Raw genomic sequence first — 43,192 nt, 5'->3', positions numbered from 1 at the left:
TCGTCCGGACGTGATCGTGAGCGCATTCCGTTATCTCATGGGAAAAAAGAAATATTCCTTCAGAGAAGAGCTCTCCAAGTTCATCGCGAACAAGAAAGCCAACTAATCTTCTAACCGAAATACTTAGCCTCATACGCGGATGTGATCCTTTGCGCCGCGTAGAAGGCTTTTCCTGCAGTTCTTTTCCGAATGATCCTGGGGATCACTTGCAGAATGATTCTTAAAAATCGGTTTTTAGAAAAACCGGAATAGTTCTTTTTCCCAATAAATCCCCCGATCTTTCCTCTTTCGTTCAGTATACACAGTCTTTTTCGTCAAATCCGAGCACATGTTTTTTGGCTTTTTCATTGATCGAATCCCTCCTAAGATTATGATTTGGCGCTTGGATTTATGATATGGACTTTTGGAAGGTCCAAAGGCGGATTCTGATCATCGAAGATCGCGAAGATGAGTATAGAGATATACGGAGTCTTCTGGGAGCGATCGAAGGGAGTAATGTCCTTTCGGTGAGGGCGTTTAACGCGGAAGAAGCGGAGGCCCGTCTAGCATCCGAATTTTTCGATATAATCATCGCTTCTCACAGCGAAGGAAAAAGCCTGATCCCGAGGAAGGATTTGGATCACTATTACCTTCCCCCCTTGATCCTGATCGTTGAGAATGCGGAGATTCGCAAGGCATTAAGAGGAAAGGAAGCAAATGTTTCCGATATTCTAATTAAGGAAAACTTAAATTTCGATCTGTTAGATAAATCGATCCGTGTCCTTCTTCTGAATAAGAAGAATGAAGAGTCGATGAACCTTCTCCGGATGGGAATAGAAAGATCGAATGATATCTTTCTGATTACGGAAGCCAATCCTATAGACGCTCCCGGGCCTAAGATCGTTTATGTGAACGAGGCATTTGAAAGGCTTACAGGCTATAAGAGAGAAGAAGTCATTGGAAAGACCCCTCGTATTTTGCAGGGACCTAAGACAGACCGAGCGATTCTCGCTACAATAAGAGACAGCATTTCCAAGGGACAGCCTTGTTTTGCAGAAGTAATCAATTACGATAAAGACGGGAAAGAATACTGGATCGAGATGGATATCTTTCCGATCACGAATGAGAAAGGTGTGACTACTCATTTGATGGGAATAGAAAGGGACACTACCGAAAGAAAGAATACGGAAGAACGTCTCAGACATTCTCAGAAGATGGAAGCAATCGGCCAACTCGCCGGCGGAATGGCTCACGATTTCAATAATCTATTAAACGTAATATTAGCAAATCTAGATCTACTAGAATTAAAACTGAAGGATTCAGAGGATCTACTCAAGAGAGTTCGATCGGCTCAAGATGCAATTCAAAGAGGGGCGGACGTCAATAAGAGGCTTCTCGCATTTTCCAGAAAGCAAGCATTGAATCCGGAACCTTGCGATGTGAATCAGATCCTAAGGGACTTCCGTCCTATATTGGATCAGATTAGAACGGAGAAGATAGAGATAGAGTATGAATTCTCCGACGAAAAGCTTGTTTGCGACATAGAAAAGAGCGGTTTAGAAAACGCTGTCTTGAATCTGGCTTTGAATGCAAGAGACTCCATGCCCAATGGTGGGAAAATATATATTTCCTCAGGATTTTTGAGGAATGGAGAGGAAACAGGTTCTAGAATTTCAGGTTTGGAACCCGTAGATTACAGTCTCATCACTGTTACAGATACCGGAACCGGTATGGATGACGCGACTAAGGCCCGTATCTTTGATCCTTTTTTTTCCACTAAGGGAGGAGGGAAAGGGACCGGTTTAGGATTGACCATGGTTTATGGTTTTGTAAAACAATCGAACGGTTTTTTGAAAGTGATCACTGTGCCGGATTACGGCTCCAGTTTTTTGATCTTTCTGCCTCTTCTGAAAAATTCTTCGGAAGAGATCTCACTCTCTATCGATCATAAAAACTCCTCGGTTAGAAAAAAGGCCTTGGTGATAGAAGAGAATCGGGAGACCGCGGAGCTTGTTGGAGTGTATTTAAGAGAATTGGGCTTCGAGCCCCTTCTAACCTCGGATATAAAACGTCTCACTCATTTCTTCTCGGGAGATTCTAATATTTCTTTTGTATTATTGGATCTCCAGTTGGCGAAATCGAAAGGCGTAGATATCAAAACCGAGTTGGGTCGATTCGGTGCTCAAAGAGTCATACTTACTTCGTCTAACGATCCGAAGGAATTCGAAATATCGAATGGATTTCCATTTATTCGTAAGCCTTATACTAAAATGGCTTTGAAGGAAGCGGTTCGTAAGATTGGAGAAGATCTAGCATGACGGATCCTAAGAACGCAAAGAAACTTTTGATCCTGGACGATGAGGAAGAGATCGCCAAGATCTTAGGAGAGATTGCGGAAGACTGCGGATTCTCGGTTTCTCTCACGCATACTGCTCCCGATTTTCTAAACAAAGTAGATGTAAGCTTTGATTGCGTGATATTGGATCTTATGATCCCAGGTATGGATGGAGTGGACGTTATTCGCTCTTTATCTGAGAAGGAAGTACATCCGGATGTGATCCTGATCTCTGGAGCGGATCGCAGGACTCTTCATAGCGCTGAGACATTGGCGGGAGAATACGGACTGAATATCGTAGCGGTTATGGAAAAGCCGATCCGAGTCTCCGATATCCGAGGGATCCTCGCTGCAATGATCGAGAAGGAAGCGAAAGATAGTTCTTCTCGTGCGAAAGCCGGAGGCGGCGGCAAAGAAGGACCCGTTTTTACAAAAGAAGAATTATTGGATGGGATTCATTCCAATCAATTCATACTGTATTATCAACCTAAATTCGATTTAAAGACCGGCAAGGTAGAAGGTTTCGAATCTCTAGTCAGATGGAATCATCCCAAACTTGGACTCGTATTTCCTGATTCCTTTCTTCCCCTCATGGAAAAGGAAACTTCTATCTTGAATCTAATGACGGAGAAGATCATCGATCTAGCTCTAGACGAAACAAGGATCTGGAAAGCAAACGGGGGAAGTCTTCGTGTAGCGGTTAATGTTTCTCCTGTTACATTGACCGAGTTGGATTTTCCGGAGAGGATTCTTTCTAAAATTAAGAATAAGAATATTCCGCAGAGCCAATTCCAAATGGAGATTACGGAGACAAGCTTCTTGGAAAACATCCGATTCACTCAAGACATTCTAACAAGATTGAGGATTCGGGGGATAGGCTTGTCTATTGATGACTTTGGGACAGGCTATTCGTCCCTGAAACAATTGCATAGATTCCCTTTTACTGAGTTGAAAATCGACAAATCCTTCGTTATGGATTCCCCAAGGGATAGGGAATCGTTATTTATTTGTCAAGCGTCCATAGATTTGGGGCACAAGTTAGGAATGAATGTCGTTGCGGAAGGCATCGAAACTGCAGAAGTTGAGAGATTGATGAAAGAAGCCGGATGTGACGTAGGCCAGGGCTATTATTATTCTAGGCCAATTCCTCCCGAAAAAATCCCGGAAATCCTTTCCAAATTCGGCTAAGCCTACCAACGTAGGTAGGAAATGGCTACGGGTCGCAACGAAGAATTTTCTAAGCAAGGCCCCTTAGGCAACTTGCCTGAGTCGAACCAAGAGGTCGGACCCATATTAGATTCGATCTCGGATGCATTTATCTTCTCCGACTCGAATTGGAATTTAACATATATAAATGAAAAGGCCGAAAATCTATTTCGCCATCCTCGCGAAGAATTGATCGGCAAGAATCTGCTCAAAGATTTCCCGGGACTGCTCGGGACAGACTTCGAAACGAACTATAAAAGAGCTAAAGAGACTGCAAAGCCGCAAGCATTCGAGGTCTTCTACAAGCCTGCTAATATTTGGTTAGAAGGAAGGATCTATCCTCGTCCGGAAGGATTCCTGATCTACTATATAGATATAACTCAAAGAAAGAGAAGAGAGATTATTTGGACCATAGGAGAAAGCCTTCTTTGGGATATTTCCACTTCGGATACGTTGAGCTCCGCTTTTGAAAAGGCTCTTAGAACATTAATTAAGAATACTGAATGGACTTTCGGACAAATCTGGAGATCTAAAGAAGGATTGGTTTATATCAATCATGGAGATCCTTATGTTTATACATCCGATACCCAGATTTCTTTTAGAGAAGACTCCGTCGGTAAAATGTTCAATAGCAAAGAAGGTATTCTTAAGATACTAAATGATACAGGTGAACTCTATTTTATTCAGGATCTAGAAAAAGATGATAAGCTAAAGAGAAGAAATGCGGCGCTCGCTTCCGGATTTCGATCTTGGTTAGGAATTCCTATCATATCTAACGGAAGATTTTACGAGATAGAACTTCTCTCCGAAAGAGTACTAAACGAAGAAGAAGCATATTTGGATCTACTCGAAGTAGTTTCCAAACGATTTGCAGAGATCGTAAGCAGAAGGGCTGCAGATGAGGAAAGAAAGGCGATGATAGAACTTTCTTCCGATATTATTCTCACTATTACTTCGGATTGTCAGATACGTAAGATGAATCCGGCATTCAGTAAACTTTTAGGTTACGAAAGAAAATACCTAATTAACAAAAATATATTGAACTTCCTGCATCCTGACGACGTGGAGATCACGAAACAAAAGATATCAACAGTATCTAAGGAAAGATTCGAGAGCCGTTGTATTACGAAAGATGGAAGGACTAGATACTTATTTTGGAATATGGTCCAGTCTCCCGATTCGGGGACCATATTCTGCATCGGTAGAGATATCACCGAAGACAAACTTTCTCTCCAGACTTTGGAATCCTTTGCGGACAAATTAAATCGAAACAAAGAGCAACTTCAAAAGGCCCAGAAGATCGCGAAAATGGGAAGCTGGAGTATGGAATTTGAGGGAGAATTGTCCTGGTCTCCCGGTCTTTATGAAATATTTGATTTGGATCCTAAGATTCCTGCGCCTAGCTTCGAAGAATTTATAGAGTTCGTTCATGCGGATGACAGAGAACGTATATTAAAGAATTATGAAAAGTTCGTCGTAGAAGGTGTTTTCGAAGAAGCTGAGCTAAGAATCATTACAAGAGAAGGTCGCGAAAAAACCTTGATGGTCAAGGGAGAAGTCATCCTGAGTAAGCAAGGCAATGTGATCGGAAGTTCCGGAACTATGCAGGATATCACTGAAGAAAAGGAATGGAACGATTCCATGAGACAACTTCAGAAGATGGAAGCAGTGGGTCAGCTTGCAGGAGGAATGGCTCACGATTTCAATAACCTTCTGAATATCATTCTTGCGAACTTGGATCTTCTGGAACTTCATTTAAGAGAAACACCTGAATTGTTAAAACGAGTCTTCTCTGCACAGGATGCAGTGCAAAGAGGCGCTGAATTAAATCGAAGACTTCTCTCCTTCTCTCGTAAACAAGCCGTAAATCCTGAGGTCGCAGATGTGAATCATGTTGTCTCCGATTTTCTTTCCATCGTTTCCAAAATACGGAACGATATAGTCAGTTTGGAGTTTTGTTCCGAAGATTTTCCTTTGCTATGCTCTTTCGAGAAGAATGGTCTGGAAAATGCGATCTTGAATCTATGTTTGAACTCGAGAGATGCGATGCCTAAGGGAGGCCGAATTCTTATCAACGTAGCATTTTCTCCTGCGGGAAGGGAAAATCATAATGCTCTTCTCGGAGGTTTGGAAATGGGAGATGCCTGTGTAATTTCCGTAAGGGATGAGGGAACAGGCATGGATTCAGCTACGCAAGAAAGAGTATTTGAACCATTCTTTACCACGAAGGACACAGGAAAGGGGACTGGGCTTGGAATGCCAATGGTTTACGGATTTGTAAAGCAGTCCAATGGAGCCATTTCTATTCACAGTGAATTGAATAAAGGGACTACAATAGAGATATATCTTCCTTTAGCCAGAGAACCCGAATTATTTACAGACGAGAATCCTCCTGAAGTTAGGGATCGAAAATTGCTCGTAGTGGAGAAGAATCTAAAAGGAGAGAATTATCTCTGCGCCTTACTCAAGAGAGCCGGATATGATATACTACATGCTTATGATATTTATGAATCTAAAGCAGTTCTGGAGAGCCAGACTGGGATAACCATGGTCTTTGTAGATGAAGATATTTGTCTAGGCGAATCGGAAGCAATCGAATGGGAAAAACTAAAAAGCCAGTATCGGATCATTACAGTTTCGGAATGGAATACCAAATCGCTAGAGTTAACCGAAAATCATCTCAAAAGACCTTATAGCTGGGGAAAGATCCGAAAAATATTGGATTCTTCTGTTTTGGACCGAAATAGAGTATAGGAATTCTATTATGCTTTCGTAAAGAAAGTCAGCTTAAAGAAAATATAAAGGATCTTAAAACCAGCCTTCAGACTTCCGATCAAATTTCCGCTGATCTTTGATTTTCCTCCCTTTCGCTTTTCGTAATGTACCGGGATTTCCCTTATAATCATTCTTTTTCGGACAGCTTTAATTTGCATTTCCAGATTCCAACCCCAGGTAAGATCCTTTAATTCCAAAGAGAGAAGAGAATCCCATCTTAATATTCGGAAGGGTCCTAAATCAGAAAAGGAAACCCCGTAAAATACCCGGATCAAAAAACAAGAAAGAGAATTGCCGAATTTTTGTAAAAAGGAAAGTGAACCTTCTTCCGCCTTACCTTGGGTTCTGGAACCGATCACAAAATCAGTGGCGGTATTCTCTTCGAAAGGATAAAACAAGTCTTTCAAATCATTCGTATCATCGGAACCGTCTGCGTCTAAAAATACGATATGAGTGGGAGAAGCATCAGATCGTTTCAAGAATTCGATGCCCGCCAAGCAAGCTGCCCCATAGCCTCTTCTTGGTTCATGGATTAGGATCGCTCCTGCTTGGATGGCAATGTTCGGCGTAGAATCCTTGGAGCCGTTGTCCAAGACTAAGATCTGATCGGGACGAATTCCTAAACGAAGAAGAGAATCCAAAACGCCAGGAAGACTTTCTTCTTCGTTTAATGCAGGAATCAGGAATTTTGCCGATGACCAAATCGGTTGCAAGATCATTCTCCTCTTCGGTTAGAGGATATTCGTATCAATTCTTCAGGAGAATACAATTTTCTTTTCTGGGTCCGCAAATCGGCTTCTTCTTTGTAGATGAGACTGGAGAAGGGGTAATGCTCTTCTACTTTTGCGATCTTTCTCTTAAATTCTTCTGTAGCCAGATCATTTCCTTTTCTCATGTACTCCGCATTGGATTCCTTTAGGCGAATATGATAAAGTTCTAAAACAATTCTTGTCGGAGAATTAGAAGAATGAACAGTAAAGGTTTCTTTCCAGTTCTTTGTCTCTCCGGGAAGTATCCTCGTATCGGAGACCATTTTGGCCTTAGGATACCATTCCCATTCCTGACCGAACTTGATTTCCTTCTTTTCCAATAGGTTTCCTTTTTGATCCAAAATAGAGACCCTTCCTAATAGAAACCTTTCCGGATCTCCGGTAGGAATATTATGAGCTGCCTTTTCGTTCTTAATAGAAATTGAATATTCCAATCCATTCTTTAAGAAGCTCCAACGGATAGGATCGACTTTTAGCCCGATCCTATATCCTCCTGGAATTTGCTTCTGGTAGAGATCGAATCTCTTAGGGACTCCTCCTCCTATGAAAGCGTGTTTATGAGCCTTTCGTACTGGAGTTCCTAATTCGGCTTTCACGAATCTGCGCTGGACTTCTTGCATGTGACAAGATCCGCAGGTTTCTTTTCCATGAGTCGCCTTAGACGCTTGTAATTCGTTGCCAGTCTTGAACGCGCAGACTAACTGATCGTCTAATTCATAATTCGCATTATGGCAATCTAAACAGCGCTGTCTTAGTTTCTCAGGTTGGATCCGAACCGGATGCGGTGGTTTAGTTTCTCCATTTGCCCCAATCACATAAGAATTTCCTTGTTCATCCAAGCGAACATGGCAAGCAGCGCAGGTAATCGCTTCTGCCTTCATCTTAGGATCGAAGTGAGGATTTTTTTCTTCTATCGGAAGTTTATAGTCTCCGTTCTGGAGATAGTTGACTAGATTCTCCCTCTGATTTGCTACAGGAGTATGGCAATTTAAGCAAAGCCATTTGGGAGAAGAAGACTTAGTAAGCTCCGATTGGAATTGTATGTCGGAAAGAGCGTTAGCGTGAGTGGATGTCTTCCATTCTTGATAGATTTCGGTATGACATCTGCCGCAATTCTCTGCACGCACTTCTCCCACTCCTGCAAGAGGAGGAAGATTCGGTATCGGCTTTGCCCAATGTGCGTTCGCAAAAACCTGATTCACGGAAACAGGCTCTAGGCTTCGACTCGGCCAAAGAAGATATGCGATTCCCAAGGAAAAAAATAAAAATCCTAGACTCCAGTAGATCTTTTTCTTTTGAGCAAGAGACATCAGTTGATCTTATTTTAAAACCAAGGGATGATTTTCAAATTTAGGAGAAGTCCACTCCCACATGGAACCTGCGTAATTCTTAGCATCGTATCCTAGGGAAATTAAAACGGAGGTCATCCATCCGGATCGAACTCCTCCTGTGCAATAAGAGATCACAGTCTTATCTTTGGAGATTCCTAACTCGTGCAATTTGGGAAGTATCTTAGAATCTGACAAGAGATATCCATTCTTGTCCAAGAGTTGTTTATAGTACAGCCATTTTGCTCCAGGAAGATGTCCGCCCTTTGATTCTCCGTAAGGAGTCTCTCCCAAAAATTCTCTTTCTTCTCTCGTATCTATAAAGATGGATTTCTTGTCCTTCAGTTTGTTTCGGACTAATTGAACATCCGCGGTCAGGTTCCCTTTATCGTTCGATTCGCTTTTGATCTTTTCGAGTAGATCCGGGCGAGAAGGGATTGCGGAACCGGAAGACTTTCGGATTGCTCCATATCCTCCGTCTACGATAAAAGATTTAGAAAATCCTAATGAACGCAAGGACCATACAATTCTTCCTTCTTCTCCCCAGCCATTGACTGGGTCTCCATAGACTAAAATAATATTATCTTCTTTTAATCCTTTTTTGTGTAAGACTTCCTTAGCTTCCGATTTTGGAAGAAGGTTCCCTTGAAAAGGAGAATCCTTGCGAGAGATCGATTGCCAATCCAAGGAAACCGATTTTGGAAAAGAAGAGAGACTGATTCCTTCTCTGGCATCTACGAATATCGCACCTTGCTTGGACAAATACAATGCTTCGGGAGCTCCTAAGAACCAACCCCTAAGTCCAGAGACGCGATCCTCGGTTGCCCAAAGAGAAGAGGAGACTAGAAAAATGAAAACCAGCGATACAAATCCTTGCATTCCAACAGACCTAGGCGAGCTTTGCATAATGTCAATAAAGAATACGAAATATTCTATATAACAGATTATATTTGCTATTACGGATAGATATTCTGATTATTTTGGATAAAATCTTGTGCATGAGTAGAATAAATTGGTAAATATACATTCGAAGGGAAGGGGGAGTCGGTTACTGGGAACCGGAATTTGGATCTGGCTTCCCCTCTTTTTATTCTATTCTACGATCTTCATAGGTTTCGAGATCCTGAATCGAGAGAGGGAGCTTAGCGGGATTTCTTACATCGTTGGGTTCTTTGTTCTATCCAGTGCATATCTACTTTTGTTTAAGTTTAGGATCTCAAGACAGTCGGAGATCTTAGGATTTGTTTTCAGTCTTCTTGTTAGGATATTGTTAGTTTTTCTTTTTCCTATTTTTGAAGATGATTGGGCTAGATATCTTTGGGATGGATTCCAAACTAGCCAGGGTGGAACTCCTTACGGAGTTGCTCCGGAGATGTTCTTTTCCGATCCGGATCCTATCCGTTCCGAGATCTTATCCAGGATCAATCATCCGGATTGGCCTACGATCTACGGTCCTATACTCGAGATTTACTTTTTTATAATACATCAATTGTTGCCCTGGAAACTCTGGGCTTTAAAATTCTTTTTACTCATTCCTGATCTCGGGCTTTTCTATCTTATCCGAAAAAAATTGGGAAGAAGTTCCGGGATGCTCTATTTCTGGAATCCGATTCTTTTAAAGGAGGTCTTTTTAAACGGCCATCCTGATATTCTAGGGATCTTTTTGTTGTTCCTTTCTTTTCTATTAGTAAAGAAGGGAAGAATAAAAACCGGATTCTTTGTTTGGGGATTCAGTTTGGCTACAAAGAATTTTGGAATCCTGCTCTTTCCTTTTCTGATTCTTTACTCCATAAAAAATCTAACGCGGCAAGGAATATGGTCCGCAAGGAATTTCATTCGTTCCTTTGCTTCCGGTTTGCTATTTTCAATTCTTGCAATTGCGATCTCTTACTTACCTTTTCTAATTCATTCCAAGGAGACGGATATCGGGATCGTTTCCAAATTTGTGAACGGATTCGAGTTCTTTCCCTTAGGATATTCTTGGTTGAAGTTTCTTTTCGGTGATTCGTCCAGATACGCTTGGATTGGGATCGTTTTGGGGAGCATTCTGTTTTTCTTATGTTTTGGAGATTTCCTTTCTTTCAATAAGGATCGATCCTCATTCGAATCATATAGGTTTCGGAGCAAGTTTCCTGAAGGACGCATAGGAGCGATTTTCTTTCTATTCTTCTTCTTTTCTCCCGTGGTCAATGCTTGGTACTTACTTTGGATGCTGCCTTTTTTGGTTCGGGTGCGTAGATCCTTTCTCCCGTCCTGGTGCTTTCTCTTTCTTGGCCAACTTGCGTATTTGAATTTTGCAAATTTGGGGGACTGTGCTTCCGTCCTGGAAAAGGGATATTATTCCCATCCGCAATGGCTCCTTCTTCCGGTTTCTGCGTTCCTCTGGCTTGGTTTCCTAGCTTGGGTTGGAGCTAAGAAACTTGGTAGGAACTCCATCTTCCCCGCCAAATAGAAGTTTAGACTCTAAAAATCCTGATTCTGTTTAATATAGTTGATATTATTGTATTATTTTAAATATTTAGTATAATAAATTGGATAAATTTCCAAAAAATAAGAGAATTTCTTTGGAACTGAAACAAAACTCGGGTAAAAAGGAGGGAAAAGAAATGCCTACTATCGATCCGATCGAAAGGGGACTGATCCAATCCATTGGCAGTTTGGTTCGAAAGAGAAGACAAGAACTTGGCCTTTCTTTAGGGAAACTGGCTGAGCTTTCTCAGGTGAGTCGAGGAATGTTGAGTTTGGTGGAGTCAGGCAAGGCTGCCCCTTCCATCGCGCTTTTGTGGAAAATCTCCAGAGCGATCCGGCTTCCTCTTTCTAGTTTGATGGAATTTTCCAAAGAGGAATTTCCTAAGATCTTTAGAAAAGAAGACTCTGAAGAGAATCAATTGGAAGGCGGCAATTACAAGATCCGTCCTCTCTTGCATGAAGAAACGAGGTTTCAGGTCAGACTATTCGAGGTCCGTCTTTTCTCAGGAGTGGCTAAGACCTTTATTACAAAAACTCAATCTAAGCAGAGACAAAATCTACTGCTTCAATCCGGAAGCCTGAGATTGAAGGTAGGAGGGAAATGGTTCGATCTGGAAGAAGGGGATACCATGACCTTCTTAGGAAAGGACTTACAAGAGCTTGCGAATCTAGGGGAAAGAGATTCCCTTTTACTTTGGTCCTCTTCTCTTTCCGATGATTGAATATTGAAAAATTTAGAAGCGAAAATCTATTTTTGTTTATTGCAATTCTTAAGCGTTCCTTTCACGATATTCCCGTTCATCTTTCCTGGGAATGTCTTTGCCTCTTTCCGATTTAAAAGATAAGATCCGAAATCATAAAAGATTACTTATTAGTATCTTATTCGGCTTTCTATTCTTCTTTGTATTTAAAGAAGGTTCTTATTTCTTATATAAGTCCAATCCTCAATCCAAGGTGATCAATTCCGGATTTTATTATTTGGCTAAAACGGATCTGTCTTCGGAATATGATTCGGATTCCTTTCTTTTTCCGTATCATATTTATTTGAGCAAGGCGGAGCTTTCTCCGGAACAATTTAAAAGATATTGTTCTTATATTCTATTTTTCTCATCTACTTTGCTCGTAGTTTATGCGGCGAATAGCTTGGGTATCTTTGCCGCTTTATTCTTTGGTCTTTTTCTTTTACTGTCTCCCTTATTTTTGATCCAAACGAATTGGATCGGATTTCCGGATCATTTTACGTTTTTATGGTCCATTCTTCTCATCCTTTGTCTGGATCGTTTGGATCTGCAAAAGAAGAAGGTTTCCTATCTTTCTTTTCTTTTTCTGATCTGCGTTCTAGGAGCGTGGACCCATTTTTATCAGTTCTCTATAATTGCGGGACTCGTTGGATTCGTATTCTTTTTTGAGAAGAAGCTGGACAGGACTTCTCTTATCGTACTGATAGTCGGACTTTTGTTTGGACGATTGAGTTCTATTCTTCTTTTTTATTCGTATGGCATTCCTCTCGTAGAGAGAAGACTTTCTACGGCTCAGTCCTTGGATCTAAGGACTTGGTATTCTATGCATACGAGTCTTCTTCTTTTGACATTATTCTCTTTTTTGAATGGACTTATATTCCTTTGGATAGAAAGCGTTGTCCGACGTAGGATCCTGATGCTTCTTCTTTGCTTAGCAACCTTGGCTGTGACTTTCTTTACTGCGGATAGCACTCGGGTATTTGCCAATTTATTCTATCCTGCTTGGATCTCTGTCTTTCTTGTCCGAGCAAGACTTGGATTTGAGAAGAAGGAAAAATTCCTCCTAGGAACGTTACTCGCTCTTGGTCTCCTTCTTACGATCTCAATGGATCTGTTCTATAAATGGGGAAGTAAGATCATTTATTTAAAGGGTTAATTCTTCTTTCGGACCAAATCGGTCCAAATTCCTCTTATCCCTAGACTTCGTTCTATTTAATAATTTGATCTTCATATTAAAATATTATTCAATTAAACGGATAATATGTTCATTATAGTGAAATAAACTTTGTATTAACGAACCTGTTTTCCAAGTTCAGTCGTAAGAGTCCGCAGTGGAGAGAAACGAGGGAAGCCCGACCGGACCAGCTATCGAGGAAAACAAAATGAAAAACACTCTTATATATACGAGCCTCCTAGCAGTTTCGCTGGGATTACTTGGGAACTGTGGCGGAGGAGGCGGTGGCAGTAGTGCAGGATTAGCCGCTCTTGGTCTTGGTGGAGGAACCGGCGTTAAGGTTTCTTCTGCTTCTGATCTGGTGGTGGAATCTTCTGACAATTACGACGACAACAAATACGGTCTGATCTCTTCGACAACTCTCAGAACTTGGGTAAGCAATTGGTCCGCGAATAAGCCTGCAGGTATTACGGGTAACTTGGTGATCTACCAAGCGAACCGTGTGGGAACTGATTCGAACAAGAGCTTAATTCTTCCTACAACTGGAGTGAAGGTCTTCGTTGCGGTGGATGGAAATACTCCTGCGCAATATTCGTGGAAGACTTTCCGTGAAACAAGAAGCAACGGTACGATTTCTATTCCTGGCGGGAATGCATCTACCGGCGGTTTCGGAATTATCAGCGGAGCGAATATCGACGCTTGGTTTCAGACTTACGGCATCGATCCTACTAAGGACTTAATTGTTTTTGCAAGTGGTAACGGAGACAATTACGGATCCATCGGTCACCAGCACTATATCTCCAAGTACTGGGGTGTGGACAACACTCACCTTGCAGTCCTGAACGGAAGCATCAAAGGCCAGTTCCCTGAGTCTGAACTTGGAAACGATTCGGATGCATCTGTTCCTCCATTGGATGGAACCTTCTCTGTTAAACAACTGAAGCATGTGGATAACAGAGTGTTGGCTCTTAGTGTTCAGGATATCATCGATATCGCTAAGAACAATGGTAACCATAGTGTTGCAGGAGTTTCTAAGAACGTGCTGATTGCAGACGTTCGGACAAAAAATACTGTTGATGATCCGAGCACTTACACTGCTTCCGCAGGTTACCAAGAGTATGCTGGTGCGGAGAATGCGACTGGAACCACCTTAACAGGAGGAGGCGCAATTGCTTTCGAAGGTCACCTGAAAGGTGCAGTATTCGTTCCTCACTATAACTTTGTGGATCGCAGCACACTAGATAATGCATACGCATACGGCACATCTGCGGTCGGAACCTTTGCTACTCTGAAGTTCAAGAGCAAGGCTGCAGTTAAGGATCTTTGGGACAATTACGGAACTACTGGTGGTCCGAATACAGGAGCATCCGCATGGCAAGAAGGACAGACGGTTCTTCAATACTGCCGCACAAACACACGTAGCCAAACAAGTGGTCTTACCACTTCTCTCATCTTGGGACGTCCTACCACATTCTTGGAAGATGGTTGGAGTATCTTCGGTCTCTTGGCGGGATCATTTCCATCTGCAACAAACTTCAACGCGGACGTAACTACGGGAGACGTATATCCATCCGTTCCGGATGACTTTGCTCCTGATGTGCAAGGTGCGGTAGAAACCGGCACTTATGCATCTCCAGTCGCAGGAGCTCACTACAATAGCGGAGTGAAAGAATCCACAGTAAATTACTTCGGTATCAATTCCGGAGGAATTACTACGAAGAAAGTATTCGAGGACGACTGGAACTACAAAAACCAATAATTCTCTGAAACATAGAGCCGAAGGCGAGTGTTCGCCTTCGGTATATTACTAAAACATAAAAAAGAGGGGTTAGTAAATCATGAAATCGTTTCGTTTAGTCGCCGTTGTCACGGTGATCTTCTTGTCATTTTTCGATCCTCTATTCGCTTCCGGCGGATTTGGAGGAGGTTCCGTTGCCGGGCAGGCACTTAGGGGAAAGGAAAGAGAAAAATTTAATCTTGGGAAAGCTATTTATAACGGAGAAGTCGCTTTAGACGCAAAGAAGGAAGAGCTAGTTAAGACCCAAAAGAACAGACTCGAATATCTGCAAGGTTCTCTTCCGAATGCGGAAAAGGGAAGGGTCAATCTGGAAGACTTGGCGGGAAAATTATCGGAAGAGCAGATATCTGCTCTGGAATTCTTCGTAAGCATCCGCTTCAACGTGAAGTTGGAGGAGAAGAAAGAGTAAATTCTGGATTTATTATATAATGAAATATTCATTTAAGAAGGGAGTCTTTCTTTCCTTTCTATTCTTGGTCCAACCGGTTTTTTTCGGCGAATTGTTCGCACAGACGGTTTGGGCACCATATCAAAGACAATTATGGGTACGGACAACCGCAGTGAATTCCGTTTACGATTCCGCCTTTGTGGGCAAGTATCATGCTTCTTACGATGATGATGTAAGGATCAACGTAGGAGCGATCGCGTTCGAATACGGGATTACGGATCGACTCACCATGGATATTCAGACCGGTTTCGGAAAATTAGGAAGGACTCAGCTTATCAATCGATATTTCGGTACACTGACTTCTCCTGAGCAACCAGACAAATATGGATTCGTGGATTCTCGGGCTGGAATTCGTTATAAGGTGATCGATGAATATGATCACGATTCCATCTGGATCCCAACGATTACTGTGAGGATCGGCGGGATCAAAAAGGGAGACTACGATCGAACTCCTCAGGCTTTGGGAGACGGAGCGAACGGAGGAGAATTAAATATTTATTATGGTAAGGACTTCAACTTTTGGGGACTCGGTGCATTGGGTGAAACCAGCTATCGCAAAAGAGAGAAACCTGTTCCGGATGATTTTCTATACTATGGCGCGCTTTATAAAAGATTTATGGATTCATTTATCTTTATAGTGGGAGCAAGGGGGCAGATCGGTCAAGGCGGCTATGCGTTTGCGGATCCGAGAGCAACTCCTCCTTTGAACCTGATTCAGATAGATCCTCCGTCCATCGGTGCTTTGGGCACGAGTTGGTATGATTATTATCTTCAGCATGATCGTCCGGCTTGGGGAAGAAAAGAGATCTATCATAATTTCGAGATGAGTCTAGGGTATACGGATAAATACGGAAATTACTATAATTTCTTTTATTCCCATACTTATTCCGGCTACAACACGGCCATCTTGAGAACTTTTGGATTCATGATCAATTTTCCGTTCAACTTATAATGAGGAGAAGAAAATGAAATATTCAGAATTTATAATGCGTTGGGCCCTTTTTGTTCTGCCCATTCTATACTCGGGATGTAGAAATGCCCCCGAATACATCACTCTTCCGGAGAAATTTGCCTTACTTACTCCGGTGCATGTATTCAATACAGAGCAGCTAGTGTCTATATCGAAAGATGATTATAGCTTGAATACGTATGGACTCATAACTGCGACGACTCTCGAGTCTTGGAGATCGAATTGGAAATCCAATCGCCCATCAGGCATCTCCGGAAAGCTTGTCATACTCCAGATCAGCGGTGGAACTTTCTCCGGTTCTTATATCCGACCGGAAACGGATGTCAAAGTGTACCAAGCATCCAGTGCTTCCTCCGATTATACGTTTTATGGACAGACAAGATTTAATGGTGTCTTGGATACGGAGACCATTGTTCCGGAAGGAAAAAATATAGACGGTTTTTTGAAATTCTTTGGGATCAATCCGGCTAATGATCTTATCGTTCTTGCTCAAGATATTGCTTCCGACGGAAATCTAATGCTAACTCTTAGAGCTTGGTACACTCTATATTATTGGGGAGTAGATAAAACTCATCTTGCGGTCCTAAACGGTTCTGTTTCCTCGAAGATTGCCTCAGGAGATCTTACGGGAGGTTTCAGCTTTAGCGTTCCAAGTTCCAGCGGCGCCGGTAAGATCGGAGATCTGCATAGGGATCATACGATCATCCAAGCGACTCTTGCAGATGTGTTTAACGCAGTGCAAGGGATTACCGAACCTACTTTCGAGAATTCAACTGCAGTGCCAGAAGGAGGAGTCTTCTTATTGGATGCGAGGACTCCAGCAGAATATGATGGGACAGGCACGACGAGTGGGCCTTCCAATTATACCTGCAACAATACTCCGAATTGCTATACATCGTACGAAGGTCATATTAATGGAGCGAAGAATATTCCTTTCACAAGCTTCGTAGATTCAAATAAGGAATTTTTATCAAAGTCAACACTCGCAGCCTTATTGAGTAGCAACGGATTTACGGAAGGACAAACCATCATCACTTATTGCAGAACGAATGTAAGATCGGCGATCACTGGGTTTGCCACCTTCGCTATTCTAGGGTATCCGACTCGATTTTACGATGGGTCTTGGGTGGAATGGGGAACACTTGCGTATGATGGAGACCAAGCATGGTCGAATCTAAGCGCAAACTCTCCTTGGCGCACCGACAGGAGCATCATCACCAATTCGATCACCTACAATGTGGGAAAGAGCGGATTAACGGATGATAATATAGCAAATCTTAATACGTATTTTACTCCTGCGCGTAGCTTTGCGAAAGGAACAAACGAAATCATTACGGAAGACAAAAAATATCTAGTGAACTCTGCTTCTTCAGGAAGTGGAGGGCGCAGCGGCGGCGGAAATACCGGCGGTGGTGGGGGCGGAGGCAACCCTTGCGGAGGATAAAACTTCTTCCTTGGACCGCGATCTTAGCGGTTCTCTTCTTTCTCATCGCATGTAAGAAAGAGGATTTTCATCAACGGCATTGGGCATTCCCCCTCGAATCCCAAGGCTCGCTTAAACTAGAACCAAGCCCCGCGACCTGCGGGACTTGCCATCCCCGGCAATATGGTTCTTGGAAGGCGACTCTTCATTCCCGGGCCTTGGGCCCGGGTTTTCTTTGGCAATTGCCTAAATTAGGAAAACATTCTTCGGAGAATTGCTTTAACTGCCATGCATCCAATCCTGAAGTGAAACAGTATTGGTATGAGCGCTTAGGCTGGGAGAAGGCTGAAGCTTCCACCTGGAAGACAGGGATCGCAGAGGAAGGAGTGCAATGCTTTAGCTGTCATTTTCGTAAAGGAGAAGTGTATGGACCTCCAAGGAGAGAAGGGGAAAGTCATATATTACAAAATCAAAATATATCTCATGGGGGCTTCCACTCTCGAAAGGAATTCGAAGAATCAGAATTTTGCAAGTCCTGCCATCAATCTCCCGAAACCGGAAGAAAGATTAACGGAAAGAAGCTTATGGACGTGTACGGCCAATGGAAGACCTCGAAATTTGCCGCTCAAAAGGTCCAATGCCAAAACTGTCATATGCCTGATAGAAAGCATGAATGGAAGGGGATATCTGATCCTGAGATGGTAAGAAGAGGGATCAATGCAAGTCTGGATTTCTTGCCAAGAGAAGAAGGAGGTGAATTCATTGCGGCTCTAAAGAATGAAGGAGTAGGGCATTCCTTTCCTACGTATTCGGTGCCAAAGGTATACTTAGAAATGAATGCCAATTATAAGAATGGAAAATCCCAGAGGCTAAAAACGGCAACGATCGGCTGGATGTTGGATCTGGAGTTACAAAATGAGATCTACGATACAAGACTTTCTCCGGGAGAGACATCTTTCTTAAAAGTGAGCCTTTCGAAGGAGGAGTTAGAGAAAATACAAAGCATTCAATTCATCGTTAGGGTCGATCCAAAAGAATATTATAAAAGAATGTTTGAGGATAATTGGAAGGCAAGAACTACATTTACTGAAGAAGCGAAGCCTTGGATCCTTCCCCAATTACAAAAGGCTTTGCAGGAGGCAAATTCGGCTGAGTATGAACTTTTACGTTTGGAATGGAAGAGGTAGTTACTAAAAACTAGTTTTCCAACATACATTCCTATAAAAAATCATCCTAAGAATGAGCGCTTTATGGAATGAACCTGAGTTTCCCAAACTCATACTCGCTTACAGAGAAGCTTTAAAGAGAAGATATTCCGTCCAAAATATTTCCAAGTATCCGAGGTTTGTTTCTATTCCTAAAGAAAGAGTAGATCTTCTCGTGAGATATTTCTTGGAGCTTCTGTATCCGGAATGGGAAGGTAGGCAAAAGTTAAACGGAGCTTTTGAATCCTTAGCAGGATTTGTTCATTCTCCATCCAAGGTCTTCGGGTTGCTCGGATCTCTCAGTTCAGCGGTTTTTAAATTGGGAAGGCATTTGAAATCCGCCTTTCAAGCGGGATTTGCCGCATTGCATTCCTATGTAACTGCCCAGCGTTTCGAAGAGATCATGTTTGTCGCATCTAAGAAATTGTTAAGCGAAGGAAGCGATCTGCAAGATCCGAATATATTCTCTAAGGTACTTGCTTCCGTTCCTAAAAAGGACGCGGACCAATTCAGAGAAGATATAGTGAAACTATTTCGGACTCTATCCGACAGAGAGCTTTTAAATAAGATCAAACAACTCATGGAAGCCGTCGTCAATACCATGAGATCCAAGCCAAAGACTTATACTGAACAAGAAGTCGATGGGATCCTTTTGGGTGTGGGAATTCTCACAAAGGGAGAGGAATTATTCGAAGGAATGAGCAGAGAAGAAATGGATCTTGTTTTGGAAGCGATTGATCGGATTGAGAAGGATGCCTTTGAAGAGGCGATTCGGGGGTCTTGAGGAGAGAATAGAAAACCCATGCCGACGGTCGGAGTCGAACCGACACGAGGTTGCCCTCGCTGGATTTTGAATCCAGTGCGTCTACCAATTCCACCACATCGGCGGGTTTGTAGTATTCCGTTATTGGATCAGGAATCGAGCTCGATGTATTTGCCCTTTCCGCGGGCTACAATCTTGCCGATCTCATTCTCGATTTCAGCACGGTTTTCGATCACTTTCTTATTCTTTTTTACGAACCAGCCGCGAAGATGCAATGGTTGATTGACTTGCGCAGGTTGCAAAAAGCGGATCGTTAACTCGCCTGTTGTCGTTTTAAAATTCATCGCTTCGTTGATTTTGGCCATGATTTCGTCCAAAATAGTGGCAATGATCCCGGGATGAATTACGTCGGGAGACCCTTGAAATTTCTCAGGTACCGTGTAGTCACCATAAGCGGTCTTTGTATCTTCGTCAAAGGTGATCTTTAACTGCAGACCGTCCGGATTATCAGGACTAGACCCGAAACTCAGGTTTTCCCGAACCGTTGATTTCATATATGTCAACTTATTACTTAACATTCATGGTGTCAATCCTAAAATCATAAAGGACTTTGTTTAAGAACGATGTAATACTCTGTCGAAAATAATAGGTAAGAACCTTTTCATGACGGCTCTTCTTTTATTACTCGGATTGCTTTCGGCGGGAGCCGGAGCGTACACTCTATTTCGAGATCCAAATAGATCTCAAGGACCTTCCGTACCTGCACCCGGTGGTGGATCTTCTGGAGCAGGTGGGGGCGCTTCGGGTGGTGGAGGTTCTGCACCCGCAGCGGATAGAGGAAAACTTGTAAACGTTGGAGAGCAGGATTCGGCTCCTCAAGCCCAAGCCCCCTCTAAAGGAGGAGCACCTTCTTCTCCACAAGCACCACAAGCGGAAGGACAAGAATGGAGTCCGCCTTCTCCAGGAGAAGGAAAGCCCGACTACCCAGGTTTAAAGAAGAAGGAAAAGCTCCAACTTCCTCACAGCACCGACGATATCATTCGGAATAATTCCCGTTACGCTCATCATAGAAGACCTCTTCTTCATTCGGAAGCGTTGGTCGATAAGGAGAATTTTCTAGGTGCGCTTGAGATCCTAAAGAGGACTAACGCTAGGATCCCCGATCAAGATATCAACGAGAAGATAGATGATAATATCCAAGCGATTCAAGATCACCTAACGTCTCCTCCTCAAGAAGAAACATATACTCCTGATGACCCTAATTATTCAGGCCCTCCTATTCCTATGGGAGATCTTGTACGAGCGATCAAAGATATCAGTCAGGCAATGGGAAACAGTCTTTCTCAAGGCTTTGGAAATCCTATCCAGATACAAGCTCCTCCCGGAACGGAGGCTCCACGCTTACCTGCAGAATTACCTCCTGGCCCTGTTTCTTATCAGATCATTTCGTACGCTCCTTCTTCGGGGCCGATGCCTCCTCCGCCTCCGGGCGCTCCTATTTCTTATTCAGGGACTGGCGGTTTTCCTCCACCACCTCCATCACAACCACCACCAGGAGCTCCAGCAGGAGAAGGTCCAGGTGGATATGAGCCGCCGCCCGAGGCTCCGCAGAAACCATCTACTCCGGATCATTTAGATCCAAGTGAGATGGATCTTCCGGAAGATACTTTCTTCACGGATGAATGGGAGAAGTTTAAGGACCTTCCTCTTGTTGATAGAAGAACAGGAGAAGATCGTCGTGCCGGCGGAGAAAGACGAGGAGATAGTGGAACTCGTAAAGATAGAAGGGACGAGCAGGATAGAAGAAAAGAAGATCTCTTTCAACAGAGAGATGATTATCTCAAGCAGAAGGCAGAAGAGAAACAACAGGAAAGAGAAAGACAGGCCTTAGAAGAACCGGCTCCTCAAGATTGGCCGAGACCTGAGTATCCTCTTTCAGATCAATTGCCTGGCTACGCGCCTGCAGTTCTTCCAGAAGTTGATCTTGTTCCTATACGTCTTCCCGATCCGGAAGATAAGGTTCTTAGAGAGCCTGCAGATGCTCCTGCTTCTGCTCCCGCAGGAGAAGCCGCAGCGCCAGGTCCGGTAGATCTTCCTAAGATCGATTTGCCTGATCCAGTAGATGAGAATAAGCAGGAAGAATATACTCCTGAGATTCCTCCTATGGCTCCGCAAGCGGGAGCTGCTCCCTCGCCGACCCAATCGATTTCGGATGAGGCTCCAGAGATCGAAGTCCTGGACGGAGGTCTCGAGCCTTTAGAACAGGATCGTCCTGAATCCGGAGGAGGTGACAAGGACGACGAGCCTAAGATGATCCACGGTATCCTGGAGCTTAAACCTCCAGAAGTGGATGATGCTCCCTTCTTAACGCTTACTTACGACTTCGGCAAGATACCTCACTCATTCAAGCTCTCTAAGAATTACAGTATTATGGAATACTCATATTATAAGTATAAACCGATGCTGATCAAGGCTCAGGAGTTTGCTCGAAGAAAGATGCTGAAGAATGCATTGAACTATTATCGAGTGATCAAATCCCAGAATATTCCTCCCGAACTCAGAAAGATGATCAATCGTAATATCAAGGATATTACCGAGTTCATGGAGAAATACCTAATGGCGAAGGGCTGAGGATGGCCCCCACCCTTTTCGGGTGGGGAGGCGGGTCCCCAGTGGGAGGGACTCGCGTCTCTATATCTGAAAAACTCTTTTTTTACAAGAGGTTATTTTACAAAGCAAATTCGTGTGGGAACTATTCGATGACCGTCGCGTTCACAGTACTGCAAAGAAAAGTTCCGATCAATCCGTGATACCAGTCCTGTTCTAGAGTGATCTTTGCAACGTATTTATCCATCGTCTTAACTTGCAAGGCCCTCATCGCATAATACAATGTGGTATTCGAAGAGGTGGGAATAAAATCGAGCAAATGATAGCCGCAGCTACTTTCGGAAATTACTACTTCTTTTCCATTCGCAGGTTTTTCCGTTCTTGTATTTGGCAACGTAAGTGAGATCGGGCCGGAGCTACATTGGACCGAAAGCAAAATAATAAATAGTAAACAGGCCTTTTTCATTTCACTACATCTCCCGTTATGATTACGCATCTGGTATGGCCTAAGAGCCAATAATACCAGGTTTCTTCTACAGTTACGTTCTTGATCCCTTTCGCGCCGGGAACGCTTAGGATCGCGTTTTGCAATGCTCTTTCCATTCTGCTATTGAATCGGATCGGAATGAAGTCCAAGATCATTGCTCCTGGAACGGAGAGAATCTTTGAGCCGCAAGCTTCTCCGCTGGCCCGGGTTATGACCTCTCTTTCCGTATTATTTTCATTCATGAGCATCACTTCGCCCGAATGGCAATGGATGAGGAAGATTGATAGAAGTAAGAATGTAGATCGAAGGACCAAATTCTTTAGATTTCTGTAATATATCATTAAGGGGACGTTTTTCCTAACTAGGGAATTTAGCAAGCATTCCCTCCTGGCAATGCACGCTCTCTAAAATATAGGCAATTGAGGACGAAAACCGGCCTGAAAATTTGGCAGAAAGGATCGGTTTGGGGAATTTCTGGAGATTCAAAAAAAGAAAAACTGCTTCCCTTCCCGAATGTCTAAATTTAGAATGATTCTAAATAGGAGATTATCTCAATGCCTCAAGTTACTTCACTCGCGCCGGATTTCAAAGCGGAAGCCGTAATCGGCCAGCAAATCAAGGAAATCAAACTTTCCGATTATAAGGGAAAGTGGGTCGTTCTCTTCTTCTGGCCTTTGGATTTTACTTTCGTTTGTCCGACGGAAATTATCGAATACGATGCGAAACTAGACGAATTCAAGAAACTCGGAGCGGAAGTTCTGGGAGTTTCCGTTGACAGCGCATTCACTCACCTTGCTTGGAAAAACACTCCTCGCAAACAAGGCGGTCTGGGAGACATCAAGTATCCTTTGATTGCGGATATAACCAAGTCTATCGCTAGAGACTATGGTGTTTTGACAGAAGGTGGAGTTGCTCTTCGTGGAACTTTCGTGATCGACCCTGCAGGTGTGATCCGTCAATCCACCATCAACGATCTTCCTGTAGGAAGAAATATCGATGAAGCGATCCGTTTGGTAAAAGCTTTCCAATACGTGGAAAAACACGGCGAAGTTTGCCCTGCAAACTGGGACGAAGGAAAGAAAACCATGAAAGCGGACCCAGAAAAGTCCAAAGAATACTTCTCTGCGGTAAACTAATCCTTAACTCATGGAATCCGGTCCAAGGACCGGATTCTTCTCTCTTCTTCTCCCCGAATTTCTCCTGGTCCAAGAGGACCCTCTTCTAAAATCTGGTCATTGATACTGTATCTCTCCATTCCTTGAATGGAAAAGGTTGCAATCCTTCGGGTTGAAGTCTAAGATATGGGGGAATTCTCATGGCACAAGCACTCGAAATCATAAGTGACGAAGACAAATATTATCGTGCGGATAATTTTCCTAAGGGGCTCACTCGTAAAGTAGTCGAGTCCATCTCTCATATCAAGAACGAGCCCGGTTGGCTGACTGAGTTTCGTTTAGAAGCCTTTCAGGTTTATGAAAGTAAGCCGATGCCTACTTGGGGATTCTTTCCGAACTTCCAAGTAGATATAGATGAATATGTGCATTATATAGGTGCAAATCATAAGAAGAAGAAGTCCTGGGACGAAGTTGACCCCGAAGTATTAAAAAGTTTCGAGAGGCTCGGTATTCCGGAGCACGAAAGAAAGTATCTGGCAGGGATCGAAGCCATGGAAGATTCCGAGACAGTTTACGCTAACGTGAAAAAAGAACTCACGGATCTTGGGATTATCTTCTGTGATATAGATACTGCGATTCGGGAATATCCGGATATCGTAAGAAAGTATTTAGGAACAGTGGTTTCTATCGGAGACAATAAATTCTCTGCACTGAATTCAAGCGTGTTCTCGGGCGGTTCCTTTGCGTTTGTTCCGAAAGGAGTCAAGACTCCTATGCCTTTGCAAGCTTACTTTAAGGTGAGCGCAGCTTCTTCTGGCCAATACGAAAGAACTCTATTAATTGCAGAAGATGGGGCCGAGTTAGAATACTCGGAAGGTTGTTCTTCGGTACAAGACAAGGGCACGAACTTTCACACTGCTGTTGTTGAGTTAGTCGCACATAAGAATTCCAAGATATTCTATACTACCATACAGAACTGGAAAAAGAATATGTACAACTGGACAGTGAAGCGCGGTCTTTGTCATGAAGCGGCTCATATCACTTGGACAGATGTGAATATCGGAGCAAACACGATCAAGTATCCTGGTATCATTCTGCAAGGAGATAACTCTACAGGTGATATTCTTTCCTTAGCGTTTGCCGGTTCCGGTCAGATCCAAGACACAGGCGCTCGTATCATTCACGTAGGAAAAAACACTCGCAGTAATATTCTTGCGAAGGGAGTTTCTCTCGACGGAGGAATCAACTCTTACAGAGGACTCGTCAAGTTTACTACCGGTTCTTCTAACGCATACAGCCATGTGAAATGCGACGGTCTTATGATGGACGATCGCTCTCAATCTCATGCATATCCTTATAACGATGTAAGCGGTCAGAACGGTTCCTTGAATTACGAGGCGACAGTTTCTCGCATTGATGAGGACCAACTCTTTTATCTTCAATCCAGAGGTCTTTCCGAAGACGATGCGAAGCTTCTGATCATCAATGGCTTTTGCGAAGGTGTAACCAAACATCTGAACGTAGAATACTCCGTGGAGATGACTCGCTTGATCCGCATGATCTTAGAAGATGGAAAAGTCATCGCGGAGCATTCTAATTCGAATTCTGTGGTCCAATAGGATCATAAGTATTCTATTTTTCTTATGAACGAGATCGTCGAAGCAGAGTCTGCTAGATCGGGTAAGACTCCCATCAAGGGTCATACTCTGGAAGAATTGACAGAGCTCATACATGGCCTGGGCGAAAAACCCTTCCGCGCCAAGCAGATCTATAACGGTCTTTATGCAAATCGTTACGAAAGCTGGGATGAATTCACAACGATCGGCAAGGATCTTAAGAACAAATTAGAAGAGAAGTTCTCTCTATCTCCTCTCAAGGTTGCAAAGCATCTCAAGTCCGTAGATGGGACTCAAAAATTCACTTTCGAATCCGTTTCCGGAAGCGGAAAGGAATTTGAATCCGTTTGGATCCCTTCCGGTGATGGAGGAAGAAAGACGATATGCATTTCTTCTCAAGTGGGTTGTACTTTAAATTGTAGATTCTGTGCCACTGCTAAGTTGCCTTACCAAGGGAATCTGAAAGCAGGGGAGATTATTGATCAGGTTCTCCAAGTAGAAAGGATCGTTGGAGATAAGGCCACGAATATTGTCTTTATGGGAATGGGGGAGCCCATGCATAATTATTTTAACGTTATGCGTGCTGCTAAACTTCTACATGATTCTGACGCTGTGGGTCTGGGAGCAAAACGGATCACTATCTCTACTTCTGGCGTTGTGAACGGTATTCGTAGATTTATTGAAAATCGAGAGCCTTATAATCTTGCGATTTCTCTCAATCATCCTGATCCGAATGGCCGTAAAGAGATCATGGACATCGAAGAGAAGTTCTCTTTGCCTGAGTTATTGGATGCTGCCGTGGACTATACCAAGGCAATGAAGCGAAGGATTACCTTCGAATATGTAATGATCCCCGGAGTGAATATGAGTCCGGAGGATGCCAAGAAATTGGTTAAGATCGCAAGAAGAATGGACTGCAAAATCAATGTAATCCCTTTGAATACTGAGTTCTTTGGCTGGAGAAGACCGACTCGCGAAGAGGTAGACGAGTTCCTGAGACTTTTAGAACCTGCAGGAGTCCCTATCTTGAACAGAAGGTCCCCTGGAAAAGATATCAACGGGGCCTGCGGAATGCTCGCCGCAAAAAGTTGACCCTGGATCCGCTTTCCGTATCTTAGTTGGAATGAGGCTCTCCTTAATTCCTGTTCTATTCTTTTTCGTTCTTATTCTATTCGGAACATCTTCCTGTAAAAATCCCCACCAACAGAAATGCCAGGAAATCTGCGGCTTCTATGTTTCTTGTGTAGAGAAGCAGTTCCCGGGCAAGGCAGATCAGGGCCAGAAAAACTTCTTCGCAATGGAATGCGAATCGGGCTGCCTTAGGGAGCAAAGCTTTGCTATGCCTTGCTATGAGGCAGAAAAAACCTGTGTGGGATTTACCCGTTGTCTTTTGGACTCGGGCCTGATGGATTGAGTCGATCCGTCTTTTACACTTAGGAGTATTATAAAAAATGAATTTAGTACAAGAAGAGAAGACGAACGCTTTCGTGAAATATTCCGTTTGGATCCTTTTGGCGATTGCGGTGCTCCCCTTATTTTTGACCTTTCCTTTGGATGTAATAGATATCGATTCCTCTCAGTATGCTGAGATCTCTCGGGAGATGACAAATAACGGAGATTGGTTCTTTATTCGGGACAACGGTCGAAGATATTTGGATAAACCAATTCTGACTTTCTGGAAGATCTCTTCTTCTTTTACTTTATTCGGTCAGAATAATTATGCCTTCCGTTTGCCTGCAATCTTGATGACACTTGTTTCTCTCTGGGGAGTGTTTGCGATTACGAAATTGCATTCTGGAAATTCCAAGAGGGCATGGATAGCGGTCTTGTTGTACGCACTTTCTCCTGGATTGTACGCAATGGTGGTGGATCCTAAGATAGATGTGTATGTGACTCCATACATTGTTCTTGTATTCGCTTTTTATTATTTAGGCACGAAGAAGAACCCAGCGTATTACTACGCAATGTACTTGGCTATGGGGCTCGGGTTTATTACCAAGGGGCCGATTGCGGTTGTGATCCCTGGGATCGGGATAGGTGGAGATATTCTTTTCCGCAGGGATTGGAAGAGATTGCTGGAGATTAAAATCTTTCCGGGAGCGATATTAGCTCTTCTCCCACCTTTTTTATGGTCCATTCCATTGTATTTGGAATTCAATACGTACGGTCCTTACTTCTTCTTATGGGTACAATCCTTCGGTCGTTTCTATATCAAGATGTACGATCAGAAGTTCGATCCTTTCTTCTTCTATTCCAATTTCTCCTGGGCATTCGGGGTTTTCATTCTTCCTTTTATCGCTCTTGTGATCCGACAGATTTATCAATTCTATAAGGATAAGTCGATTCGTCTGGTTTCCGGGATCAGATCCAACGAATGGAAAGAAAAGGATTTTGTTCCTGCATTCTGGCTCTTCTTATTTTTATTCCTGATCAGTTTTTCAAAATACCAATTGCCTCAGTACATTTATTGGTGTTTGCCTGCAGGAGCGATCGTAGGTTCCGGTTTCTTTCTTCGTATATTAGAAAATGCGAAAGATCTATCTTCTAAGATAGCAAAATCATTCATCTATCTGACTTCTTTCGGTTTCATTCTGACTGGGCTTTTATTCCCTGTGTTCGTCTTGGATGTGGGTTATGGTTTCTATGCTTGGGTCCTAGTATATTTGGCATTGGGATTCTTTGTTTGGATTTATTTGCAATCGGATCGTTTGCTTGGGACTCTAGTCGTGTCCGTTTCCTTCTTCTTTACTTTAGTGAGCGTGTTTGCGTATCCTCTTCTCGTTTCTTATCAACCTTCAAAGGAAATTGGAGAATTAATCCAAGAGGCTGAACCTAAGCAAGAGAAGTTTTTGATGTTTGGAATTCCTGCGTCCAAGAGATCGTATGCATTCTATTCGAAAAGACTGACTCGCACGTTATTCGATCCTGAGGTGCTTTTCGAGGCACTTCGCAAGGATGAGGAAAGAATGATCCTAATCTCGGAGAAATTCCTTCCTCATTTTGATCGGTTTACCTCCAATCGAGTGGAACTGGATATTTTTGCAGAGTATCCTAGCTACAAGGTGGCTACTCCTGAGCTTGGTTTCTTTCTCAAGTCCAAGAGGGATTCTTTGACTTCGAAGGTGTACTTCGGAAAGATCCGATTCAAATCTGGAATGAAGGATCTGCCTTCTATTCCAAAACCCGAATAAAGCCAGAGCCAGCTAAAAGGAAAATCTATCGTTGACGCGAGGCTTTAACGGAGAGTAATCTTTTGCTTTTCCGGCTTCTTGTAAATTTTTTCCAAGCAAGCGGCAAAAAAGTATAAAGGAAATTTTGCAAACCCACCGAATTCTTAAGTAGGCTATTTATGAGCCTGGTTTGGTTTTGGTCCCAGGATTGCCTGGGACTGCTTTTCCCTCTTTTTCTCGTCTAAATGCCAATGCATCCTTCGATGGTTCCGGCGATCCCGATCATTACTCTTACCATCTGCATTTTCTCCAGTTTTCTGATATTTACTAAAAGGCCCAGATATGGATTCGATTCCATTTATGCAGTTTTTGCAATATGTCTGGCCTTTCCTCATTTAGGTCATCTATTGCTGCATCGTTGGGATTGGGATCTGGAGTTCCTTCAATTCTCCACGATCTTTCCTTATACTTACGGTCCCTTATTGTTGATCTATATACGAAATCTAACAGAAGAAGGAAATTCATTCCGAAAGTGGGATCTACTGCATTTTCTTCCTTTTGTGATTTTGGAAATGCTGTTTGCGGTGAATTTTTTCAAAGAAGGGCAGGAAGAATTTCCTCCTCCTCCGCCAGGCGAATGGAGAAGGCTAGAGAGAGGATTTCATCCAGTCGGAGCCTTCTTATCTTTATCCATGACAGTGTATTCTATTTGGATCTTTCTGATCCTGGACCGTCATAGAAAGAGATTGAAAGACCATTTCTCTAATATAGACAGCATTAAGGATTTACGATGGATGTATTGGGTCCTAGTGCTGTTTATGATCTCCACTTGTATTCATTGGTTTTTGGAATGGATGCAAATCTCGGATATTCCTCCCGAAAATTATAATCCTCGCATTGTAAGAGGAGCAGGAGTTCTCGCGTTTTCGGTATTCTTCTGTTGGTTTGGAGTAAGACAGACAGTCGTGTACACTCATAGAGAGCTGGATCTATTTAAGGGGAAGAAACCTGAGCCAGAAGATCCAAGTGACCAGGACGAAGATCGAAAGAAATACGAAAAATCAGGCTTAAGAGAAGATAAGATCCCAGAGTATCTGCGCAAGATACGTGATTATATGAAGGATCATAAGCCTTATAAGGAGTCCGAGTTTTCGATAGATACTCTTTCAGAAGGCACAGGCATTCCAAGATTTTATATTACTCAGATCCTGAACGAAAACTTGAAGACGAACTTTTATAATTTTGTGAATGAATACAGGGTTAAGGATGTGATGACTGCTCTTCAATCCTCTTCGGAAGAGAAGCCGAATATACTTCGCTTAGCACTTGAGTATGGATTTAACTCCAAATCCACGTTTAACACTTCTTTCAAGAAGATTGTAGGAAAGACTCCTTCTCAATTCCTAGAAGAAATTTCAGAAATCGCCTGAGATATCGGTGAAATTTGAGTTCGAGCCGATTGGGTCGGTCGAATCTCAATAAAAAGTTTCGTAGAATCGTTTCCATAACGAGTTTTGGAGTCTCTAGGATCCTTTTGCGTTTCCTTTCGATGTAAATGGGCTTTGATCCGATAAAATTCGTAAAATTTAACGTCGATTGATCTTCAGAGGAGAGATTGTGAACCAGAAATTTATTATTTTGATCCTTGCCTTAGGCCTCAGTTCCGTTTTCTGGAATTGTTCGAGTGGCAGCTCAGATGATTCGGCGGCATCAGCCGTACTTTTAGCTAGTAGCGGAAGTGAAGACTCTTGTCCGGAGCCTTCTACCTTTGCAGTAAATACCAGCGAAACTGTCAGCGACGGATCTTCTTGTGCTACTAAGATTGCTTCCGATGTTCCTACTTGGGTCCAAAATAATTTCCATTGCATGACGATCTATACTTGTGGCACCGATATCGTTTTTGAAACGAGCGACCTTCCTCCTTTCAAGTCAGGTTATTATTCCAGTTCTTCTACTAGCTACGCATCGAGCAATTTTCCAGCCTCAACGAATAGCGGGACTTGTTGCTATGGAACCAGTGTAAATAATACGGAGAACCATTTCGCAAATCCGAATCAAATTAAGTCCCAAAGTGTAGTCTTCAAGATCCCGGCCACAGTCACTTACGAATCGAGCCCTCAAAGTACTCCGTACGGCCCTGTCGGAGTCAGTGTCTGGGGAGTGGTATTTTATAACAACCAAGCGGCTCCAGGGGATGTGCTCGCTACGGAATATGCTACGATGGATTTTCAGAATGGTCATCCCGATTCAAAAGGAATGTATCACTGGCATACGGATCCTTGGCCGATTACCGGTACTAAAAATGCACAATCGAGTGAAGAGGCTTTGATCGGTATCGCTTTGGATGGATATCCAGTGTATGGGAAAAAGAATCAAAGTAGTTCCTATCCAAGTTTGGATTCGAATACGAATACTGCGACCTGTGCTCCTACGGAGAATCCGAGCGCAGGGTATTGCTATTATGTGCAGAATGCCTCTTACGATTCGGCTTACGTATTCGGACTTTATTTCCGCGGTGCGAAAGGTTCAGTTACCTACTGAATCACATGAGAAAAGATACAAGGATGAGAACAGGATTAGCAATCGTTGGTCTAAGTTTCTTTCTTCTTCTATGTAAGGAGGAGAAGATTTCCGAAGAGTATCCGAAGGATATTACGGATTTTGCAAGTTACAGAACGGAGAGACTTCCTTTCTTTCTTGGAAAAGACATGAGACCGGATTGGGATCGAAAGGATCAGAGCAAGGCCAGAAGTCTCGAAGAGTTTTCTTTTCGAGATCAGACCGGTTCTCAGTTCGGGGGAAAGAATCTGGACGGAAAGATTTCCATCGTGTCCTTCTTTTTTACGGGATGCCAAGGGATCTGTCCGGTTCTTACGAATAAATTGAAGATCGTGCAAAAGGCAACTTTGGATCAGGATGATGTGACCATTCTTTCCTTCTCCGTGACACCGGATGCAGATACTCCAGAGCTTTTGTCAGTATATGCTAAGAAACAAAATATCCATTACAAAAGATGGAAATTGATTACCGGAGATCGAGGGCAGATCTATTCTCTCGCGAGAAGATCGTTAAACGCAGATACGTATTCCGCCCAAGATGCTCCCGAGGAAGAGAAGCTTTCCTCTAAGGATTTTCTTCATTCGGAGAACGTATACTTGCTCGATACTAAAAGACGAATACGAGGAGTATACAGCGGAAGAATGGACGCGTCCATGCAGGAACTCGTTAGAGATATAAGCGTCTTACGTAAGGAAATTCTTGAAGAGAAGAAAGCGACGGATCGGGATCCTTCTTTTGGGATGAAATTTTCAGAGAACGAAAGCAAATGAAGTCTGCATATTTTATTCTGATCCTAATCGTATTATGTTTTTTAAATGTATTTTGTTCGGACCAACTCGTAGTAGAAGAGGGAAACCAGAATATAGCTCGCTCCGGAAAATACGTATTGTATAAGGGAGAAAAATTCACAGGAACTTTGGACGCCTATTTGGAGCCAGTCGACGTTGTACGAAAAACGCAATATGTGAATGGACTAAGGGACGGTCTAGAAACGGACATTTATCCGGATGGAAGGACAGCTTCTGAACGAACCTATTCCAAGGGAAAGAAAGAAGGAACTCATAAAGGCTGGCATGAAAACGGCAAACGTAGATTCCATTATGAGTTTAAGAACGATCAATTCGATGGGGAAAGCTGGGAATGGTATTCTAGCGGAGAACTATACACTTTCGGAAAATTCAAAGAGGGAAGAGCAATTGGTCGAAAGATCTGGAGAAAGAGCGGACAGATTTATTTGAACCAAGTATATTTTCACGAAAACTCCTTCGGGCTTCCGGGATCTAAAATCTGTAAGCGAGTAAAAGGAGCCGAACTCGATCCGAAGAGCGAAGAGAGGAATTTGTAAGAGTTCCCACAAATATCCTGCCCAATTTCTCGACTTGACCTGATTGCGATTTTGTGTTACGGAGGGAACTCCACCGCTCCGCTCCGGCCCCCACCCAAAGAGGGTGGGGGCTACCAAAACCCATACTCTCCAGAACAGTTAATCCTCTCGTACAATCAAACTTGCACTCACCGGACAATGATCGGATAGACCTTCCTCCGAGAGGGGATGCCCGTCAAAATTCCCATCATCAGAAGGAAACTTGGTCTGTACAAAGCTTCCCTTCTTCCATTCTAAATTTGTAATTAAGTAATCTATGAATCCTTCTTTGTGCTGCCAGCAGTCGGATTGCATCTTATAATTTGCAGATTTGAGGCGGAGATTCCCTTGGAGCACATTCCAGAGAGAATGATTTCTCCCTAGGTTTTCGTTAAAGTCCCCGAGTAATGCGAAATCTCCTAATTTGGGCAATATTTCTCTGAGAACTGTGATTTGGTTTCTTCTCTCTTGCTTGTCCTTGGAGGAATGTCCGGCTTTCAGATGTACAACTAAAACGGATAGTTTCCCGGAATCAAATTTGAATTCTCCCAATAATCCTTTTCTCAATCCCGGACGAAGGGAGAGCTCGGGTACCTCTTTTAGTTCAGGCTGTCCCAGACTCTTCTTCCAACAAAGCCCGACTTCTTGGGAATAACCGGGAGTGATCGTAGCCTTGCAATCATATTCAGATATTATAATATTCCTAAGTGCCGCCTCGTTCTCTATTTCTTGGAAGCCTATTATATCTGGGTCTTCTTTCAATAGTGTTTTTCGGAGTGCATCGAAGTCGGTTGCATTTCTCTTCTTTCTGTTCTTCGGGATTTTATTTTTATCTCCGATTTCATCATACAAAAAGAGAGAATTAAAGCTAGTCAGCTTGAGTTCTTTCTTGGAACTCTTCGCGATAGTGGAAATTGTTACTAGGAAAGCGAAGGAAAAAGCGAGGCAAAGTCTGATAAAAAGACGCATTAATGAGTAAGATCCGAGTTTTTGGATCCTTCCTCCACTCAAAATAGAAAATAGATTCACTTGTTTTTTTACCTTCGAAGAACGATCGTTCTACGTTTATATACTTGGATTCACGTTTCTTCTCTTGGTGCTTCCTAATTCAGAAGTTTATAAATAGATACAGCGTATATTCGATTTAGTTGATACTAAGTCTCAACGAAAAATGCAAGAGAATCGCCAAAGCGAGCGCGTTTTTGAGCGTTTACTTGCAATTTTAACCTAAGCCAAAATCCTTGTTCCAAACCTTATTTTGGAACCCACGGGACTTTTCACGAATGAATAAGAAAGCTTTGAAACTTTCGGTTCCGCTTATTGCTATTGCAGCAGTGGCTTACCTGATTTTTTCTCCCTCCAAATATGTAGGCTACTCTCCGGATCAGCCTATACCCTTTAATCACAAGATTCACGCAGGTGATAACAAGTTAGACTGTCGTTACTGTCACACGGGTGTAGAAACCAGCGCGCACGCAACGGTTCCGAACACATCTACTTGTATGAACTGTCACTCTCTTGTTGCTAGAAACAGTCCGGATATCAAATTCTTGACCGAGAGTTACACGAACAAGAAGCCGATCGAGTGGGTTAAGATCCACGACCTTCCGGATCATGTTCAGTTCAACCACTCTCGACACATATCAAGAGGCGTAGATTGTTCTCAATGCCATGGCAATGTCGCCGAAATGGTCAAGGTCAAGCAGGTCGCATCCCTGAATATGGGTTATTGTGTGAACTGTCACCGAGAGAACAACGCTCCGACCGACTGTTCCACCTGTCACAGATAATCAGGAGAAAGCATAACAGATGGATAATAAGAACTTCCAGAAAGAAAAGAAAGCGCACTGGCTCTCCTTCGAACTTCGTGATAACGAAAAAGAAACGAAGGAACTCCAACGCTCTGAATTTTTCACCTCTCCGGATCCAATCATCGCAAGAATCAAATCGGGAGAATTCGATCGTAAGACATTCCTGAAATTGATGGGAGCGGGAGTCGCAATGACTTCCCTCAATTGCGTTCGTAAACCGGTAGAGAAAATCGTTCCTTACGTCGACCTAAAGACTGACGAAGGAACTTTCGATTTCGTCAAGCATGGCCTATCGTATCATTACGCTACCGTTTACAACGGCACGGGAATTCTCGTAAAAGCGAAAGACGGTCGTCCTCTTAAATTAGAAGGAAACGACAATCACCCTGTTTCTCAAGGTGCATTAGGCGCTCAAGGACAAGCGGCTATCTTCGATCTTTATGATCCGGATAGAGCTCAGGATCCTGCGACCGTTTCCGGCGGAAAAGCGGAGAAGACTACTTGGGCCAACCTGGACGCAAAAGTCCAAGAGGCATTGTCCAAGAACAAAGGCAAGACTGTAATCGTTACTAAGCCTTTGGATTCTCCTGCAACTAAGTCCGTGATCGGAGACTTCTTGAAAGCAGTAGGTGGTGGAGAGCACTATGAGATCTCTCTTACTTCTGCAGAAGAAGTGGTTTCCAAAGGACAGGCAGCTTCTTACGGAAGAGCCTTAATTCCGAATTATCATTTCGATCTTGCGAATGCCATTCTTTCCATTGATTGCGATTTCATGGGATCTTGGCTTTCTCCAGAAGAACACCAAAAGGATTTCTCTAAGAGAAGGAACCTGAGAAGCGGAGCGAAAGATGTAAACTTCTTCGCAGCTGCGGAATCTATTCCTACTATGTCCGGTTCTAACGCGGACTTGAGACTTCCGATCCGTCCTGGTGACCAATCCAAATTCGCTTTAGCAATCGCTGCTGCTCTTTCTGAGCTTGGCGCAAACACTAAAGACGTTCTTGGAAACGCAACTCTTGCGAGCCTCTCTTCCGAATTAGGATTAGCTGCGGACAATATTAAGAAAGTTGCAAAAGCTCTCTGGGAAAACAAGGGCAAATCCCTTGTAGTTGCCGGTGGTGTTTCCGCGAATACTGCAGATGCGGTAGACTTGCAAGTTCTCGTGAACTTCCTGAACTCTGCTCTGGAGAACGACGGTAAGACTGTAGATCATGCTAATCCTAAGAAAGAAGGACTCGCTGATTATTCCGGTAACCTCGGCAAACTTACTGAAGCATTAAAACAAACGAAAGTAGGAGTTCTATTCCTCTATGACACCAACTTGGTATACCAAGGTGGCGAACATTGGAAAGATCTTCTGCATAGAGCTGCCCTGGTTGTTAGCCTGTCTGACAGAGCTGATGAGACTGCACTCGCTTCTAACTATCTCGCTTCTACGACTCATTTCTTAGAGTCTTGGGGTGATGCAGAAGTAACTAAGGGTATTTTCTCCATCCAACAGCCTGCGATTCGTCCTCTATTCAACACTCGTTCTTTCGAGGACAGCTTAATCGCTTTTGCTGGCGGAAGTCTCGGCGGAGAGAAAGTATTTTACGAATACGTAAAGAACTCTTGGACCAAAAAACTTGGTTCCAAGCAGAAGTGGGAAGATCTTCTCAGAGCCGGAACTACAGTTTCTGCGGAAAACCGTAAGAAAACTCCAGGCGCCGGAAGAGGTTTCAACCGCGGAGCGATCAAGAAGTTAGCTTCTTCTTCTCAAGGCTTGAAACTTGCTCTGTATGAAAAGATCTCCATCGGAGACGGTAGAGCTGCAAACAACTCTCTTCTCCAAGAGCTTCCGGATCCAGTAACCAAGGTTACCTGGGACAACTACGTTCTTCTTTCTCCTGCTCTTGCAAAAGAGAAGGGGATTCAGTCCAACGACGTTGTGGTTCTGAAAACCGCGAAACAATCCATTGAATTGCCTGCTCAAGTCCAGCCAGGAATGCATAAGGATGCGATCGGAATCGCGATCGGTTACGGTAGAACTGCTGCCGGAACGATTGCAAACGGAGTCGGTAAGAACGCTTACGCGTTAGCCGAAAACGGAGTATATTCAGGCATTAGCGTATCTTCTATCGAGAAGACCGGTAAGACTTATAAGCTCGCTTGCACCCAGCACCACCACATGATGTCTCCAGGCTTCGGTTACGAAGAGAGACCTCTCATTCAATCCACTACGATCGATGAGTATCGTAAGGATCCGGCTGCAGGTGTTAAAGAGTCCGAAATTCCTAAGATCAAGAAGAACGGTCAGATGGTATATGCTGTCGGAGCCAACCCGGTTCACGAATATCCTGGCTATCGCTGGGGAATGAGCATAGACCTTACCGCTTGCACCGGTTGCGCTTCTTGCGTGATCGCTTGCCAAGTGGAGAACAATATTCCTGTAGTAGGAAGAGACGAGGTCCGAGTGGGTCGCGAGATGCATTGGATCCGTATCGACCGTTACTATATCGGTGACCCTGAGAAGCCTGAGGATATGCAGATCGCTCACCAACCGGTGATGTGTCAACATTGCGAAAACGCTCCTTGCGAGACTGTTTGCCCTGTTGCTGCAACTGTTCACGGCTCGGAAGGAACGAACGATATGGTGTACAACCGTTGTGTGGGAACCAGATACTGTTCCAACAACTGTCCTTACAAAGTTCGTCGCTATAACTGGGCTCAACATTGGTATAACGAGACCGGTGCCCAAAAAGGCGGAAAGGCTCCAAGATATCTGGGACTGAACCCTGAAGTTACAGTTCGTGGCCGCGGGGTCATGGAAAAATGTACCTTCTGTTCTTCTCGTATTGCGGAGAAAAAGATCCAAGCTAAGAATGAGGGTCGCACTCTGAAAGATGGCGAACTCAAGACTGCTTGTCAGCAAAGCTGTGCAGCTGATGCAATCAGCTTCGGAAACATCAATGATAAAGAATCCGAAGTTGCTAAACTCAGCAGCGGTCCAAGATCCTATCGCTTACTCGAATACCTAAACGTCGGTCCTTCGGTCGCTTACTTGACCAGGGTCAGAGCCAAGATTTAATCCGGAGTATAACGAAGCGCTATGTCTATACCTAACGCAATCAAAGAAGCCCTGGATATCCAGCCCCTGGTCACCGGAGGTAAATCCGTTCGTGACGTGACGGTGGATATCCTTAAGCCGGTAGAGGCGTTCCCCACTTCCTTATGGTGGAAAGCATTCTTACTCGCGCTTACCATTACCGTAATCGATCTGGGTATCATCGGATACCTGGTTTACGAAGGTCTTTATATCCTCGGGATTAATAATCCTGTAGGTTGGGGATTCTTCATCGTTAACTTCGTGTTCTGGATCGGTATCGGTCACGCTGGAACTCTGATCTCTGCGGTTCTTTATCTGTTCCGCCAAGAGTGGAGAACCGGTATTAACCGTGCCGCAGAAGCGATGACCATCTTCGCAGTATTAACCGCAGCATCCACCTTGATCATCCACATCGGACGTCCTTGGATGGGTTACTGGTTATTTCCTTATCCGAATGAAAGAGGACCTCTTTGGGTAAACTTTAGATCTCCTCTGATCTGGGATACGTTCGCGGTATCTACCTACTTGACCATCTCTTTGGTGTTCTGGTACATCGGACTCATTCCGGATATCGCAGCAGTTCGCGACCGTGCTACCGGCAAGGTTCGTAGAGCTGTTTACGATATTCTTTCCTTCGGTTGGGTAGGTTCCAACAAAGCTTGGTCCCACTTAGAAACAGTTGCGATGATTCTTGCAGCTCTTTCTACTCCTCTGGTGCTTTCAGTGCACACGATCGTATCCTTCGACTTCGCAGTTTCGATTGTTCCTGGTTGGCATACTACCATCTTCCCACCTTACTTCGTTGCTGGAGCGATCTTCTCCGGATTCGCGATGGTGGTAACTCTGATGGTGATCGCAAGAGAAGTCTTCCAACTCAAAGACTATATCACAATGAAACACCTGGAAAACATGAACAAGGTGATCATGGTTACCGGTTTGATCGTAGGTCTCGCTTACTCTACTGAGTTCTTCATGGCTTGGTATTCAGGTAACGAATACGAAGGATTCACTTTCGTAAACCGTGCATTCGGTCCTTACGGTTGGGCTTACTTCATCATGTTCAGCTGTAACGTGTTTGCACCTCAGGTCTTCTGGTCCAAAAAACTCAGAAATAATATCCCTGTAATGTTCGTAGTTTCCATCATCGTTAACATTGGAATGTGGTTCGAACGTTTCGTGATCGTAATGACGCTTCACAGAGACTTCCTACCTTCCAGCTGGGACGTATACGTTCCGACGGTTTACGACTTCATGATGTTACTCGGAACCTTCGGTATCTTCTTCACACTATTCCTTCTGTTCTGTAGATTACTTCCTGTAATCGCGATCGCGGAAGTGAAGACAGTAATGCCTCATAAAGACGGAGGTCATCACTAATGTATTATTCTCCAAAGAAAGAACAGTTTCACACATTCCAAGAGACTGAGCATGGAGTATTCGGTTTATTCGATTCTCCTGCAGAGATCATAAACGCTGCACAGAAAACAAAGGAGAAGGGTTATACCAACTTCGATTGTTTTACTCCATATCCGGTTCACGGTTTGGATGATGCAATGGGACTTGCTCGTTCCGGATTGCCTTGGGTCACCTTCTTCATGGGGATCTTTGGATGCGTTGCTGGTTTCGGCATGCAGTATCTAACTCATAAATACGATTGGCCTTTGAATATCTCCGGAAAAAGCTTCAACGCTTGGTTCGCGTATATTCCGATTACTTTCGAATTTACTGTGTTCATGGCCGGGGTTTCTACCGCAGTTGCCATGTTCATTCTAACCAAGCTGCCAAAAACTGGCCGTAAGGTTTTACATCCGGACATCACTACAGACAAATTCGCTCTTTGGATCCCTTCCAACTCTGCGAACTATTCCGAAAGTGGCGTGACTGATTTTATCAAAGGCCTCGGCTCTAAACACGTCGAGACGGTGAAATAGGAGAGATTGATGATTTCACTGAAAAGAATTTCTGCTCTTTCTCTCGCAGCTGTCCTTCTTTGGAACTGCGAGTCTAAGACCCCTCCTATGGAGTACATGCCGGACATGGCGGACTCGATCGCGAGAGAGGCACAAGAAGCGGATGCGCATTTCCCGAATAACCAATCGGTTCGTCTGCCTCCAGTCGGAGCGGTTCCGGTAGGATATTATCCTTACGAATATAAGAACTGGGACAAAGGTTTGGACCAACTTCCTAACAGAGGTTTGGCGAATCCTGTCAAAGCGGATCTGGCTACTCTGAAACGCGGAGAAGATAAATACCAAACTTATTGCAGCCCTTGCCATGGTGTAAGAGGACAAGGAAACGGTCCTGTTGTAGGTCCTGCGCCTCGCTTAAATGCGATTCAGGCGGACGGATCTCCTATGGCGGCTTTGACTTCTGCGACTGCAAAAGGATACTCCGACGGACAGATCTACCATATCATCACTGAGGGTAAGGGAAGGATGAACAGCTATGCTTCTCAAGTTACTCCTGAGGATCGTTGGAAAATCATATTATATGTTCGTAAATTACAAGAATACGACAACAAGACCAATAAGGGAACGGCTACAAAATAATGGAAGTTAAGGTAGAACAAAACCTCATCAACTTTAAGCTCGATTCCAAAACCAGAAACGCTCTGGTGGGAATGATCCTTGTAGGCTTAGCGAGTTTGGGAATTGCCGCATTCGGTCTTGGACATGAAAATCTGCGTCACGAAGGCGGGCATTCTAACCCGGCTTGGTCCGCGTATCTGGTGGGAACTTTCTTTATCTTGGGAATTTCCTTAGCAGGTATCTTTTTCACTTCCTTGGGTCATATTACTGGCGCTCATTGGCCTGTTACTCTCAGAAGAATTTCTGAAGCTTATGGAACTTTCGTACCTGTTGCTGGAATCCTTCTTCTTGCTTTGATCTTAGGAGCCCATGATCTATACGAGTGGTCTCATGCAGAAGCGGTAGCGGAAGATCATCTTCTTCAACATAAGAAACCTCTTTTGAATATAGGTTTCTTTAGCGTGATAATCGTGGTTCTTAGCGTGGTTTGGTCCGGATTCGGATTCATTTTCTATAAGAGATCGGTTGCTCAGGACAGCGATAAGGATGTAAAGCATACTCAGTTCAGCGCTAAATTAGCGGGTGGATATATCGTAGTCTTTGCGCTTTCCTTCTCTTTGATCTCCATCGAGCTTATCATGTCTTTGACTCCTCACTGGTTCTCCACCATGTTCGGAGTGTATTGCTTCGCGGGAGCTTACCAAGCAGGACTTTCTTCCTTAGTGGTCATGTCTTATTACCTCAAGAAGAAAGGATATCTCGGAAATCTAGTAAACGAAAACCATATCCATGACTTAGGAAAGTTCATGCTCGGTTTCACCGTTTTCTGGGCTTACGTAGGTTTCTCTCAGTTCATGCTCATTTGGTATGCTAACATTCCGGAAGAAACTTTCTTCTACGAGCAAAGGCTGACTGGAGGATGGGAATATCTGACCCTTCTTCTTCCTTTGATTAAGTTCGTAGTTCCATTCCTCGTTTTGTTAAATCGTCCGAACAAAAGAAACATCGATTTCTTGGTGAAAGTTGCTTTTTGGATCATCTTCACTCAAGTGACTGAGATCTTCTGGCTGGTTTATCCTTCTAACTTCGTAGACTTCTCTTTCGGAGGATACTTAGTATCTTTGGGAGCAACTGTTGGAGTGATCGGGCTCTTTGGATTCGTAGTTCTGAAAAGACTGGAGAAGGCTCCACTGATTCCAGTGGGCGATCCAAGATTGGAAGACTGCCTTCACCATCACCAATAAGGAAAGGATCATGAAAAAAGTAATATTAAACATAACGATCCTGGGAATGCTAAGCCTCTTTGCGGGGGCTTGCTCCAATACCGCTCAAGTCGTGGGCAATATCAATTGTCCTACTTTGGAAAAAGGGGTGATCGATCCTAAAGTTGCCATTGTTTCCGACGATTTAGTTAGCCCTGTGGTTATCGAAAAAGTTGCTATAGGAACTGTAGTCAAGGTTTACGATTACAGAAACCATTACTATGTTGCTAAGAACCTTGTTCGAGTTAAGACCGAAAAGAATGAAGGATGGATCAATCCTACTTGCTTGGTAGTTGGACAAGATCCTGCAAACTCTGTGTTCAAGTGGGCATACCGCAGCGACTACAAACCTTTCTTCGATAAGGAAGATAGAGACCATTATAATTATAAGGATCCAGACAAAGTGGAGCCAGGTGCAAAAACCACGTCTGCTAATGGACACGAATTCGACGCGTATAAAAATCTACCTAAGGACAAAGTTCCTTTGGCAGACCTTGCTCCCGAGCTGAAGAAGTAAGAAAGCAAAGTTATTTTATCCGTTTCAATAGATTCAAGAACCCCCTTCGAGGTTTTCCTCGTCGGGGGATTTTTTTTATGGTAGTCAAACAAAAGGTCGAGTTCTTAAATTATAGGCCAACATGAAGATCCGGATCCTGTTTCTACTTCTTGCAATTTTGGCCTTAAACTCCTGTGCCTCCCGTTATTCCTTAAACAAATTAGAAGCGGGACCTCAGTCCTCTCAGAAGATTACCAAGAAATTCAAGATCGCTTATATCGGTTTTAATACATTCAAGTCGACTAAGCACAAGAATCCCGAAGGAAAAGTGGAATTCGAGGCTGTAGCTGAACAAGATTCCCGCACTTTAAGGGAGCCGATTGGAGGAAGTTACCCGATCCCTGGAGAAAATAAACCGAATGGCCTGAGAAAGGATATTTCTCAGGAGAAGGTAATGGGATTTGCACGTTCTTATTTAAGTGTTACCGGTCCTACTGGGATCAAAGAGTTAGAGAAGTTTTTAGAGATCGCCAAGGGTCCCGAAGGATACTCGTATTCCCTCAGAAATCTTCCTTATGATTATTATATAGTGGGCTTGCATTCTCCGGTTTTTGAGAAGCCTAGAAATGCTGCGTACGGATTTCTAAGTGTTTTTTCCAGCCTATTGAGCGTAGTCACTATAGGTATACTTCCTTCTTACGAAGCGTACGAAGCGAATACGTTAGTCAGAATATATGATAAAAATCTAAACTTACTGAAAGAATTCGAATACGATAACGATTATTCAGTATGGAGAGCTCTCTGGATCCCTCCGAACCCTAAGGAGTGTGGAATAGGGAGTCTAACTTGTTTAGGTATGTTTAGCCCTGTAGTTCGAACAAATCCGTCGATCGTATTCGAGGCAGGTTCAGCCAAGATGAGTGCCGATCTAAACGATTATATTGCCAATTTAAAATAGAAAGTTCCCCAAATCCTTATTCTCTTGGAATAGAAGGCAGTCGTCCTCTTTGAAGTCAGTCGAATCTATTCCGAAAGGAATAAGCGACTTACGGTCTATGTTCTGCGGCTCCCTCGTTTCGGGGATTTGCCAAATTCGATCCTGTTTTATCACATTACAAGTTGTAAGAAATTTTTTTCTATAAAACTCGGAATTTTCCCGCAAAGAAACAAAAACGAAAGACATTCTTTGCGCAAACTGTGAGTCAGTTATTTCAATATAAATTTCTTCTGTTATTAAACGACATCGACGAGTTATGCAATATTTCGAAAAGAATTCAAGGGCTTTGGACTATATCGCTGCTAAGGAACAGAAAAACCACGTCATTACGAAATACCTGCTGGAGCAGGAATTGACATTCAAGATTACTCCTTTCGAAAAGAAAGCGGTTATCAAGAAATACATGAGTGATGAAGAAAGGATCGTTGTTCGGATTGTAGACGGATTGGATGAGGCTTCCGAAAAGAATCTTTCCTTCTTCAAGATCCTGGCAAAATATATCGAACTGGATTGTTTGCTTCTTCAGAAAATCGAAAAGGATCTGTATCTATTCAAGGTAGATAAACTCGCGATTGCTAAGAAGAGTAGGGAAGCCATGAGAGTTCTTGTTCCGAACGGAAAGACTTTCGTAACCAATATCGTTTCTTCCAAGACTGTAATAGATGCGAATATGTTCAGTATTCCTACCTTGGTGAAAGTCAATTTCGAAGACT

Annotated in this window: 38 protein-coding genes, 1 tRNA gene and 1 pseudogene (1 of these 40 running past the window's edge); 32 read left to right on the top strand and 8 right to left on the bottom strand. The window is 43.4% G+C overall.

Going from position 1 to position 43,192, the window contains the following annotated elements:
* The 4 genes and pseudogenes from EHO59_RS11455 to EHO59_RS11440 all read left to right on the top strand — a co-directional run.
* Positions 1 to 106, top strand: a pseudogene (locus EHO59_RS11455) (NADH-quinone oxidoreductase subunit B family protein); the annotation flags it as partial.
* A gap of 289 nt (positions 107 to 395) precedes the next feature.
* The gene (locus tag EHO59_RS11450; protein WP_135588089.1) at positions 396 to 2,297 is read left to right on the top strand and encodes a PAS domain S-box protein; all 1,902 of its coding nucleotides are present in this window, start codon (positions 396 to 398) and stop codon (positions 2,295 to 2,297) included.
* Entirely contained in the window at positions 2,294 to 3,502 is a 1,209-nt protein-coding gene (locus EHO59_RS11445; RefSeq protein WP_135588087.1) for an EAL domain-containing response regulator, read from the top strand. Before EHO59_RS11450 ends, EHO59_RS11445 begins: the two co-directional genes overlap by 4 nt.
* Positions 3,503 to 3,523: 21 nt before the next feature.
* Positions 3,524 to 6,274 carry a PAS domain-containing sensor histidine kinase gene (locus EHO59_RS11440; protein WP_135588085.1) on the top strand — a complete coding sequence of 917 codons (2,751 nt, stop codon included), beginning with the start codon at positions 3,524 to 3,526 and terminating at the stop codon, positions 6,272 to 6,274.
* 8 nt (positions 6,275 to 6,282) lie between these two features.
* Here the strand turns inward: EHO59_RS11440 and EHO59_RS11435 are convergent, their stop codons facing one another.
* From EHO59_RS11435 to EHO59_RS11425, 3 genes are read right to left on the bottom strand one after another with little or no spacing between them, the layout of a single operon-like run.
* Complete coding sequence (locus EHO59_RS11435; RefSeq protein ID WP_425460231.1) at positions 6,283 to 7,014, bottom strand: glycosyltransferase family 2 protein; 732 nt, start codon at positions 7,012 to 7,014, stop codon at positions 6,283 to 6,285.
* Positions 7,011 to 8,375 carry a multiheme c-type cytochrome gene (locus EHO59_RS11430; protein ID WP_135588083.1) on the bottom strand — a complete coding sequence of 455 codons (1,365 nt, stop codon included), beginning with the start codon at positions 8,373 to 8,375 and terminating at the stop codon, positions 7,011 to 7,013. Before EHO59_RS11430 ends, EHO59_RS11435 begins: the two co-directional genes overlap by 4 nt.
* A gap of 9 nt (positions 8,376 to 8,384) precedes the next feature.
* Positions 8,385 to 9,272 (bottom strand): sulfurtransferase, encoded by an 888-nt coding sequence (locus tag EHO59_RS11425; RefSeq protein ID WP_135588081.1) that lies wholly within the window; start codon positions 9,270 to 9,272, stop codon positions 8,385 to 8,387.
* A gap of 133 nt (positions 9,273 to 9,405) precedes the next feature.
* Between EHO59_RS11425 and EHO59_RS11420 the strand changes: the two genes are divergently transcribed.
* From EHO59_RS11420 to EHO59_RS11380, 9 genes are all read left to right on the top strand, one after another.
* A complete protein-coding gene (locus EHO59_RS11420; protein ID WP_135588079.1) occupies positions 9,406 to 10,845 on the top strand; it encodes an MptA/MptB family glycosyltransferase in 1,440 nt (479 codons plus the stop codon).
* 154 nt (positions 10,846 to 10,999) lie between these two features.
* Positions 11,000 to 11,584, top strand: a complete 585-nt coding sequence (locus EHO59_RS11415; protein ID WP_135588077.1) for a helix-turn-helix domain-containing protein — start codon at positions 11,000 to 11,002, stop codon at positions 11,582 to 11,584.
* Positions 11,585 to 11,681: 97 nt separating this feature from the next.
* Entirely contained in the window at positions 11,682 to 12,758 is a 1,077-nt protein-coding gene (locus EHO59_RS18290; protein WP_246052866.1) for a hypothetical protein, read from the top strand.
* Positions 12,759 to 12,984: 226 nt separating this feature from the next.
* Positions 12,985 to 14,535: a sulfurtransferase gene (locus tag EHO59_RS11405; RefSeq protein ID WP_135588075.1), complete on the top strand. Its 1,551-nt coding sequence runs from the start codon at positions 12,985 to 12,987 to the stop codon at positions 14,533 to 14,535.
* 79 nt (positions 14,536 to 14,614) lie between these two features.
* Entirely contained in the window at positions 14,615 to 14,983 is a 369-nt protein-coding gene (locus EHO59_RS11400; protein ID WP_135588073.1) for a hypothetical protein, read from the top strand.
* 19 nt (positions 14,984 to 15,002) lie between these two features.
* On the top strand, positions 15,003 to 15,974 hold the full coding sequence (locus EHO59_RS11395) for a hypothetical protein (protein WP_135588071.1): 972 nt from the start codon (positions 15,003 to 15,005) through the stop codon (positions 15,972 to 15,974).
* A 13-nt stretch (positions 15,975 to 15,987) separates the two neighbouring features.
* The gene (locus EHO59_RS11390) at positions 15,988 to 17,436 is read left to right on the top strand and encodes a sulfurtransferase (RefSeq protein WP_246052864.1); all 1,449 of its coding nucleotides are present in this window, start codon (positions 15,988 to 15,990) and stop codon (positions 17,434 to 17,436) included.
* Positions 17,424 to 18,602, top strand: coding sequence for a multiheme c-type cytochrome (locus tag EHO59_RS11385; protein WP_135588069.1), 1,179 nt, complete (start codon positions 17,424 to 17,426; stop codon positions 18,600 to 18,602). Before EHO59_RS11390 ends, EHO59_RS11385 begins: the two co-directional genes overlap by 13 nt.
* 52 nt (positions 18,603 to 18,654) lie before the next feature.
* A complete protein-coding gene (locus EHO59_RS11380; RefSeq protein WP_135588067.1) occupies positions 18,655 to 19,404 on the top strand; it encodes a hypothetical protein in 750 nt (249 codons plus the stop codon).
* 19 nt (positions 19,405 to 19,423) lie between these two features.
* Here the strand turns inward: EHO59_RS11380 and EHO59_RS11375 are convergent.
* Positions 19,424 to 19,507, bottom strand: a tRNA-Leu gene (locus EHO59_RS11375).
* A gap of 25 nt (positions 19,508 to 19,532) precedes the next feature.
* On the bottom strand, positions 19,533 to 19,937 hold the full coding sequence (locus EHO59_RS11370; protein WP_008595600.1) for a PaaI family thioesterase: 405 nt from the start codon (positions 19,935 to 19,937) through the stop codon (positions 19,533 to 19,535).
* Between the two features lie 109 nt (positions 19,938 to 20,046).
* Between EHO59_RS11370 and EHO59_RS11365 the strand changes: the two genes are divergently transcribed.
* Positions 20,047 to 22,014, top strand: a complete 1,968-nt coding sequence (locus EHO59_RS11365) for a hypothetical protein (protein ID WP_135588065.1) — start codon at positions 20,047 to 20,049, stop codon at positions 22,012 to 22,014.
* Between the two features lie 121 nt (positions 22,015 to 22,135).
* Here the strand turns inward: EHO59_RS11365 and EHO59_RS11360 are convergent, their stop codons facing one another.
* Entirely contained in the window at positions 22,136 to 22,456 is a 321-nt protein-coding gene (locus EHO59_RS11360) for a hypothetical protein (RefSeq protein ID WP_135588063.1), read from the bottom strand.
* Complete coding sequence (locus EHO59_RS11355) at positions 22,453 to 22,818, bottom strand: hypothetical protein (protein ID WP_167882108.1); 366 nt, start codon at positions 22,816 to 22,818, stop codon at positions 22,453 to 22,455. The genes EHO59_RS11360 and EHO59_RS11355 overlap by 4 nt, the downstream gene beginning before the upstream one ends.
* 213 nt (positions 22,819 to 23,031) lie before the next feature.
* On the opposite strand from EHO59_RS11355, the gene EHO59_RS11350 reads away from it, so the two are divergent.
* The 9 genes from EHO59_RS11350 to EHO59_RS11310 all read left to right on the top strand — a co-directional run bounded on the left by EHO59_RS11350 (position 23,032) and on the right by EHO59_RS11310 (position 32,282).
* Complete coding sequence (locus EHO59_RS11350) at positions 23,032 to 23,613, top strand: peroxiredoxin (RefSeq protein ID WP_135588059.1); 582 nt, start codon at positions 23,032 to 23,034, stop codon at positions 23,611 to 23,613.
* 179 nt (positions 23,614 to 23,792) lie between these two features.
* Positions 23,793 to 25,211: a Fe-S cluster assembly protein SufB gene (gene sufB / locus EHO59_RS11345; RefSeq protein ID WP_135588057.1), complete on the top strand. Its 1,419-nt coding sequence runs from the start codon at positions 23,793 to 23,795 to the stop codon at positions 25,209 to 25,211.
* Positions 25,212 to 25,235: 24 nt separating this feature from the next.
* The gene (rlmN, locus tag EHO59_RS11340) at positions 25,236 to 26,300 is read left to right on the top strand and encodes a dual-specificity RNA methyltransferase RlmN (RefSeq protein WP_135588055.1); all 1,065 of its coding nucleotides are present in this window, start codon (positions 25,236 to 25,238) and stop codon (positions 26,298 to 26,300) included.
* A gap of 31 nt (positions 26,301 to 26,331) precedes the next feature.
* The gene (locus tag EHO59_RS11335) at positions 26,332 to 26,622 is read left to right on the top strand and encodes a Cys-rich protein (protein WP_135588053.1); all 291 of its coding nucleotides are present in this window, start codon (positions 26,332 to 26,334) and stop codon (positions 26,620 to 26,622) included.
* 37 nt (positions 26,623 to 26,659) lie between these two features.
* The gene (locus EHO59_RS11330; RefSeq protein ID WP_135588051.1) at positions 26,660 to 28,399 is read left to right on the top strand and encodes an ArnT family glycosyltransferase; all 1,740 of its coding nucleotides are present in this window, start codon (positions 26,660 to 26,662) and stop codon (positions 28,397 to 28,399) included.
* 230 nt (positions 28,400 to 28,629) lie between these two features.
* Complete coding sequence (locus tag EHO59_RS11325; RefSeq protein WP_246052862.1) at positions 28,630 to 29,808, top strand: helix-turn-helix domain-containing protein; 1,179 nt, start codon at positions 28,630 to 28,632, stop codon at positions 29,806 to 29,808.
* 187 nt (positions 29,809 to 29,995) lie between these two features.
* Positions 29,996 to 30,919: a YHYH protein gene (locus tag EHO59_RS11320; RefSeq protein ID WP_135588049.1), complete on the top strand. Its 924-nt coding sequence runs from the start codon at positions 29,996 to 29,998 to the stop codon at positions 30,917 to 30,919.
* Positions 30,920 to 30,942: 23 nt separating this feature from the next.
* Positions 30,943 to 31,707, top strand: coding sequence for an SCO family protein (locus EHO59_RS11315; protein ID WP_167882107.1), 765 nt, complete (start codon positions 30,943 to 30,945; stop codon positions 31,705 to 31,707).
* The gene (locus EHO59_RS11310; RefSeq protein WP_135588045.1) at positions 31,704 to 32,282 is read left to right on the top strand and encodes a toxin-antitoxin system YwqK family antitoxin; all 579 of its coding nucleotides are present in this window, start codon (positions 31,704 to 31,706) and stop codon (positions 32,280 to 32,282) included. Before EHO59_RS11315 ends, EHO59_RS11310 begins: the two co-directional genes overlap by 4 nt.
* A 138-nt stretch (positions 32,283 to 32,420) precedes the next feature.
* Here EHO59_RS11310 and EHO59_RS11305 read toward each other — a convergent pair whose 3' ends face one another.
* On the bottom strand, positions 32,421 to 33,329 hold the full coding sequence (locus EHO59_RS11305) for an endonuclease/exonuclease/phosphatase family protein (RefSeq protein WP_246052860.1): 909 nt from the start codon (positions 33,327 to 33,329) through the stop codon (positions 32,421 to 32,423).
* Between the two features lie 254 nt (positions 33,330 to 33,583).
* Between EHO59_RS11305 and EHO59_RS11300 the strand changes: the two genes are divergently transcribed.
* From EHO59_RS11300 to EHO59_RS11260, 9 genes are all read left to right on the top strand, one after another.
* Complete coding sequence (locus EHO59_RS11300) at positions 33,584 to 34,090, top strand: cytochrome c3 family protein (protein ID WP_135588043.1); 507 nt, start codon at positions 33,584 to 33,586, stop codon at positions 34,088 to 34,090.
* Between the two features lie 19 nt (positions 34,091 to 34,109).
* Positions 34,110 to 37,178, top strand: a complete 3,069-nt coding sequence (locus EHO59_RS11295; RefSeq protein WP_135588041.1) for a TAT-variant-translocated molybdopterin oxidoreductase — start codon at positions 34,110 to 34,112, stop codon at positions 37,176 to 37,178.
* 27 nt (positions 37,179 to 37,205) lie between these two features.
* Positions 37,206 to 38,573, top strand: coding sequence for an NrfD/PsrC family molybdoenzyme membrane anchor subunit (nrfD, locus tag EHO59_RS11290; RefSeq protein ID WP_135588103.1), 1,368 nt, complete (start codon positions 37,206 to 37,208; stop codon positions 38,571 to 38,573).
* A complete protein-coding gene (locus tag EHO59_RS11285) occupies positions 38,573 to 39,127 on the top strand; it encodes a DUF3341 domain-containing protein (protein ID WP_135588039.1) in 555 nt (184 codons plus the stop codon). Before nrfD ends, EHO59_RS11285 begins: the two co-directional genes overlap by 1 nt.
* Positions 39,128 to 39,136: 9 nt before the next feature.
* Positions 39,137 to 39,745, top strand: coding sequence for a c-type cytochrome (locus EHO59_RS11280; RefSeq protein ID WP_135588037.1), 609 nt, complete (start codon positions 39,137 to 39,139; stop codon positions 39,743 to 39,745).
* Positions 39,745 to 40,968, top strand: a complete 1,224-nt coding sequence (locus EHO59_RS11275) for a hypothetical protein (RefSeq protein WP_135588035.1) — start codon at positions 39,745 to 39,747, stop codon at positions 40,966 to 40,968. Before EHO59_RS11280 ends, EHO59_RS11275 begins: the two co-directional genes overlap by 1 nt.
* A 10-nt stretch (positions 40,969 to 40,978) precedes the next feature.
* Complete coding sequence (locus EHO59_RS11270) at positions 40,979 to 41,503, top strand: Lsa16 family lipoprotein adhesin (protein WP_135588033.1); 525 nt, start codon at positions 40,979 to 40,981, stop codon at positions 41,501 to 41,503.
* 121 nt (positions 41,504 to 41,624) lie between these two features.
* On the top strand, positions 41,625 to 42,440 hold the full coding sequence (locus EHO59_RS11265; RefSeq protein WP_246052858.1) for an Lp29 family lipoprotein: 816 nt from the start codon (positions 41,625 to 41,627) through the stop codon (positions 42,438 to 42,440).
* A 295-nt stretch (positions 42,441 to 42,735) separates the two neighbouring features.
* Positions 42,736 to 43,192, top strand: the 5' end (the start) of a protein-coding gene (locus EHO59_RS11260; protein WP_135588031.1) for a DUF1577 domain-containing protein. 689 nt of this gene lie beyond the right edge of the window; the window shows 457 of its 1,146 coding nt (coding positions 1–457); its start codon is at positions 42,736 to 42,738; its stop codon lies off the right edge, out of view.

Origin of the sequence: Leptospira semungkisensis, assembly GCF_004770055.1 — a bacterium.
Lineage (GTDB): Bacteria > Spirochaetota > Leptospiria > Leptospirales > Leptospiraceae > Leptospira_B > Leptospira_B semungkisensis.
This window is presented reverse-complemented; position numbering and strand designations above follow the sequence as displayed.

Excerpts from the sequence above, each read along its gene's own strand:
- EHO59_RS11450 (WP_135588089.1), top strand. The coding sequence starts at position 396 with ATGGACTTTTGGAAGGTCCAAAGGCGGATTCTGATCATCGAAGATCGC.
- EHO59_RS11445 (WP_135588087.1), top strand. The coding sequence starts at position 2,294 with ATGACGGATCCTAAGAACGCAAAGAAACTTTTGATCCTGGACGATGAG.
- EHO59_RS11440 (WP_135588085.1), top strand. The coding sequence starts at position 3,524 with ATGGCTACGGGTCGCAACGAAGAATTTTCTAAGCAAGGCCCCTTAGGC.
- EHO59_RS11435 (WP_425460231.1), bottom strand. The coding sequence starts at position 7,014 with ATGATCTTGCAACCGATTTGGTCATCGGCAAAATTCCTGATTCCTGCA.
- EHO59_RS11430 (WP_135588083.1), bottom strand. The coding sequence starts at position 8,375 with ATGTCTCTTGCTCAAAAGAAAAAGATCTACTGGAGTCTAGGATTTTTA.
- EHO59_RS11425 (WP_135588081.1), bottom strand. The coding sequence starts at position 9,272 with ATGCAAGGATTTGTATCGCTGGTTTTCATTTTTCTAGTCTCCTCTTCT.
- EHO59_RS11415 (WP_135588077.1), top strand. The coding sequence starts at position 11,000 with ATGCCTACTATCGATCCGATCGAAAGGGGACTGATCCAATCCATTGGC.
- EHO59_RS11405 (WP_135588075.1), top strand. The coding sequence starts at position 12,985 with ATGAAAAACACTCTTATATATACGAGCCTCCTAGCAGTTTCGCTGGGA.
- EHO59_RS11400 (WP_135588073.1), top strand. The coding sequence starts at position 14,615 with ATGAAATCGTTTCGTTTAGTCGCCGTTGTCACGGTGATCTTCTTGTCA.
- EHO59_RS11395 (WP_135588071.1), top strand. The coding sequence starts at position 15,003 with ATGAAATATTCATTTAAGAAGGGAGTCTTTCTTTCCTTTCTATTCTTG.
- EHO59_RS11390 (WP_246052864.1), top strand. The coding sequence starts at position 15,988 with ATGAAATATTCAGAATTTATAATGCGTTGGGCCCTTTTTGTTCTGCCC.
- EHO59_RS11380 (WP_135588067.1), top strand. The coding sequence starts at position 18,655 with ATGAGCGCTTTATGGAATGAACCTGAGTTTCCCAAACTCATACTCGCT.
- EHO59_RS11370 (WP_008595600.1), bottom strand. The coding sequence starts at position 19,937 with ATGAAATCAACGGTTCGGGAAAACCTGAGTTTCGGGTCTAGTCCTGAT.
- EHO59_RS11365 (WP_135588065.1), top strand. The coding sequence starts at position 20,047 with ATGACGGCTCTTCTTTTATTACTCGGATTGCTTTCGGCGGGAGCCGGA.
- EHO59_RS11360 (WP_135588063.1), bottom strand. The coding sequence starts at position 22,456 with ATGAAAAAGGCCTGTTTACTATTTATTATTTTGCTTTCGGTCCAATGT.
- EHO59_RS11355 (WP_167882108.1), bottom strand. The coding sequence starts at position 22,818 with ATGATATATTACAGAAATCTAAAGAATTTGGTCCTTCGATCTACATTC.
- EHO59_RS11350 (WP_135588059.1), top strand. The coding sequence starts at position 23,032 with ATGCCTCAAGTTACTTCACTCGCGCCGGATTTCAAAGCGGAAGCCGTA.
- sufB (WP_135588057.1), top strand. The coding sequence starts at position 23,793 with ATGGCACAAGCACTCGAAATCATAAGTGACGAAGACAAATATTATCGT.
- rlmN (WP_135588055.1), top strand. The coding sequence starts at position 25,236 with ATGAACGAGATCGTCGAAGCAGAGTCTGCTAGATCGGGTAAGACTCCC.
- EHO59_RS11335 (WP_135588053.1), top strand. The coding sequence starts at position 26,332 with ATGAGGCTCTCCTTAATTCCTGTTCTATTCTTTTTCGTTCTTATTCTA.
- EHO59_RS11330 (WP_135588051.1), top strand. The coding sequence starts at position 26,660 with ATGAATTTAGTACAAGAAGAGAAGACGAACGCTTTCGTGAAATATTCC.
- EHO59_RS11325 (WP_246052862.1), top strand. The coding sequence starts at position 28,630 with ATGCATCCTTCGATGGTTCCGGCGATCCCGATCATTACTCTTACCATC.
- EHO59_RS11315 (WP_167882107.1), top strand. The coding sequence starts at position 30,943 with ATGAGAACAGGATTAGCAATCGTTGGTCTAAGTTTCTTTCTTCTTCTA.
- EHO59_RS11310 (WP_135588045.1), top strand. The coding sequence starts at position 31,704 with ATGAAGTCTGCATATTTTATTCTGATCCTAATCGTATTATGTTTTTTA.
- EHO59_RS11300 (WP_135588043.1), top strand. The coding sequence starts at position 33,584 with ATGAATAAGAAAGCTTTGAAACTTTCGGTTCCGCTTATTGCTATTGCA.
- EHO59_RS11295 (WP_135588041.1), top strand. The coding sequence starts at position 34,110 with ATGGATAATAAGAACTTCCAGAAAGAAAAGAAAGCGCACTGGCTCTCC.
- EHO59_RS11285 (WP_135588039.1), top strand. The coding sequence starts at position 38,573 with ATGTATTATTCTCCAAAGAAAGAACAGTTTCACACATTCCAAGAGACT.
- EHO59_RS11280 (WP_135588037.1), top strand. The coding sequence starts at position 39,137 with ATGATTTCACTGAAAAGAATTTCTGCTCTTTCTCTCGCAGCTGTCCTT.
- EHO59_RS11275 (WP_135588035.1), top strand. The coding sequence starts at position 39,745 with ATGGAAGTTAAGGTAGAACAAAACCTCATCAACTTTAAGCTCGATTCC.
- EHO59_RS11270 (WP_135588033.1), top strand. The coding sequence starts at position 40,979 with ATGAAAAAAGTAATATTAAACATAACGATCCTGGGAATGCTAAGCCTC.
- EHO59_RS11265 (WP_246052858.1), top strand. The coding sequence starts at position 41,625 with ATGAAGATCCGGATCCTGTTTCTACTTCTTGCAATTTTGGCCTTAAAC.